Raw genomic sequence first — 55144 nt, forward strand, 5'->3', positions numbered from 1 at the left:
CAGATGGGCGATGCCGCCGGCCGCCTGACGCACTTCCTCCGGGGTGAACCAGCCGTTCTGCTGATGGGCCCGTGCGAACGCGGAGCGCAGCGCATCGAACTCGGTGGTGTTGAGTCCGCACGCGTGGCCGGGCCAGGGCGCATCCTCCGCCAGAAGGGCGAACACCCGGCCCAACTGGGCCCACGCGGCCACCACCCGGTCCAGGGCCTCCCCGCCGCCCCGCTGTTCATCCCCTGCTGCCTTGTGCACCGGCTATATTTGCGCGCTCAAAAGTAGCCCACCGCCATGGCCATCATGATCACCGACGAATGCATCAACTGCGGTGCATGCGAACCGGAGTGCCCCAACAACGCCATCTACGAAGGCGGGGCCGAGTGGCGGCTCAGCGACGGCACCAGCCTGCATGGTGCACAGACCACCCCCATGGGCAACAGCTACGACGCGGATTCGGCCAACACGCCCAAGGCGATGGACGTGTACTACATCGTGACGGACAAGTGCACGGAGTGCCAGGGCTTCCACGACGAGCCGCAATGCGCCGCCGTGTGCCCGGTGGACTGCTGCGTGGACGACCCCGACCACCGGGAGAGCACCGAGCAGCTGCTGGCCAAGAAGGCCTTCCTGCACCTGTGACCCGCGTACTTTGCTGCGCATGACGGCCGTTCTGCGCACGATGTCCCGTTCCCTCCGCGCCCTGCTGCCCGTGACCCTGGGCCTGTGGCCCCTTGTCGGACAGGGGCAGGACGGCCTGGGTCATGACGGCTGGCCCGGGGCGCTCACCGCCGAGCTCAAGGCGCTGGCCGATGCCCGCACGGAGGCCGCACAGGACAGCATCAGCGCGCGGGTGAAGGCGGTGTTGCGACCGGTGCTTGAGGCCCCGGACGCCTTCGACCGCACCTTCGCCGGCATCCCCATCACCGCGGTGGACGCGCCCGATGGGCGGTTCAGGCTCTTCACCTGGAACCTGGCCCGTCCGGACGGCACCCATCGGTACGAGGGGCTCCTGCTGGTGAACGACGGCCGTCGCCGGGCCGTGTACGAACTGCGCGACATGACCGAGCGGATCACCGCCCCGGAGTCCACCGAGCTGGGGCCGGAGAACTGGTACGGGGCGCTGTACTACGAGGTGGTGCCGGTGAAGCAGGGCGGCCGCACCTGGTACACCCTGTTGGGATGGAAAGGCCACAGCCGGGTGGAGACGCGCAAGGTGATCGACGTGCTCACCTTCCGCGGAGGCAAGCCGCGCTTCGGAGCCCCGCTGTTCGCCGGCGAGGAACCTGCGACGGGCGGTGGTCGGCGGATCAAGCCGCAGCGGCGCGTGTTCGCCTATGCGGCCCAGGCCACCATGAGCCTGAAGCGGGATCCACGCGCCGAGCGCATCGTGTTCGACCACCTGAGCCCCACGCGGCCCGACCTGGGGAATGACGCCGCCTTCCGCGGCCCCGACCTGAGCTACGACGCCTACCTGTGGGAGAAGGGGCTCTGGCGGTTCCAGCGCGACGTGGACGCCCGCGACCTGGACATGGCGCGGCCCTGGAACGCGCCGCCGAAGGAAGGGCGCTCGAAGTTCTGACGTGCGCCGTTACCTTCGGCTGCATGCAGTGGCGCCTTGGAGCCCTCCCCCCCCTGCTCTTCACCGGCGCGATCGGCACTGCGCAGGACCCGGTGTGGAGCCCGGATGTCGCGAACATCATCTACACCCACTGCACCTCCTGCCATCACGATGGCGGGATCGGGCCGTTCCCGCTCATGAGCTACAGCGATGTGGTCGACAACGGGAACGTGGTGGCCCAGGCGGTCACCTCGCGGCACATGCCGCCCTGGCCGGCCGATCCGGAGTATCGGCACTTCGCCGGCGAGAACGTGCTGACGCAGGCGGAGATCGATGCCGTCGTGGACTGGGTCGCGTTCGGGGCCCCCTTCGGTGACCCCCTGCTCGAACCCGCCCCTCCGGTCTTCGCCCCCGGTGGTTCCCTCCTCGACACCATCCACCACGTGGTCGCGATCGAGCCCTATACGCTCCAGTTCAGCAACGACGAATACCGCTGGTTCACCATACCGACCAGCTTTCCCGACACGGTGTACGTGAACGGGATCGAAGTGATGCCCGGGCTCGATGCCATCGTCCATCATGCGGACATCTCCTACGACGCGACCGGTGCCAGTGCGGCCCTCGACGCCCAGGATCCGTTGCCGGGGTTCAACTCCAGCACCGGATCGCCCACCTACAGCTACTACATGAACGCCTGGCAACCGGGCGGGAATCCCTTGCGGTATCCGCCGGATTGGGGCATCCCGATCCCGCCCGGCGCGGACCTGGTGATCGAGATCCACTACGGACCCGGCGGCGCCGGGCTCACCGACAGCACCGTGATGAACCTGCGCTTCGCGACAGGTTCCGGACCGGTGCGGCCTGTGCACGTGGGCTGGACCCTCAACGATTCCCCACCGGTGCTGATCGATGGGCCGCTCGTGATCCCGGCGAACACCGTCCGCACCTTTCACCAGGTCAGGACCCTCCCGAACGACCGGTCGTACCTGTCGATCTGCCCCCACATGCACCGCTTGGGGAAGTCCTACAAGGTGTGGGCGGTGATCCCTGGTGGCGATACGATCCCCCTGGTCGACATCCCCCAATGGAACTTCCACTGGCAGATGTACTACACCTTCCAGCACGTGCAGGTGCTGCCGGCAGGCACCGTGCTGATGAGCGAGGGGGTGTACGACAACACGATCTTCAATCCGGAGAACCCGAACAACCCGCCGCAGGATGTGTATCGGGGGCCCACCACGGAGGATGAGATGTTCCTCTGCTACTTCATCTGGGCGGACCATCGGCCCGGGGATGAGCATATCCTGATGGACAGCACGCTGCTGGTAGGCACCGGGGATCGGATGGCCGCAGCATCGGGTCCGATCGTCTTCCCCAACCCCACCTCGGGGATGGTGCACATCACCTTCCCGACGGGAGGCCCCGCCCCGACCGGGCTGCGGGTGATGGACGCGTGCGGACGCCTTGTGCGCTCGACCACGCTGCGGACGGGCCCTGGCGAGCTGGTGCTGCGCGAGGACCTGGGCGATCTGCCTCCGGGGCTCTACATGCTGGAGCTGAGCAGGGATCGGCAGCGCTGGCTGGAGCGCGTGGTCCGGTGGTGAGGATCGTGCGCGACCGTCGCGTTTCCTCCGCGCGGCCCTAGCTTCGCAGCGCCGATCCCGAACCGCATGAAGACCACTGTGACACCCAAGGTCCACAACTACAGCGCAGGCCCCTGCATTCTGCCGCAGGAGGTCTTCGAACAGGCCGCCCAGGCCGTGCTCGACTTCGAGGGCAGCGGGCTCAGCATCCTGGAGATCAGCCACCGCAGCAAGCCCTTCGAGGCCGTGATGGCCAAGGCGCAGGCCCTGGTGAAGGAACTGCTCGGCGCGCCCGACCACTATCAGGTGGTGTTCCTGGGCGGGGGGGCCAGCCTCGGCTTCCACATGGTGCCGCTCAACTACATGAAGGCGGGCGGCAAGGCGGCCTACGTCAACACCGGCGAGTGGGCCACCCGCGCCATCAAGGAGAGCAGGCTGGTGGGCGACACGGTGGTGGTGGCCAGCAGCGAGGACAGGAACTTCAGCTACATCCCCAAGGGCTTCGAGGTTCCTGCTGACGCGGACTACCTCCACTTCACGAGCAACAACACCATCTTCGGCACGCAGTTCAAGCAGTTCCCGAAGAGCCCCGTGCCGCTGGTCTGCGACATGAGCAGCGACATCTTCAGCCGGCCGGTGAACGTGGCCGACTTCGCCCTCATCTATGGCGGTGCGCAGAAGAACATGGGCCCGGCGGGTACCACGGTGTACCTCTTCGACCCCGGACAGCTGGGCCACACGAGCCGCAAGCTGAGCCCCATGCTCGACCTGAAGAACCACGGGGCCAAGGAGAGCATGTACAACACCCCGCCGGTGTACGCCGTGTACGTGAGCATGCTCACCCTCGAGTGGATGAAGAAGGTGGGCGGTGTGGCCGCGATCGAGCGCCGCAACGCCGCCAAAGCCGGCCAGCTGTACGGCGCCATCGACCGTCTGGCCCCGGTGTTCAAGGGCACCACGGCCGTGGAGGACCGCAGCGTGATGAACGCCACCTTCGTGCTGGGCGACCCGGCGCAGGAGCCTGCGTTCGACGCGCTGTGGAAAGAGGCCGGCATCAGCGGTCTGCGGGGCCACCGCAGCGTGGGCGGCTACCGCGCCAGCATGTACAACGCGCTCCCCATCGAGAGCGTGCAGGTGCTGGTGGACGTGATGGACCATTTCGCGAAGAAGAACGGATAACGAACATGCGCATCCACGCCAACGACGGCATCGACACCGCCGCCAAGAGCCGCCTTCAGGAGGAAGGCTTCACCGTCACCACCGACCACGTTCCCCAGGACCGGCTGCAGACCTTCCTCAACGAGGAGAAGGTGGACATCCTGCTTGTCCGCAGCGCCACCAAGGTGCGGCAGGACCTCATCGACGCCTGTCCGGGGCTGAAGCTCATCGGACGCGGCGGGGTGGGACTGGACAACATCGACGTGGCGCACGCGAAGGCCAAGGGCATCCCGGTGATCAACACGCCGGCGTCCTCGTCCATCTCCGTGGCCGAGCTGGTGATGGCGCACCTCTTCGGACTGATGCGCAACCTGCACGAGGGCAACAGGCGCATGCCGACCGAGGGCCGCACGCGGTTCAAGGAGCTGAAGAAGGCCTGCGAGAAGGGCAGCGAGGTGCGCGGCCGTACGCTGGGCATCGTCGGGTTCGGCCGCATCGGGCAGTGGACGGCCCGCTATGCCCTGGGATGCGGCATGCGGGTGATCTACGTGGACAATCGGTCCACCGTGGAGGCCATCGAGATGGAGATCGGTGGGCAGACCCTGCGGGTGCCGGTGAAGATGGTGACGATGGACGAGCTGCTGGTCCAATCCGATGCGATCAGCCTCCATGTGCCGGCCCAGAAGGACGGACAGCCCGTGCTGGGCGCCGCGGAGCTGGCGCGCGTGAAGCCCGGCGTGGTGATCGTGAACACCGCCCGCGGCGGAAGCGTGGACGAGGATGCCCTGCTGGCGGCAGTGAGGGAGGGCCGTGTGAAGGGCGCCGCCCTGGACGTGTTCACCAACGAGCCCGAGCCGCGGGAGGACCTGCTGCACGAGCCCCGGTTCAGCTTGAGCCCGCACATCGGCGCCGCCACCGCCGAGGCCCAGGGCCGCGTGGGTGCCGAGCTGGCCGAGCTGATCCTGCACTGGCGGGACAGTGTGCAGGTCGCCTGAGGCCATGCTGCATCTGCGTCCGTTCCGGGCCTGGCGGCCCATTCCCGAGAAGGCGCACCGCGTGGGAAGCCGCAGCTATGTGGCCTACTCGCCGGACCAGCTGGCGGCCAAGCTGGACGGGAACCCCTACACCTTCCTGCACGTCATCCACCCCGACCAGGGCCGCGATGCGCACCTGCCCCGGGCCGAGCGCCACCGCCGGGTGCAGCTCAAGTTCAAGGCCTTCTGCGACCTGGGCTACCTGCGCCGCGACGCGGAGCCCTGCCTCTACGTGTACGAGCAGACCAACCGGGGCGTGGCCTCCCTTGGCCTCATCGCCGGGGTGAGCGTGGCCGACTACCGGCAGGGCCTCATCAAGGTGCACGAGCAGACCCTCACCGCCCGCGAGGCCTTGTTCACCGACTACCTGGACGCCACCGGCATCAATGCCGAACCCGTGCTGTTGGCCGCTCCCGACGATGGCGGGCTGGAGTACCTGCTGTCGCCCATCACGCGCACCACGGCGGACAGCGACTTCGTGACGGGCGACGGCGTGCGTCACCGCATGTGGGCCGTGGCCGACCCCACCTGGCGCCACGCCGTGCAGGAGCTCTTCGCCACGCTGCCGGCCCTGTACATCGCCGACGGCCACCATCGCCTGGCCAGCAGCGCGCGGCTGGCCGAGCAGAGCGGCGCCACCGACGTGGACCCCAAGGCCTGGTGCCTGGCCTACGTGCTGCCGCACACGCACCTGCACCTCTTCAACTTCGACCGGGCGGTGACCACCTTAAACGGCCTGAGCCCCGAAGCCTTCCTGCAGGCCCTGAAGCGGGTGGGGCGGGTGGAACGCGTGGACGCCCCCGGCACCGTGCACGGGGTGGTCTGCGTGCGGACCAAGCTCGGCTGGCACGCGCTGCACCTGCCGCCCGCGCCCACCGGGGCCGCACCGGCCGACCACCTGGACCCCGCCCGGCTGAGCGAGCTGGTCCTCGGCCCCATCCTGGGCATCCACGACCTGCGCACCGACCCGCACATCCACTTCGTGCCCGGCACGCACGGCACCGCCGAACTGGAACAGCTGGTGGACAGCGGTACCATGGAGGCCGCGTTCCATCTGCAGCCGGTGAGCTTCGAGGAGCTGAAGGCCGTGGCCGACAGCGGCGGCACCATGCCGCCCAAGAGCACCTACATCGAGCCGAAGCTCCGCAGCGGCCTCACCGTGTACTCCCTGGAGGACGTCTGACCCCCATGGCCCCCACCCTCGCCGAACGCTACCACGCTGTGAAGGCCGGTCTGCGGCCCGGAGTGACGCTGGTGGCCGTGAGCAAGACGCGCACGGTGGACGAGATCCGGGCCCTCTACGAGCTGGGGCAGCGCGACTTCGGCGAGAACTATCCGCAGGAGCTGCGCGAGAAGACCCCGCAGCTGCCGGGCGACATCCGATGGCACTTCATCGGCCACCTGCAGCGCAGCAACGTGAAGCATGTGGTGCCATTGGTGCACCTGATCCACGGGGTGGACAGTGCGCGGTTGGCGGAGGAGATCGACAAGCGCGCGGCCGCCGTGGGCCGCACCATCGACATCCTGCTGCAGGTGCACATCGCGCAGGAAGAGACCAAGCACGGGCTGTCACCGGACGAACTGCACGAAGCGGTGCGGAGCTGGCCGTGGTCCACGTGGCCGCACCTGCGGGTCCGCGGGCTGATGGGCATGGCCAGCAACACGGACGATCGCGACCAGGTGCGCGGTGAGTTCGAGGGCCTCAAGCGGCTGTTCGACGCGGTGGCCGGTGCCGACGCCCGGTCGCCAGGCGTTTTCGACACGTTGAGCATGGGCATGAGCGGCGATGCCGGGCTGGCCCAGGCCGCGGGCAGCACCCTGGTGCGCATCGGCACGGCCCTCTTCGGTCCGCGGTAGGATCTCCACAGGCAGGCAACCCCGGCCGGGGATCACGTCTTTCCCTCGTAACTTGGTGCACCCTATCCGTCCGGCATGACACGGAACCCTACCCTGCTCGGTCTTCTCCTTGCCGTGTCCGTCCCCATCAGCGCGCAGCGCAACGTGGAGGTGGGCGTGTCCCAAGGCATCACCAACTACTACGGCGACCTGGGCAACGAGGAGGGCGCGGTGCAATGGGGCAGCACCCGTCCGGGCATGGCCATCACCGTGCGCGATTTCCTCAACAACAAGAAGCGGTACGTCACCCGGGCCATCACCACGGAAGCGCGGTTCAGCTGGAACCGCGTGGGCTACAACGAGGCCGATCCGGTGGGCGGCATGAGCGGGATCGACCTGCGGAACTACCGCCGCGGGCTCAACTTCCGCACGGACCTGTACGGACTGAGCACCCACCTGGTGCTGAACGCCTACCGCGAGCCGTACAAGCCCCTCTTCAAGCAGCGCTTCTTCGCCTTCTTCTACATCGGGGTGGGTGTGTACTACGGCCGTCCGAAGGCCGACCTGTTCAACGGGGCGCAGGACATCGCCAACCGCTACCACTTCTGGGAGGACGGCACCATCCGCAACGCGCCGCGCGACACCCCGGAGGACCAGGCGCAGATCATCCAGCAGGACGGCACCTACGAGACCGACCTGTACAGCTGGGTGACCGAGGGCAACAGCGCGGCCGGAGAAGGCACCACCTTGGAGCGCACGAGCCCCTGGCACATCGGCGTGCCCATGGGCATGGGCATGCGCTACATGATCACCCGCAAGATCTCCCTGGGCCTGGAGTTCTCCTACATCAGCTTCTTCACCGACAAGCTGGACGACGTGAGCGACCGCTACGCCACGTGGAACGAGATCGACCAGACCTACCCCGGCGACCCGTCCAGGCAGGAGCTGGCGCGCTACATCAGCGACCCCACGGGCTGGGGCACCATCGGCACCATCGACCCGAAGACCAGTCCGCGCGGCAATCCGCAGCTGCCCGACGGCATCAGCTACTTCAGCCTGGAAGTAAGCTACAAATTCAAGCGCAAGCCGGGCCGCCGCAGCTTCGTGAGCCTGTGACCGCGGCCGTTACCGTGTGAAGAGAGGCCCCCGACGACGGGGGCTTTTCCATTCCAAGGCCTGCCTGCGCGTTGTCATTTGGGCGCACGCCCTTCGATGCCGACCTTCGCGACGCTCCGGCGCACCGCACCAGCGGCCTGCCGGGTCCGATGGTCAAGCTTGGACCGATCACCGACCCCACGTACACCGCACCAGTGTCCTGGAACGCCCTGGACCGCTTCTTTCTGCGCTACATCCGCGATGAGCGGGACCTCCCCTTCATCCACCTCTCGCTGAAGATCACCTTCTCGCTGATCCCCCTGGGCGTGCTGCTGTACCTGCCCTTCGTCAAGGGCTGGTGGTGGGTGCTGGTGGCGGTGGCCTACCAATACGTCAACAACGTCACGTTCAAAGGCCCCTTCGGCCTGATGCTGCATTGCACCAGCCACCGGCCGCTCTTCAAGAAGGAGTACGAGTTCCTCAACCACTACATCCCCTGGGTGCTGGCGCCCTTCTTCGGCCACTCGCCGGAGACCTACTTCGCGCACCACGTGGGCATGCACCATGCGGAGAACAACCTGGAGGACGACGACAGCACCACCATGCCGTACCGCCGCGACTCGGTCAGGGGCTTCGCGCACTACTTCGGCCGCTTCCTCTTCGCGGGCATCTACCACCTGGCGGCCTACTTCTTCATGAAGAAGCGCAAGCGCCTGCTGTACCGGGCGGTGCGGGGCGAGCTGCTCTTCATCGCCTTCTGCACGGCGCTCTGTTTCGTGAACTGGCCCGCCACGGTGGTGGTCTTCATCATCCCCTTCGTGCTGTTCCGCATGGTGGCCATGATGGGCAACTGGGCGCAGCACGCCTTCCTGCGCGCGGAGGACCCCGCCAACAGCTACTGGAACAGCATCACCTGCATCAACACGAAGTACAACCACAAGTGCTGGAACGACGGCTACCACATCAGCCACCACATCAAGCCCAGCATGCACTGGACGGAGCATCCCACGTACTTCCAGAAGACGCTGGCGCAGTATGCGGAGCGGGATGCGATCGTGTTCGACGGCATCCACTTCCTGCACGTCTTCTTCTGGCTGATGGCCAAGCGCTACGACCTGCTGGCGAAGCACTACGTGGACCTGCACGGGCGCTACCGCACGGATGCGGAGGTGGCCGAAATGCTGCGGGGCCGCACACGCCCCATCCCCTTCGCGAGCCAGCTGGTGGCCGCCTAGCGCCATGTCGAAGCCTGCGATGGAACCGGTGTTCGCCGCGCTGCTGAGCGCCGACGATGCGAAGGTGCTCGGGGCCCTCGCGGCCGTGGAGGCCCGTGGCGATGTGCGCGCCATCCGTCCCCTGCTGCATGCCCTCGCCGGCGCGCGGGACCAGGGCGTGCGCCAGCGCATCACCAGCCTGTTGAACCAGGTGAAGGTGCCCGGTGCGGCCGCGGAGCTCATCGCGGCGCTGGACGAGCCCACGCTGGCGGGCGTGCGCCCGGCGGTGCTGTCGGCCCTGTGGAACGCCGGCCTCGACGTGCGCGACCACCTGGAGGTGCTGGTGGGCGTGGCCATCAGCGGCACATCGGAAGAGTGCTTCGAGTGCCTGACCGTGGTGGAGAACCAGGAGCTGTGGCCCGAGCGGGCGGCCCGCACCTCGGTGACGCGCCTGCGCAAAGCCGCCGCTGCCGAGGCCGACCCGTACAAGGCCACCCTGCTGAACGACCTGCGCGCCGTGCTGGACGACCATCTCGGCCGCACCGCCGAGGACTGAGCAGGACCTTTCCACACAGGCCTCCAGCCGCCAGCCACAGGCCTCCAGCCTCCGGCCGCATCGTCCCTACCCCTACCCCTGCGCCTGCGCCTGCTCCTGCACCCGCCCCTGCCGCGCACCCGCTTGCACGTCTCCCCTCCGCTGCCCACCTTTCGGGACCACAACCCACGCCCATGCGCACCCTCACCCTCGTTCTTCCCCTGCTGGCGGCCACTGTGGCTCAGGGCCAGCGCTACATCGCCCAGGTGAAACCCACCGGTCAGGAGCTTTGGGGCTACCTGAGCAGCACGGGTGAGATGGTGGTGCCGCCCACCTACAAGAGCTGCTTCCGCTTCAACGAGAGCGGGTACGCGGCGGTGAACGACCCGGCCACCAAGAACGGAGGCTTCATCAACACCAAGGGTGAACGGATGGCCACCGAGGTGCCGGCCTTCCAGCTCATCAGCAGCTTCGGCGGTGGCGATGTGCAGGGCTTCAGCTGCGGGCTGGCGCCGGTGAAAGTGGGCGAGCTGTGGGGCTTCATGAACACCCAGGGCAAGCTGGCCATCCAGCCCGTGTACGACAAGGTGGACGCCTTCGAGAGCTGCCTCAGCACGGTGATGAAGGGCAAGAAGCTCTTCATCCTCACGGCCGAGGGCAAGGAAACGCCCGTGGCCGATGCCGGCATCCTGGACGTGAAGAGCTTCACGGATGGGCTGGCGCCCTTCAAGACCAAGGACAAGCTGCACGGCTTCATGAACGGCGAGCAGCAGGTGGTGATCCCGGCCGCGTACATGTCGGTGGGTTATTTCAGCGGCGGGCTGGCCTGGGCGAAGGACAAGAGCGAGAAGGTGGGCTTCATCGACAAGCAGGGCAAGTGGGTGATCGAGCCCAAGTTCGACGCGGCCAAGGAGATGGACCCCACCAGCGGCCTGGCGCGGGTGAAGAGCGGCGAGGTGTGGTACTATGTGGACCGCACGGGCAGGGAGGTGCGCCCCAGCGGCGCCACGGGCCTGGGCGACTTCAGTGAGGGGCTGGCCGAGGCCAAGCAGGGCGAGCTCACCGGCTTCCTGGGCCCCGATGGCTCTTGGGCCATCCCGCCGAAGTTCCAAGGTGCCCGCGCCTTCAAGAACGGCTTCGCCGCCGCCAAGCAAGGCGAGCTCTGGGGATACATCAACACCAAGGGCGACTGGGTGATCGAACCCAAGTTCGACACCGTGAAGGACATGGAGAAGGTGCCGTGATCCGGCTCCATCCTCTACCCACGCAGCACCTTCGCCACACGCACACCATGACCATCACTACGTAGGATGTACAGGCCTCGCGCGGCAAGGACAAGGTCCACAAGGACGCTTTTTTGGCCTGAACCGATAGCAAGGCGCAGCACACATCGACCCATTGCATCATGCACGGTCAATGTGCGGCATGCTTCGTCCCAGCCACTTACGGTGAAGAGACCATCGGCACGCTCCTGCGTGCTTAGCGTCTGGTCGGTGGACATCGCTTGTTGCTGCACGCTTACGGGAACGCTGCACGTATCCTCATAGGCCCCCCCGATCCACTTGGCCACCCCGTTCACCGGGATGCCATTGATGTTGTTGGCCGGGGCCACGGCCACATAGAGCGTGTCCTGTAGGAAAGCCAGGCTCGTTGTGGTCGCGCTCATCGGAAAGCTGGTGCCCAGGCCGCACCATTGGACCCCATCCCACACGGCAATGCGCTGTGCGGGTACATCCCCCGCGCAACCAATGCCGCCCGCCACGAACAACTTATCCCCATGCACCACCATGTCGTACACCGGCGCGCTGAACGAGTAGCCGCAGTAGCCATCCTGCAAATGGCCACCAACCGCATGCCATTCATCCCCATCCCAACGCATGATCCCGTGACCGGCATTACCGTCCGCGAGGCGCACCGATCCAGCCGCGTACAGATCACCCTGGTACACCGCCATGGCGTTCAACCCGGAGAAGCCACCGAGCACACCGGGCCCTACAGCGACCCACTCTGTGCCGTTGAAGCGCATGATGCCCTTGGTGCCATCATTCAGGCTCACCGGACCGCAGGCATACACTTCGCCTTGATAGTAAGCGATGTCCTGGATCAAGGTGCCGGATGGCAGCCCGGGGATCAGACCCAGGTTCACCCATTCGTTGCCATCTCGCTTGGCCACGCCATTGCAGTAGTGGCCATCCGCAAAGTCGAACGTGCCTGCCATGTAAAGGCTGCCGTTCAGTACGCGCAGCTTCTCCACGCTGCCATCGAGGAGGGAGCCGTAGGCCGCCCATTGGCCGTTCGCGTAGCAGGCCACCTGCGACACCGGAACACCATCCACTTCAGTGAACCCCCCTCCAACGATCAGGCTATCCTGCCAACGTTCGACCGTGGTGACCACTTGATCGAAGATGCCAAGTGTATCCCATAGACCTCCAGAGTACCGTAACAGAGCATGCTGGCCTGGGGTGAGCTGCAAATACCCACACACATAGAGCGAGCCACTGCTCGTATCCACGGGAAGACTGAAGATCCAATTGGTAGGCACCTGCAGTTGAGGCATACCTGCATCGACCCAGTTTGTCTGGCCGTTCGAGACGGAGGGGCAGGCGATGACGAGCGCAGCGATCCAGGTCCGCATGTTCATGAGGTCTTTATCGACGAACGATACGCGCCCCACGCGGCGAAGCTCCTTCGCTTCGTAGCAGGTAGGTGCCTGGTGCCAGATGCCTCAGGTCCAGCGTCACCGAGCGCTGGTGGGCAGCGACCGCAAGCTGCTGAACGCCTCTGCCGGATGGATCGTACACGGATAATGAGCGGCATCCCGGGTCCCAGCCCCTAACAGAGAAGCACCCCTGATCGAGCTCCAGTACGATAAGCCCATTGCTCACGCCGGCGTGTCCATGTTCCTCAAGCCCTGTGAACAAGTCGGTGCAAAGGGCCACGATGAAACCGTCACGCGTGCTGGGGTAGAAATAGAGATCATCGTACCACGCCGGCGCACCGGGGTTGTACAGGGGGAAGGCCGAGAAGGGGTCGAGGTCCTTGGAGGTATGGCCACCCGCGTAGAGCAATGCGCCCCGCCAGGCGAGAGTGTGGAGGCTTTCGCCTAAGAGTCCCGATCCACCGCCCAGATAGGTCGAATGCACCAGCGCATGTGCGGGTGTGAAGACCATGAGCATGGCGTCCAGACCGTCCTGCACTGTGCCTTGGTAGTCGGACACCAGGGCGTCCTGCATGTAGATGCCGCTGAGCTCGGCCAATGGAAGCGTGGCGTCTTCGGTATAACCGCCGACATAGATGTTGCCTAAGGCATCGGTGGTCACACATTCCAGCACGTTCTCGCCGGTGCCGCTCACGTAAGTGCCCCACACGAGCTGCCGGCTGCCACTGCCAAAGCGCAGGATGAAACCGCCCTGTCCGGCATTCGTAAGGTCGTTCCATCCGTTTCCGGGCTCCGTGGGCATATCCGTGCTACTGGTGCCGCCCACCATCAGGATATCACCGTTGGGCGCGATGGCCAGGCTGTTGGTGCCCGGTCGATCCTCCCCCCCGCCTCCGATGGCCGTGGCCCATGTACACACCGCGTTGGTGTTGAAGGTGAGGATGAAGGCATCCGTACCACCGGCGTTCACTCCTTGATCGTACGCGAAGGCGCCCCCGTCCACGGTGGTCACATCGCCTTCGGTCCAGCCGGATACGACGAATCCGGTGCCACTGGCACGCACATCCTGTGCGGCATCGTCCTCGTCGCTGCCATACGGCGTGGACCACAGCAACTGATCGGTGCCACCGAACAGCGCCATGAAGCCATCCCGTTGGCCACCCGCATAAGCCCAGCTTGAAGCACCGCTCCACGGTTGGATGGGCAAGCCGGTGCCGTCCGTCTCGCCCACGATCAACAGGCGGCCGAGCCCATCGAGCGCAAGGCCGTAGGCCGCTTCCCGGCCGTCACCGAAGTAGGTGGACCACAAGCAGGCCCCATTCTCACTGAACTTGCCGATGATCGCCTTGCGTTGGACACCGGTTGCGCTTTGATCGTTGTAGGCACCGGTTAGTGGCTGACTGAACAAGCTATTATCCACGGAGTATCCAGCAACATACACCTCTTGCGGACTTTTCGCGGCCACGCCCCAGCCCACGGTGTGGTCTCCGGCGCCGCCCCAATACACCGTCCACAGGAGCTCATGGTCAGGGCTGAACTTGGTGAGGAAGACCGCTTCGCCGGAAGCGACCAACTGGATACCGGCCGTCTGTGGGAAGGTGACGAAGGCACTGAGCGAGTAGCCCGTCACATAGTAGTTGCCGTCGCTGTCGGTGGCGCTGGCATGGATGCGCTCGCCATCGTCCCCGCCGAAATAGGTGCCCCAGCACAATGCATCCGGTGCGTTGGCGCCCGCCATGGGTTCTGGGCCGATCTGCAGCAGCACAGGCAGGTGCGGGTCGTAGCTATCGAACTGGAAGGTCACGATCCCCTGCCCTCCATTGGTCTCGTATTCGGCGTTCCAGTTCAATGCCACGATGGTACCGGTCGAATCCACTTGATAGGCCTGGGCTTGGCGCAGCTCGAGCCAGCGGCCGTTGCGATAGAGGCGCAATGTGCCGTTGACATCCACGTTGAGGCTGTCCTGTCCTTGAAAGCCGAGGACGAGGTTCCCCGGAATGAAGCCGGGTTTGCAAATGAAGGTCATCCGCGCGCCCGAACTACCGCTGTAGAACTTCAGGTCGATGTCCTGGAAGAAGTCCTTGTAGAGCACAATGTCGTGGCCATGTACCTGCGAAACGCCGTTGGGGGCGGTATGGTCCAAATGGAAACTCTTGTAGTGCGGTTTGGGATCATATCCCTCCGGTTTGCTGAGCCGCGCACCTTTCCCGGAGGCGAACATGTGCACGTTGTACATGGTATCCGATGTGCCGGGAATACCGTCCACCAAGGTCATGGAGAATGCGACACGTGAACTGTCCGACAGCCAGGATCGCGGCTGAGCTCCTTCGGAGTAGAACTTCACACGGTTGACCGGGCCGCCGCTCGAATCTGTGACCTGCCCCCCATTCTCCCAATACCCGATGGAGGGCTTCGGCTGCTCATTGTAGAGGTCAGGATAGTGCTGTCCGACCAGTGAAATTGGACCGCACACAAGGAGTAAGGCCCATGTTCGGTTCATCGTAAAGTGTAGGCGTTAGGTGGTGATGGAGGTTGCGGAATTGACCGTGAAGCTAGTTCAGCCGAATGATCAATCCTAGCTTTCTTCATCACGATTGCGAATTCACATGACCTGGTCTCGACCCTTATTGAGTCGGCAGTCATTGGTTGAGGAACTCAAAGGCCGCATCGACATGGATCTATCGATCGGTCAACGTGTTACGCGATGAGCACACCCTCTATTTTTCTCCGCCGACTCAGAAATAGGTCAGATCCATCCATGGTTCAAGCCATGCCGGCAACTCGTCCCACTCACCACCTTCTGCTGCTCTCCACGCAGGAGAAGGACCCGAGCTGGTCCATCGGCCCGGATGGTCTACCGAACCTTCTGTGAAGCGCGAGCATGCACTATTTTTCGCGCAGCATTCCCGCACTCCTCGTCCTTCAAAACGCCATGTTACGCCAGCCGAGGATCAACGAGATGTCCGCTGTCCAGCTCACGCTGGCGCTGCTGCTTGTGGGCTGTGGCGAGCCCCAACGGCTCACCCTGGAGAGCGGTCCGGTGCCCTTGGTGGCGGCGGGCCCCTTGTTCGAGGGCAGCAACACGGCACAGGGAAACTGGGCGCCGGGCTTGGACGCGTTCCTAGCCGCACACGGCCACACCCGGGACGACCTCCGGGACGTCCGCCTCGTGGCCGCCACCCTGGCCGGTGCGGACAGCCTGGGGCTGGAGGGCATCCGCAGCGTGAGCGTGCAGTGGACATCGGACGATGAGGGCATGCGGCCGATGGCCGTGCGCAATCCACTGCCTTCCGAGCCGGGCCCGGTGGCCCTCACGGTGGCCCAGGAGCGGTCCGATCTGGCCGACCTCCTGCTCGGCGGTGCCATCACCGTGGTGGCCGACCTCGACCTGGAGGCCGACAGCGAGACCGATCGGCACGTGATCGGCAGCTTCACCCTGGAACTGACCCTGGACCCATGAGGACCCTTCTGCTCACCCTGACCCTGGCGGTGCTGCCGCTGGCCACCGTCACCGCCCAAGCCCCGGCCGATGCCGGCGACCGCCTGATCGGCGTGTGGGAGCCCAGCCACGGCAAGGCCCGCGTGAAGATCGAGAAGATCGGCAGCAAGTACTACGGCAAGATCGTCTGGCTCCGCGAGCCCAACGACCCGGTGACCGGAACGCCCAAGGTGGACAAGAACAACCCGGACGAGGCCTTGCGCACCGTGCCTTTGCGCGGGTTCCGCCTGCTGAAGGACTTCGTGTACACCGACAATGACGAGTGGGCGGAGGGCACGATCTACGACCCCGAGAACGGCAGCACGTACAACTGCGTCATCGCCCTGAAGGACGCCAACACGCTGGACATCCGCGGCTACATCGGGGTGAAGGCCCTGGGCCGGACGGACGTGTGGAAACGGCTGCAGGCCAAGTGAGGATGCGGGGCGCACGGCGGTGGGTGGTCGCCTTGATGGTGATCCCCGGAGGGCTGCAGGCGCAGCCGGACACCCTGCCCGCCACCGACGAGGAGGACTACAGCCAGTACGACGACCTGGGCTTCGCCGACGAGAAGGCCCGGCGCTTTTGCAGCCAGAAGATCTTCGACCTCAGCCCGCAGCGGTTCATATCCCTGATGTGGGACGCCCAGGGCCCCTACGACCTGGGGTTCTCTCCCGATGGGTCGTACGCGGAGGACGCGGACGCCCCGGTGGCCGAGGAGGGCCGCGCCAGCTACACGGGCGGGCTCCGCGTGCAGGCCAACATCCCGGTGGTCTCGCGCAACAGCATCATCTGGCAGCTGGGCGCCAACTACTGGGACGTGCGCTACGCCCTATCGGAGCAGCGCACCACGGACAGTGCGGCCGGGCTGCTGGGCGCCCTGGCGGACCGGGGCCTGCGCACGGCGGGGCTGAACACCACCCTGTTCAAGCCCTTGAACGAAACCCACTTCCTGATCCTGCAGGCCAGCGCCGACCTGAGCGGCGACCACTTCCTGGACGACCCGCCGGGGCTGCGGTACCTGCGCTACAGCGCCGCGGTGCTGTGGGGCCGGCGACCGCATGACCGGCTGCAGTGGGGCGTGGGCTTGAGCCGCACCTACCGCGTGGGGGCCATCAACTACATCCCGGTGGTCATGTTCAACTACACGGCCCCCGGCCGGAAATGGGGCACGGAGATCCTGCTTCCCGCCCGCGCCCACTACCGGCGCACCTTCAGCGCCCGCAGCCTGCTGCTGGCCGGCTATGAACTGGAGGGCCAGAGCTACCGCATCCAGCGGCTGAGCACGGACGCCAGCAGCTTTGAGGTGCGACGGGGCGAACTGCGCCTCCGCGCCGAGTACCAGCGCCAGCTGATCGGCTTTTTGTGGATGAGCGTGCAGGCCGGCTACCGCCACGACTGGAGCTTCGATGCGGACCGGTTGCCGGAGGGGCGCGAGTTCTTCCGCGGCTTCTTCGGCGACCAGCCCTTCGCGATGCGCGGCAGCCTGGGCGGCGCCCCGTACGTGCAGGTGGGCGTGCATCTGGTGAGCCCCTGAGGCGGACGCCGGTATCGCGACGGTGCACCTTGCCCACCTCGCCGTGTGCGGATCATCGCTCGGCCTGTTCTGGAGAGATGCGGTATGCGAAGGCCGGGCACCATGCCTTCAACGGCTCAGCCTGGCCACGCATCACGTGGGGCAGAACACGGATGGCGCCCGTCCTGGAGCCCCTGTTCTTCAACGGCTGCGACCGGGCAAGCCCCTACACCCGCTCGAGGTACCCCTCCACCGCCTGCTGCACGCGGGCATTGATGTCCTCCGTGGGGGCGGGGTGGAAGGCCTGGCCGGTGATCCGCTCGTAGAGCTCCACGTAGCGGTCGGTGACGCTCGGTGTTGACCGTGCCCGCGATGGGGGCATGGCGAGCCCGATCAAGCCACGGCTTTCGTGCGGCGCTTCTGACCGGATGGCCCGGACTGGCGAAGTATATGGCCCATGCTGCTCAACAGAAAGCCTCGCAGGCTGAGATGCTCATCCAGATCAGGCCATTCCACACCGGCCCCATCCGGGAGCAGTTCGTATCGGCTCAACTGGGCCTGGCTTGCTTTCGCCAGCAGCTTGAAACTATCCAAGGGGAACTCCAAGCGCCCTTGGTCCAGCATCACCAGCAACAAGTTCGCATCCTATGGCATGTACAGCGGTGATGCGCACCCCAAGCTCCCGGATCAGGGCACTGACCGGGTCATACGCGAATGGACGGAATCTACTTTCTGTGCTCATGACCACTCGGAGCAATGCTCGAGCAGATCGGTCTTGTTCAGGCCTCGACCCTGCGACGCACCTTTCCGGAGCCACGTGCCCCAGGCTTGGGTTCGACCGTCAAGCGTCGGATGATCTCGTTGCGGACCATGTTCGTGAGGAAGCCTTTCAACGACAAGTGGACATCGAGCTTGGGCCAAGTGATGCCCACACCACCAGCAAAGACCTCGCACTGCTGCAATTGCTTGGGAGTGGCATCGCCCAGTGCATGGATGCCATCCAACGGTTCGGCGAACACCGAGCCGTTGTTGAGCCGCAGGACCACGGCACGATTCGCGACCGCCACCTCCGTGATCCGCAGGCCTTTCTCCATGATCAAGCGGTCCAATGGATCCGGTGATCGAAGGTCACTGGCGCTTGAAGTGCGAGTTCCAGGCTTTGATGATCGTTCCATGGTGCGTATTGATCAACTCGTAGATCCGCTTCCTCTCCTGTTTCTTGAACCCGTAGGAATAGACCTCCACAGGTTCGGGAAGCAGCCACCACTTGGCATGCCCATCGCCCTTATTGACATGCACATGCGGCGGCTCGGCCCCTTCCTCACTCCAGAAATAGAACGCATAGCCCTCAACGTCAGGTTTGATCGCCTTGGGTGCCATGCGCCTGCCTCAAAGTTAAGCGCCCCTCAGCCCAGGTAGGTCTCCACGGCCCGCTGCACCCGGGCATGGATGTCCCCGGTGGGCGCGGGCTTGAAAGCCTGGCCGGTGAGGCGTTCGTAGAGCTCCACGTAGCGGTCGGTGACGCTGTGCACGAAGGCATCGTCCATGGGGGGCACCTGCTGGCCCTCCTTGCCCATGAAGCCGCCGGCGATGAGCCATTCGCGCACGAACTCCTTGCTGAGCTGCTTCTGGCGCTCGCCCCGCGCCTGCCGGTCTGCGTAGCCCTCCGCGTAGAAATAGCGGCTGCTGTCGGGCGTGTGCACCTCGTCGATGAGCAGGATGCGGCCATCGGGGGTGCGGCCGAACTCGTACTTGGTGTCCACCAGCAGCAGGCCGCGCTCGGCGGCGATGCGGCTGCCCTCGGCGAAGAGCGCCAGGGCGTAGCGCTGCATGGTCTCCCACTCCTGCGGCGTGCACAGCCCGCGCGCCAGGATCTCGCCGGGGGTGATGTCCTCATCGTGTCCCACTTCGGCCTTGGTGCTGGGCGTGATGATGGGATCGGGGAAGCGGTCGTTCTCCTTCATGCCCTCCGGCAGAGCCGCCCCGCACAGCGTGCGCGCGCCGCTCTGGTAGGTGCGCCAGGCGTGGCCGGCGAGGTAACCGCGCACCACCATCTCCACCTTTACCGTGGTGCAGGCGGTGCCCACGACCACGTTGGGATCGGGCGAGGCCTCGGCCCAGTTGGGCGCCACAGGGCAGGTGGCCTGGAGCATATGCCAGCTGAGCTGGCTGAGCACCTGGCCCTTGTGTGGGATGCCGCGGGGCAGCACCACGTCGAACGCGCTGATGCGGTCGCTGGCCACGAGCAGGATGCGGCCGTCGGCGAGCGTGTACACGTCGCGCACCTTGCCGCGGTACACCCGGGTGATCAGGGGGTGGCGGAGCTCGGACCGCATCAGGGTCCCGGCGAGGGCGGTGGTCATGGCGTGCGATCGGGTTGGTCGCGCTGCTCCAGGTCCTTGAAGGCGCCGAGCACCTTGGTCACCAGTTCGTGGCGGATGACGTCCTTCTCATCGAGCTCGATGATGGCGATGCCCTCCACGCCGCGCAGCAGGCCGATCCCCTTGTCCAGCCCGCTGGGGCTGTGCTTGGGCAGGTCCACCTGGGTGAGGTCGCCGGTGATGACGAACTTGGCGTTGCGCCCCATGCGGGTGAGGAACATCTTGAGCTGGGGCAGCGTGGCGTTCTGGGCCTCGTCGAGGATGACGAAGGCGTGGTCGAGGGTGCGGCCGCGCATGAAGGCCAGGGGGGCGATCTGGATGACGCCGGTCTCCAGGTGCTCGGCCAGGCGACCGGCGGGGATCATGTCCTTGAGCGCGTCGTAGAGCGGCTGGAGGTAGGGATCGAGCTTTTCGCGCAGGTCGCCGGGGAGGAAGCCGAGGTTCTCTCCGGCTTCCACGGCGGGGCGGGTGAGGATGATGCGGCGCACCTGCTTCTCCTTGAGGGCGCGCACGGCGAGGGCCACGGCGGTGTAGGTCTTGCCGGTGCCGGCAGGGCCCACGGCGAACACCATGTCGTGGGTGCGCACGGCCTCCACCAGCCGCTGCTGGTTGCGGGTGCGGGCCTTGACGCGGAGGCCCGCGTTGCCGTGCACGAGCACATCGGCATCCTCGGCGCTGGGCTCGCTGTCCGGCGCACCGCCCATGATGTCGTCCAGCACCTTGCGCGGCAGTTCGTTGTAGCGGCCCACGTGCTCCACGAGCTGATCGAAGCGTTCGGCGAAGACGCTGATGTCCTCGTCGTTGCCGATCACCTTCAGGGTGTCGCCGCGCGCCACCAGGTTGAGCTTCGGGAAGAAGCTGCGGATGATGCGCAGGTGCTGGTCGTTGGCGCCGAAGACCGCGATCGGGTCCACCGCCGTCACTTGGATGGAGAGTTCGCCCACGTGCGGTGCTTGGAGGGTGCGGAGGTGGGGAACCTCAGGCCCTTACATTTGACCGGCCGAAGGTAGCCGATCACCGTTGACCGGCGAACGCCCAGGCCCAGCGCGATGGCGATCATCACCCTCACCACGGACATGGGCGTGAAGGACCACTACGTGGCGGTGGTCAAGGGCAGCATCCTGGGCCAGGCGCCCGGGGTGACGATCGTGGACATCAGCCACCAGATCACGCCCTTCGACAACGCGCAGGCGGCCTTTGTGCTGCGCAACGCGTTCCCGGCCTTTCCGGCGGGCACCGTGCACCTGATCGGCATCGACCCGGAGGCCGGGCCGCAGACGCCCCACGTGGTGGCGGCGCACGACGGGCACTGGTTCGTGGGGGCGGACAACGGCATCTTCAGCCTGCTGTTCGATGGTCGTCCGCAGGCGGTGCATACGCTGCGGATGGTGACGGACGCAGCCGATGCCACCTTCCCGTTGCGGGGGGTGCTGGCGCGGGCGGCGTGCCACCTGGCGCAGGGCGGGGCCATCGAGGCCATCGCCGACCCGCGTGCGGGGGTGCGGCAGCAGCTGGGCTTCGTGCCAGCGCTGGACCAGGAGAGCATCCGCGGCGTGGTGATCCATGTGGACGCTTACGGCAACGTGGTCACCAACATCCACCGCGACCACTTCGCGGCGATGGTGCAGGACCGGCCCTTCCGCATCACCTTCGGCCGCTCGCAGCACGACATCACGGCGCTGCACCGCACCTACGGCGAGGTGCCGCAGGGCGAGCGGGTGGCCTTCTTCGGGGCCAGCGGCCTGCTGGAGATCGCGGTGAACAAGGGCGTGGAGGGCGGTGGCGGCGGCGCGGCGCGGCTCTTCGGCCTGCATGTGCAGGACCCCGTGCGCGTGGAGCTGAAGGACGTGGTGCGGCAACGGGCGGCGTCATGATCGTGCGGTTGGTGCGCATGAGCTTCCGTCCCGGGGAGGCCGAGGGTTTCCTGACTCTGTTCGAGGGGTGGCGGCACCGCATCATCGCCATGCCGGGCTGCCTGCATCTGGAGCTGCTGCGCGACGCCGGCGATCCCCGCGTCTTCTTCACCTACAGCCTGTGGCGGTCCGCCGAAGACCTGGAACACTACCGCCGCTCCCCCGTTTTCGCCGAGGTGTGGCCGGTGGTGAAGGCCCTGTTCGACGCCCCTGCGCAGGCCTGGAGCTGCGCCCGCCTGCATCACATGGACGCCAAGCCCGAGCCCGCATGATCCGCATCGTCGCCCTCCCCCTCCTCCTGCTTCCCGCCGTGGCCTTCGCCCAGGGCGATGCCCTGCTGCGCAGTGCCGAGGCCGCTTACGCCAGCGGCGAGCTGGACAGTGCGCTGGCGCGGGTGGACCGTGCGATCCAGGCCGACAAGGGCTCGGCCAGGGCCTACAAGCTGCGCGGCGACATCCGCCAGCGGCGGCAGCAGGTGGAGCTGGCGCTGATCGACTACAAGGAGAGCGAGCTGCTGGACCCCAACAACGCCCGGTTGTTCGTGAGCCGGTCGGCCGCGCGCATCACCGAGGGCAACATCAAGGGGGCCTTGCGCGACCTGGACCGCGCCATTGAGCTGGACCCGGCGGACGCCGACGCGTGGTACAACCGCGCCTGCGCCCACTACATGGTGCAGGACAACGCGCAGGCCTTGAAGGACACCGAGAAGGCCCTGAAGCTGCGCGACGACCATGCCGATGCGCTCTTTCTGGGCGGGCTGGTGAAGGGTGAGCTCTTCAAGGAGGAGGCCGGGCTGGAGGACATCCGCCGGGCGCTGGCCCTGAAGCCGGAGATCCCCGGAGCCCGCATGAGCGCGGCCATCCTGCTGTACGAGATGGAGCGCTACGAGGAGGCCATCGCGGGCTTCACCGAAGTGCTGGAGAAGGACACCGCCGCGGCCGACGTGCGCGATGCGCACTACTACCGGGGCGACAGCCACTACAACCTGAAGCGCAAGGAGGAGGCCTGCCAGGACTGGCGGGCCAGCGCCAAGCTGGGCGACAAGGATGCAGTGTTCATCGTGAAGAACTACTGCGACACCGACGAGGAGAAGATACCCAAGAAGCCGAAGCGCAAGCGCCGCAAGACGGTGGTCTCCTTCTGAGGCGCCGTTCCCCCGGCGGTCCGCACCGGGCCCTGTGGCCCCGGCCGCATCGCAGGAGCGACCGCGCTATCTTCGGCCGCCTTTCGGCGGACAGCAGAACGGGATGCGGGCGTTGATCATCAAGGAAGTGCGCGGCTTCGCCGGCTCGCTCATCGGCCACATCACGGTGGTGGTGTTCCTCTTGATCACCGGGCTCTTCCTGTGGGTGTTCCCGGACAACCTGCTCGACCTGGGCTACGCGGACATGGCCCCGCTCTTCCAGCTGGCTCCGTGGGTCTTCCTGTTCCTGGTGCCGGCGGTGACGATGCGGAGCTTCAGCGAGGAGCGGCGCACAGGCACCATCGAGCTGCTGCTGACCAAGCCGCTGAGCGAGGGGGCCATCGTGGGCGCCAAGTACATCGCGGCGGTGGTGCTGGTGGCGGCGGCGCTGTTGCCCACCCTGGTGTACGTGTGGAGCGTGATGGAACTGGCCGTGCCGGCGGGCAACATCGACCGGGGGGGCACCTGGGGCTCGTACCTGGGGCTGCTGATGCTGGGCGGCTGTTTCGCCGCGGTGGGCGTGTTCGCCTCGGCGCTCACCGACAGCCAGATCGTGGCCTTCCTGATCGCGGTCTTCCTGTGCTTCTGCCTGTTCATGGGCTTCGACCTGGTGGCCAGTTTCGATGCCTTCGGCGCGTTGGAGGGCCCCATCAAGGCGATGGGCATCCAGGAGCACTACCGCAGCATCAGCCGCGGGGTGGTGGACCTGCGCGACGTGCTCTACTTCGGCGGGGTGGCCGCCATCTTCCTGCTGGCCACGCGCACGGTGCTCCAAAGCCGCAGCTGGTGACATGGCACGCCCCGGCCGCTCCCCCCGCCTGCGCGACCTCACCGAACTGGTGGCCGGCGTGGGCATCGTGCTGCTGCTGCTCTTCATCGCCGGTTTCGTGCGGCTGCGGGCCGACCTCACCAGCGAGGAACGCTACACCCTGAAGGACACCACCCGCGAACTGATCGCCGGGCTGGACGACCGGGTGTACGTGAAGGTGTATCTGGCGGGCGACCTGCCGGCCGACCTGCGGCGCCTGAGCGAGGCCACGCGCGAGCTGCTCGACGAGATGCGCGTGCTCGGTCCGGACAAGCTGGACTTCACCTTCATCGACCCCAGCGCCGACCCGGACGCGAAGGTGAGGCAGGAGGTGTACGCCACGCTGGAGAAACAGGGCCTGCAGTACAGCAGCATCCGCATCCGCGAGAAGGACGGCCACAGCGAGAAGATCGTGTTCCCCGGCGCGCTGGTGACCACCAAGGGCCGCACGGTGGCCGTGCAGCTGCTGAAGACCCAGCTGCGCACCCCCGACGCGGACATGGTGAACCGGTCGATCAACAACCTGGAGTTCGAGCTGGGCAGCGCCATCCGGCAGCTGACGCGCAAGGAGCGGCCGCGCATCGCCTTCCTGGAGGGCCACGGCGAGCTGGAGCCCATCCAGGTGCGGGATGTGGCCACGTTGCTGGGCGAGCACTACGATGTGAGCCGGGTGCGGATCGACGGGCAGCTGGGCAGCCTGAGCGACCGCCTGGAGGGCGCGCGCTACCGCACCAACCGCTGGGACCTGCTCATCGTGGCCAAGCCCGACAGCGTGTTCCCCGAAAAGGACCTGTACATCATCGACCAGTTCGTGATGAACGGCGGCAAGGTGCTGTGGCTGCTGGACGCCATGAACGCCAACCTGGACAGCCTGCGTCGCAACCAGTACAGCATGGCCACCGCCATGGAGCTGGGCGTGGACCAGCTGCTGTTCGCCTACGGGGTGCGCATCAACAACGACCTGCTGCTGGACCGCAGCTGCGCGCCCATCGAGATCTTCACCACACCCTACGGCAACCAGCGCAAGCTGGAGCGCTTTCCGTGGTACTTCGAGCCCGTGCTGATCCCGCAGGCCGGCCACCCGATCGTGAACAACATCGACCCGGTGCACACGCGCTTCGTGAGCAGCATGGACACGATCGGCACGGACAGCGTCCGCAAGACCATCCTGCTGACGACGAGCCCGTACAACCGCGTGCTCCGCAACCCGGTGCGCGTCGCCCTGAACATCGTGGAGCTGCAGTTGGGGCTGGACAAAAAGGGCACGCCGGCGCCGGTGGCGGTGCTTTTGGAAGGTCCCTTCACCTCGGCCTTCGCGGGAAGGCTTACGGAGCGCTTCCTGACGGAGGGCGACCCGCAGTACCGGGCGAAGGGGAGGCCCACGAGCCAGCTGGTGATCAGCGACGGCGACGTCATCGAGAACCGGGTGGACCCGGCCAAGGGCATGTACTACATGCTGGGCTACGACCGCTATGCCAACGCCAAGATCTACGGCAACCGCGAGCTGCTGGTGAACGCGGTGAACTACCTGCTGGACGACCGGAGCCTGATCAGCCTGCGGTCGCGGGCGATCACTCTGCGGCAGCTGGACCCCGTGCGCAGCGCGGGGGAGCGGGCGCTCTGGCAGGTGGTGAACCTGGTGGTGCCCAGCCTGGTGGTGATCCTCGCGGGGCTGTTGTTCCACCTGCTGCGCAAGCGGCGCTACACCAAAGCCGCATGAAACGCACCCTTCTCCTCGTCCTGACCGCGCTGATCCTCGCCGCGCTGGCCTGGTGGCTGGCGATGCGCGATACGGGCACGACCCTCAGCGGCCCCCTCACCGATTTCGCCGTGGCCGACACGGCCGCAGTGGACCGCATCTTCATCGCGGAGCCTGATGGGCGGACCGTGGACCTGCGGCGCAGCGAGGAGGGTGGTTGGACGGTGAACGGGCGGCTGGAGGCCAACCCGATCCAGGTGAACCTGTTGCTCAAGACCTTCCTGCGGGTGGAGGTGCGGGCCCCGGTGCCCAAGAGCGCCGAGGCCAACGTGCTGCGGGTGATGGCCGGCACGGCCAAGCGTGTGGAGATCTACACCGGCGGCGACCGTCCCGACCGCATCTGGTTCGTGGGGCACTCCACGAAGGACCACTTCGGCACCTACATGCTGCTGGAGAAGCCCGGCACCGGCCGTTCCGCGGTCCCCTTCGTCATGGGCATGAGCGGCTTCACCGGCTACCTGACGCCGCGCTTCCATGTGGACCTGAACGTCTGGCGCAGCAGCATTCTGCTGCAGGAGCGCGACCTGGCGGCGCTGCGCGAGGTGCGGGTGGAGCGCCCCGCGACGCCGGGCGCCGGCTTCCGGGTGACGCTGGATGAGCGCGGCACCCCCACCCTGCTCGACGAGGCCGGCGCGGTGCTCCCGATGGACACCGCGGCGGTGCGCGACATGCTGCTGCCCCTGGGTGGCCTGAACTTCGAATACGTGGAACGACAGCTGACCCCGGCGGAGCGTGACTCGGTGATGCGCAGCACGCCCCTCCACCGCCTGACGCTGGTGCGGCGGAACGGCGATGAACGCACGATCCCGTTCTGGGCGAAGGGGGCCTACGTGGGGCAGCGCGACGCCATGGGCAACCTGCTGAAGGAGAACGATGTGGACCGGGTATACGCCACCGTGGACGACACGGTGCTCGTGGCGGTGCAGCGTCTGGGGGCCGACAGGCTCCTGGTGCCGCGGGAGGCCCTGCTCCGGCAGGCGCCATGATGTGGAAAAACCCCCGTCCTTGTTGATAAAACAGGGGGTCCCGGGGAGGGTGCCCGGCTATCTTTGCCCACCCCGCCGCATCCTGTGGCGGTACCATCCCGACCACCATGTCCGAAGACACTGCGACCGTGGAGACCACGGCCAAAGCGCAACCCACATCCCGTTCCGGAATGAAGTTCATCGTCTCCAGCAACGCCCTGCTCAAGCAGCTCCAGATGCTGCAAGGGGTCCTGGCCAGCAGCAACACCCTGCCCATCCTCGACAACTTCCTGTTCGAGGTGGACGGCAAGCAGCTCACCCTGACGGCCTCCGACCTGGAGACCACCATGACGGCCACCATGGCGGTGGAGGCCAAGGACAAGGGGAGCGTGGCCATTCCTGCGCGCATCCTGCTGGATACCCTGAAGGCCTTCCCCGAGCAGCCGCTCACCTTCAGCATCGACGGCAAGCACCACGGGGTGGAGATCAGCAGCGATCAGGGCAAGTACAAGATGACCGGCTTCAGCGGGGCGGAGTTCCCCAAGAGCCCCACGCTGGAGGACCCCTCCCGGTTCCTGCTGCCGGCCGGCACCCTGGCCATGGCCATCAACAAGACGCTCTTCGCCACCGGCAACGATGACCTGCGCCCGGTGATGAGCGGCATCTTCTTCGAGCTGGGTGAGGAGGCCGTGCGCTTCGTGGCCACCGACGCGCACAAGCTGGTGCGGTACATGCGCACGGACGTGCGGGCCGACAAGCCCGCAAGCTTCATCGTGCCCAAGAAGCCGCTGAACCTCTTGAAGAACGTGCTGGCGGCCACCAACGCGGAAGTGGCGGTGAGCTACAACGAGAACAACGCCTCCTTCACCTTCGACAACCTGGTGCTGGTATGCCGCCTGATCGACGGCAAGTACCCGAACTACGAGGCGGTGATCCCCAAAAAGAACCCGAACAAGCTCACGATCGACCGCGCGTCGTTCCTGAGCTCGATCCGGCGGGTGAGCATCTTCAGCAACAAGACCACGCACCAGGTGCGGCTGAGCATCGCGGGCAGCCAGCTCGCGGTGAGCGCCGAGGATCTGGACTTCGCCAACGAGGCCAACGAAAAGCTCACCTGCAGCTACGAGGGCGAGGACATGACGATCGGCTTCAACAGCCGCTTCCTCATGGACATGCTGAACAACCTCACCAGCGAGCATGTCGTGCTGGAGATGAGCGCGCCCAACCGGGCCGGCATCATCCTGCCCAGCGAGCCGGGCGAAGTGGGCGAGGACGTCCTGATGCTGGTGATGCCGGTGATGCTGAACAACTGATCGCATGCGGACCTTGGTGTCGCTGGCCGTGGCCCTGACCCTGATGGCCGGTACCTGCAACGAAGGCAAGGACGGCGGGGGAACACCGGGCAACGCCCTGGCCCGGCTCGTCGGTTCCAAGTGGGTGCTTCAAACGCTGAACGGCGCACCCATCGACCAAAGCCTGGGCGAGCGGACACCGTATCTGCAACTGGCCGAGGGCGACAAGGTCTCCGGCATGGGCGGATGCAACCAGCTCTTCGGTTCGTTCACCGTGGATGGCACGGCGTTGAAGTTCGGCGAGCTGGGTGCCACCAAGATGTACTGCCAGGACACCATGGAGCTGGAGGGTAAGTTCACTTCAGCGCTGCGCGCCACCGGCGGCTACAGCCTGGACGGCGATGTGCTGCGCCTGATGCAGGGCGACCGCGAGCTCGCCGTGCTGCGGGCTCAGTAGGGGCCCTCGATCGGCCAGGTGCTGTCGGTGCTGCGGTCGTCCAGTTCGGTGCGCCGTCCCAGTTCACGTTTCCACCGCAATTCCTCATCATCCACCTCATCGCCGGGGTCGGCCTCGTACACGATGCGGATGCGTGACGCCACCGGGGTGTGGGCCGGTGTGGTGACCGGTCCTTCCTCCCCGTCCGGTTCATCGAGGGACTCCGCGGTGCGATCGGGCAGAAAGGCCGGAGGCACCTTGCGGTAGACGATGGCCATGGCCAGTCCGGCCAGCCCGCCCCACAGGTGGCTTTCCCAGCTCATGCGCGGCGCGATGGGGAAGACGCCCCAGATGAGCCCGCCGTAGAGGAACACCACGAGCAGGGCGATGGCCATGAGGGCGCGCTGACGGCGCAGCAAGCCGCTGGCGAAGAGGAAGGCGGCCAGGCCGTACACCACGCCGCTGGCGCCGATGTGCCGGTCGGCGCGGGCGCTGATCCACACCCAGAGACCGGTGAGGAGCCAGATGCCCAGGGTGACCCGTCCGGCCGCCCTCGGATAGAAATAGACCAGGCACCAGCCCAGCACGAAGAGCGGGACGGAGTTGTTGAAGAGGTGCTCCAGATCGCCGTGGATGAACGGCGCGAGCACGATGCCGGACAGGCCTTCGGCATGCCGCGGCCACAGCCCGAAGCGCGCCAGGTCCAACCCGTAGGCACCGGCCAGCAGGTGCACCACCCAGAGCATCAATACGGCCAGCGCAGGCAGGATGGCCGCCGTGAGGATGCGGCGGCGCTGCGGATCGTGGGCGGCTTGGTCCGGTGCTTGCATGGGGATGAAGGTCGCCACCGGACAACGAACCGGCCGCTCCATTTACTTTGATGCCGCATGAGCAAGATCCGTGACAAGGTCCGCACACCTGCCATCCTGGCGGTGGTGCTGTTGCCCCTCCTCGCCGCCTTCACCACCGGACCAGGAGCGGAGCAGAAAGGCCTCAAGCCACCCAGCGAGCTGGCCTTGCTGATGCGCGAGATGACGGCCTTCACGGACAGCACCCGGCACCGGTTGGAGCGCGGGGACGACCTGCTCCCCTACCCGACCGGCTTTGCGACCATGCACACCGCCACGCCCACGGACGGCAAGCTGGACATCGACCGGGCCTCGTTCGATGCGTTCGCGGACCACTACCTCGCGCAGTTGAAGGCGCTGTACGATGCTCCGGCCGCCGATCGCATGAGCACCTTCAACGCCACCGTGCAGGCCTGCGCCAACTGCCACACGGTGGCCTGTCCCGGTCCGCTGGTGCGCATCAAGAAGCTGTACGTTCCACTGGTGCCGGACCTGGCGAAGTGAACCTTTGGGCGGCACGGACGTCCAAGGCTCATGCACCACGCGATCCTCTCCGCCGGCCTCGTCCTGCTCGGTGCCGGTCCGCTCACCGGTCAGTCCCTCTACTTCCCTCCCATCGGTCCCGGTGCGTGGGACACGCTGAGCCCTTCGGCCCTGGGTTGGTGCCCCGACCGCATTGACAACCTGATCGACTTCGTGGGATCGCGGAACACCAAAGCCTTCCTGATCCTGAAGGACGGGAAGATCGTGCTGGAGCACTATTACGGCACCTTCACCCAGGACAGCCTGTGGTACTGGGCCAGTGCGGGGAAGACGCTGACAGCGATGCTCACCGGCATTGCGCAGGAGGAAGGGTTCGTGGACCTCAACCAGCCCAGCAGCACCTACCTGGGCACGGGGTGGACGAACTGCAGCCCACCGCAGGAGGCGCAGATCACCGTGTGGAACCAACTGACGATGACCAGTGGCCTGGACGATGGCGTGCCCGATGACGACTGCACGGACCCGGCCTGCCTGCAGTATCTGGCCGATGCGGGCACCCGTTGGGCCTACCACAATGCGCCATACACCCTGCTGGACGATGTGATCGCGAACGCGACCGGAACCAGTTTCAGCAACTACTTCAACACCCGCATCCGGAACAGGATCGGGATGGACGGCCTGTGGCTGCCCCTGGGCTATAACAACGTGTACTTCAGCCGGGCGCGCAGCATGGCGCGGTTCGGTCTGCTGGCCTTGAACCGCGGGGTATGGGCGAACGACACCATCCTGCATGACACGGCCTATTTCAACGCGATGACGACCCCTTCCCAGGGACTGAATGAGAGCTACGGCTACCTGTGGTGGTTGAACGGACAGCCTTCGTTCATGCTACCCGGCCTGCAATTCGTGTTCCCGGGCCCGGCCATGCCGGACGCGCCGGCGGACATGATCTGTGGGTTGGGCAAGAACGATCAGCTGCTGAACGTGGTGCCGAGCCGCAACATGGTGGTGGTGCGCATGGGCAACGAAGCGTACGGCTCCCTGTCCGTGGCCACCATCTTCAACAATGAGATCTGGCAGTTGATCGAGCAACTTCCCTGCGCCACCGCCGTGGTTGAGCAGGGGCCTGGGGATGGATGGGGCCTTCACCCCAACCCGGCCACCGACCTGCTGCGGGTGGCGCTGCCTTCCGGAATGGTGCGCGAAGACCTGGAGCTGCTGGATGAGCTGGGCCGTTCCATCCCTGTGCGTTGGGCGGGCGAAGACCTCGATATATCGGATCTGGCCACCGGCACATACGTGGTGCGGATCCGGGGCGAACGTCCGCTGGTGCGTCGTTTCCTCAAGCACTAGCGCAGCGCCTCCACCGGAACGAGCTTGCCACCGGGGGTACGATGTGCACCAGGAAGGAAGGCCCCGATGCGGACCCGGTTGGTGTGCAGGAACTGCGTGATGTCGAACCAGGGGCGGTCGCCGATCGCGCGCAGCACCAGTTCGGCCGTGGCCTCGGCGTCGTTGCCTGCGCGGTGGTGCCGCAGGGGGATCCCATGGTGGGCGCACATGGCCGAGAGCCCGTAGGAGCGATGGCCCGGCCAGACCTTGCGGGCCATGCTGACGCTGCAGAAGTACTCGAAGGGGGTGAAGGCGATGCCATGAGCGCCAAGGGTGCTACGCAACACGTTCATGTCGAAGGCGGCGTTGTGGGCCACCACCATGCGGTCGCGCAGGAGGTCGTCCACTTCGGGCCAGATGGCGGGCCAGGTGGGCGCATCGGCGACATGCTCGGGGCGGATGCCGTGCACGGCGATGTTGTGCGGGCTGAAGAAGGGCCACTGGGGCGGCTTGATGAGCCAGTTGCGCACGTCGCGCACCACGCCGCCGCGCACCACGGCGATGCCCAGTTCGCAAGGGCTGTCGGGCCGTGCAGTGGCGGTCTCGAAGTCGAGGGCGAGGAAGTCCATGCGAGCGATGACAAGGTAGCACGGGGCGTGCCTTCCAGCACTGTGCCCCGGGGCGCACCGCTCCCGGTGGCTGGAAATTCGCCACGTCGTGGCGAATTTCCAGCCACCTGATGGCCAATATCCGCATGACCTCGGCTATCTTCGCGGCATGGACCGGTCCAGGAACCTGAGGCATGCCGTGGATATCGCGCTGAGGGACACCCCGGTGGTACTGGTGCACGGCGCGCGGCAGACCGGCAAGACCACGCTGGTCAAGGCCATCGCACGGGAACGGGCAGCCCGGTACGTGACGCTGGATGACCACCCGACGTTGGAGGCCGCCCTGAACGACCCGCCCGCCTTCATCCAGGGGCTGGGCAGGCTGGCGGTGATCGACGAGGTGCAGAACGCGCCGAACATCTTCCGGGCCATCAAGGCCGCAGTGGACCGGGACCGGAAGCCGGGGCGGTTCCTGCTCACCGGCAGCGCCAACGTGCTGGTGCTGCCCAGGCTGGGCGACTCCCTGGCCGGACGGATGGAGATCCTTCCCCTTCACCCCTTCGCGCAGGACGAACTGGCGGGCCGGAAGAGCACCTTCATCGACCAGGTCTTCGCGGCCAGGCCGAAGATGACGGCCCCCACGGTCCTGGAGCGCAAGCAGATCGCCGCACGGGTGATCGCCGGGGGGTACCCGGAGGTGATGACCCGGAAGGACCCGGCCCGGCGGGATGCCTGGTACGGCGCCTACATCACCAGCATCCTTCAGCGGGATGTGAGGGACATCAGCAACATCACCGGGCTCGCCGACCTGCCCCGGCTGCTGCAGGCATTGGCCGCGCGGAGCAGTGGTCTGCTGAACCTGGCGGACCTGTCACGGACATTGGACATCCCCCACAGCACCATGCGGCGATACATGGCCCTGCTGGAGGCCACCTTCCTGAGCACACCCTTGGAGGCCTGGCACGCGCACCGGGGCAGGCGGCTGGTGAAGGCCCCCAAGCTGCACCTGGCCGACAGCGGCTTCGCGGCGCACCTTGCGGGCATCCACAAGCCGGCGGACATCCTTCACAGCCCGTCCTTCGGGCCCTTGCTGGAGACCTTCGTGCTGAACGAACTACGGAAGCTGGCCGGGTGGAGCAAGGTGCGGGTGAAGGCCTACCACTTCCGCACCGAAGCCGGCCGTGAGGTGGACATCGTGCTGGAGGACGGCAAGGGGCGGATCGTGGGCATCGAGGTGAAGGCCGCCATGGCCGTGGGCAGCAACGATGTGGCCGGGCTGAAGCATCTGCGGGAAGTGGCTGGCGGAAAGTGGCTTCGGGGGCTGTTGCTGCACCCGGGCCTGGGCATCACGCCGTTCGACAAGGACCTCCACGCCGTGCCGCTGAGCGCGTTATGGGAGTGGTAGGCTGCTGGAAATTCGCCACGCTGTGGCGAATTTCCAGCCACATGACAACGCTTACAGCTTCACCACCTCCGCGTCCGCCAGGGCCTGGTACAGCTTCTTGGAGGTGGCCTCGCTCACGTTCACCAGCGGCAGCCGCACCGTGTTCCCACAGATGCCGAGCATCTTCAACGCCTCCTTGATGCCGCCGGGATTGCCCTCCACGAAGAGCAGGTCGATGACCTCGATGAGGCGCAGGTGCTCGCGGCGGGCGGTCTCCAGATCGCCCTTCAGAGCTGCGTTCACCAGGGTGCTGAACTCCTGGGGCAGTGCGTTGCCCACCACGCTGATCACACCCGAGCCGCCCATGGCGATGATGGGCAGGGTGAGCGCATCGTCGCCACTGATGAGCATGAATTCCTTCGGCTTGTGCTTGAGGATGCGGCCCATCTGGTCCAGGTTGGCGCTGGCCTCCTTGATGGCGATGATGTTCTTGAGGTCCCTGGCCAGCCGCAGGGTGGTCTCGGCCGTCATGTTGCTGGCGGTGCGGCCGGGCACGTTGTACAGGATGATGGGCCGCAGGGCCACCTGGGCGATGGCCTTGTAGTGCTGGTAGATGCCCTCCTGCGTGGGCTTGTTGTAATAGGGGCTCACGCTCAGGATGGCGTCCACACCGTCCATGTCGAAGTCCCCCAGCGCTTCGATGACCTCGGCCGTGTTGTTGCCGCCCACGCCCAGCACCACGGGCACGCGGTTGCGGACGAAGCCGATGGTCTGCGCCAGCAGTTCCTTCTTCTCCGCCTTGGTGAGGGTGACGCTCTCACCGGTGGTGCCCATGCTCACCACATAGTCCACGCCGCCGGCGATCTGGTGCTCGATGAGGCGTTCAAGGCCGGCGTAGTCGATGTTGCCTTTGGGCAGGAAGGGGGTCACGAGGGCCACCCCGAGGCCACGGAATCGGTCGTCCATGCACATGCGGCGATGCCGCTAGTTGAGGGAGGGTTGATGGGAGCGGTTGATCATCAGCAGGTAGCGGTCCACCTGCGCGATGAACTGCGGAAGGCTGTTGGCACCGGCCATGTCGATCATCATGTCGAGGAAGTGCCTGTTGGACTCACCGAACCGGCCCACCTTGAACCGGGCCCGGCTTTTGGCGACGATGTACTGCAGGGGCAGGATGTCCTCCAGGGTGAGGTCGATGAGGACCTCGAACTCCTCGGTGATGAAGTTGCTGACCGTGTTGCCGGAAGGGATGCGATACCAGTTGAGCTCCTTCTGGCAGAAGGCATCGAAGTGGAGCTTGGGGGCCATGTAGTACGGAAGGTCCTTGGCATCCACGAAGCCCAAGGCACTGATGCGGTGGATCCCGAGCTCCTCCTTGATCTTCTTCACATAATTGCGCACCTGCTGGTGGGTCTGTTCATCGCGGGCATGATAGACGATGCCCACCTTGGCGGCATCCGCCAGGTTGCGGGCCACGGGGCGGCGGTCCTGGGCGGACCCTTGGATGAGCCGGCGCCTGCCGAGCCATTCCTTGATGCGGTCGAACAGCTTCATTGCCCGATCATGCGGCTGAACTCATCCTCGTCGATCACCGGTACACCGAGCTCATCGGCCTTGGCGCGTTTGGCGGGTCCCATGTCGGCACCGGCGACCACAAAGGTCGTCTTCTTGCTGATGGAACCGCTCACCTTGCCGCCGTGACGTTCGATGGCCTCCTTGATGCCGTCGCGGCTGAAGGTGCGGAAAACGCCGGACACCACGATGCTTTTGCCCGCCAGCCTGTCGCTCACCGGACGGGCCGCGGCGGTGCCTTCGAACTGAACACCGGCCTTGCGCAACCGCTCGATCACCGCGCGGTTGCCCGCGACGGCGAAGAAGTCGAGGATGCTCTCGGCGATCACCTCCCCCACTTCGTCAATGGCGGTGAGCTCCTCCCTGGTCATGGTCATCAGCCGGTCGACGGTGCCCACGGCACGGGCGATCTTCCTGGCCACGGTCTCCCCGACGTGACGGATCCCCAGGGCGAACAGGACCTGCTCGAAGGGCACCGCCTTGCTGGCCGCCACGCCCTCCACCACCTGGCGCGCGCTCTTCTCCCCCCAGCCCTTGCCCAGGGCCAGCAGCTGCTCGATGGTGAGGTCGTACAGATCGGCCACATTGCGAATGAGACCGGCGCGGTACAGTTCATCCACCGTTTCGCCGCCCAGCCCCTCGATGTCCATGGCCTTGCGCGCCACGAAATGCTCGATGCGGCGGGTGATCTGGGGCGGGCACTGGTGTTCATTGGGGCAGTAGTGCTGGGCCTCGCCCTCCAGGCGGATCAATGGCGTGGCGCATTCCGGACAATCGTGCGGAAAGCTGACCCTCTGTGCGTGCGGAAGGCGATGCTCCTTCTCCACCCCCACCACCTGGGGGATGATCTCCCCCGCCTTTTCAACCCTCACCGTGTCGCCCAGGTGCAGATCGAGCCGCTCCAGCTGATCGGCGTTGGTGAAGAGCGAGGCCCGCTTCACCGTGGTTCCGGCGAGCAGCACAGGCTCCAGTTCGGCCACGGGGGTCACCGCACCCGTGCGCCCCACCTGGAAGGTGACCCCGTTGAGCCTGGTGATCGCCTGCTCCGCCTGGAACTTGTAGGCAATGGCCCAGCGGGGGCTCTTGGCCGTGAGGCCCAGTTCCTCCTGCACATCCAAGTCGTCCACCTTCACCACGATCCCATCGATGATGAACTCGATGCCGTGGCGCGCCCGGTCCCAATGATCGATGAAGGCCATGATGCCGTCCACATCGTCCGCCTGCTCGATGAAGCGACGCTCCGGAGGCGGGGTCTTGAAGCCCCATTCGCGGGCCATCATCATGTTGGCGTAATGACTCCGCCGGGGCAGATCGTCGCCTTGCAGGGTATAGATGAAGTTGTCCAGTCCGCGTGCGGCCACCAGCTTGGGATCCTGGTTCTTCAGCGTGCCCGCGGCGGTGTTCCGGGGGTTGGCGTACAGCTCCTCCCCCGCCCGCTCGCGTTCGGCATTGAGCCTGGCGAACCGTTCCCTGGTGAAGATGATCTCCCCGCGCGCTTCGAACTCCGCCGGCCAGCCGTCGCCCTGCAATCTCAGGGGAATGGCACGCACGGTGCGGATGTTGGCCGTGATCTCCTCCCCCTTCTCCCCATCGCCGCGCGTCACCCCGCGGAGCAGCTCGCCATCGCGGTACGTCAGGCTGATCGCCACGCCATCGTACTTCAGCTCCATGGTGTACCGCGTGCGGCCCACGCTCTTCTCCACCCGGGCCACGAACTCGGCCACCTCCTCGCGGCTGTAGGAGTTGCTCAGCGACAGCATCGGAGCGCGATGGGCCACCACCGGGAAGTTCTTCGTGATGTCGCCTCCGACCCGCTGCGTGGGACTGTTGGGGTCGGCCAGCTCGGGGTGTGCGGCCTCCAGGCGTTCCAGTTCCGCGAGCAGGCGGTCGAACTCCTGATCGCTGATGGTGGGCGCGGCCAGGACATAGTAGCGGTGGTTGTGCAGCTCAAGCTCCTCACGCAGCTGCTTGATGCGCTCGACGTCCGCGGTGTGGTGCATGGGATGATCGGAGGGTTAACGGATGGCGCGCACGAAACGGGGAGCGCCACTGAGGTCGTGGAGGAGCACGGCTTCGCGATAGCCCATCGTCTCCAGCATGGGCGGGACCCGGTCGATGGTGCGATGGTGCCCTTCGAACCAAAGGGTCCCGCCGGGGACCAGTGCGACAGAGGCCTGTTGCGCGATGGCCCGGTGGAACCGGATGGGGTCCTCGTCATCCACGAAAAGCGCCAGTGCGGGTTCATGCTCGCGCACATGCGGGTCGAGCGTGCCCGCCTCCGCAAGAGGCACATATGGCGGATTGCTCACCACCAGATCGGCGGCGCCGGGTAGCATGCACCGCTCATCGAGCACGTCCGCCACGGTCCAGATCACGCCAAGGTCATTGCGCTCCGCGTTGCGTCGGGCGACCTCAAGTGCGGCCCTGCTCACGTCGAGCCCATGCACCTCGGCCTGGGGGAACCGCCGTTTGAGGGCCAGTGCGATGCACCCACTTCCGGTGCACACGTCAACGATGCGTGCAGGGTGCTGGACCGATCTCATGATCAGGTCCACGAGCTCCTCGGTCTCCGGCCTGGGGATGAGCACTGCCGGCCCCACCTCGATGGTGAGCCCATGGAAGGTGGTGCTGCCGAGCACGTATTGGAGCGGCTCTCCGCAGCGCAGCCGCTTCAGCGGCAGGTAGACGCGCAGCAGCTCGCTCTCGCTGAGCGTGGCATCGCGTTCAGCGAGCAGCCGGGCCCTGTCCCACGCCAGGTGATGGTGGAACACCGCCTCGACGATGGCGCGCACCTCCGACGCCGGATGGCGCCCGCCCAGGTCCTGTTGGTACAGGTCGATGACGGCACCGACGGTGTTGGTGGGGATGCGCACGGCGCAAAGATCGCCCGCGCCCGTCGCATCTTCGCGCGCCAGGGCGCCCCCCGACCGGAGGCCGCCCGGCCCCATCCGAGCAGATGCGCGACGACCTCTTCATGGAGCGATGTTTGGACCTGGCGCGCCTTGGCGCGGGCTCGGCCGCACCGAACCCGATGGTGGGCGCCGTGCTGGTGCGGGACGGGAAGGTGCTGGCGGAAGGCTGGCACCACGCGGCGGGGCGGCCGCACGCCGAGGTGGAGTGCCTGAACGCCTTCGGTGAAGGTCCTGTGCCCGCGGATGCCGTGCTGTTCGTGAACCTGGAGCCCTGCGCCCATCATGGACGCACCCCGCCCTGTGCCGACCTGCTCATCGCGCGTGGGGTGCGGCATGTGGTGGTCGCCCACCCCGACCCGTTCCCGCAGGTCGCAGGTCGCGGGATCGAGCGGCTCCGCGCGGCCGGCGTACGCGTGGACGTGGGGCTGCACGAGGCCGAAGCCCGATGGATGAACCGCCGGTTCCTCACGAGCGTGGAGCAGGAGCGCCCGTACATCGTGCTCAAGTGGGCCCGGTCAACGGACGGCTTCCTCGACCGGCACCCCCGCAGTGAGCGAAGGGTGCAGCGCATCAGTTCACCGGCCACGGACGTGCTCGTGCATCGCTGGCGGACGGAGGAACAAGCCATTCTCGTGGGGGGCCGCACGGTGGAGAACGACGACCCCTCCTTGACGGTGCGCCATGTGGAAGGACGACAGCCACTGCGCATCATCCTGGACCGGACGGAACGCGCCCCCTCGGGCTCGAGGGTGTTCGACGGTTCCGCGCCTACCCTGCTGTTCACGCAACGTCCGCGGGCCGATGTGCGCACCGAGCAGGTCTTCGTCCCCATGGCCGCCGACCCCTTGGACACCATGCTTGCCGAACTCCACCGCAGGAGCATCCGCTCCGTGTTGGTGGAGGGCGGGGCGACGCTGCTGGGGCACTTCCTGCAGCGGGGCCTGTGGGACGAGGCGCGCGAGATCACGGGGTCGATGGTGTTCGGTGCCGGCACTCCGGCGCCCCGCATTCCCAAGGCTCCTGCGCGATCGCTGCGGATCGGCGCCGACCGGCTCGACCTGTTCGTGAACGGCACCAATCCCGGGGAGTCATGGTGCTGGTGACCCTCACCGCGGTGTTCATGGCGCTGCTGTTCCTGATCTTCAGATCGTTCGAACGGCGGAGGATCGCCTTGCTGCCCGCGATCGTCATCAACTACGTCGTCGCCCTGTTGTGCGGACTGGCGATATCCCGCCCGTGGGCGGCGGGTGACCTGGGCCCGTTGTGGATGCCGTCGTTCCTCCTGAGCGCTCTTTTCATCACGGTCTTCTACCTCACCGGCTCCTCGGCCCAGCGGGCCGGTATCGCGGCCACCACGGTGGCGAGCAAAATGAGCCTGGTGCTCACGGTGACCTTCACCGTGGTGTATTTCGGGGAAAGGCAGGGGCCCTTGGGGCTTGTGGGCATCGCGTTGGCGTTGGCCGGTGTGGTGCTGAGCTCCTGGAGCAAGGATGGCCGCAGCGCTGGACGGGCCTGGTCACTGCCCGTGCTGCTCTTCGTGGGCAACGCGGCGATCGACATCGGACTGGCGTGGACACAACGCGAACGGACCACGGCGCTCACCGAAGCGGTGCTTCCCACGATGATCTTCGGCATGGCCGGGGTGCTCGGCCTCGGTTGGGCAGCGGCCCGCAACGAGCATCGGGCGTTCGGTGATCCCCGCACCTGGGTGGCGGGCCTGCTGCTGGGCGCAGTGAACTATGGAAGCCTGTACTTCATGGTGAAGGCGCTCGCGAACAGCGGCCTTCCCGGAAGCAGTGTATTCCCCCTGATGAACATCGGTGTGATCCTGTTCGGAACGTTGGGCAGCGCGGTCCTCTTCCATGAACGCCCACGCCCGCTGCAGCTGGCCGGCATCGCCACGGCGATGATCGCGATGGTGTTCATCCTTCTGGCATGAGCAAGGACCGGTACCGCACCCTCGCCGGCCCCGGGGAGGCCGCCATCCGGGAGAAGGCCAGCCGGTTCCTGGCCTACGCCTTTGCGATCGCGGATGAGGACGCCTTCCGGAGCGAGGCGGACCGCCTGGCCCGGATCCATCACGATGCGCGCCACCATTGCTACGCCTGGGTGCTCGGAACGGATGGTGAACGTGAGCGTGCGAACGATGCCGGCGAGCCGCAGGGCACTGCGGGACGCCCGATCCTTCGACGCATCCATGCAGCGGGCCTCACGTTCGCCGCGGTGGTGGTGGTGCGCTACTTCGGCGGCACGCTCCTGGGAAAGGGCGGGCTTGTGCGCGCCTACGGGGAGGCGGCGCAGCTTGCGCTTCAAGCGGCGCCCGTCATCGAACGGGTGGTGAGGCTGCCGCTCACGGTCCGGTGCGACCACGCGCTTGCAGGTGCGTTGCGCGCAGCGGTGCTTCAGGCGGATGGCGAGATCGTGCTCGCCTCGTACGAGGAGCGCTGCCGCATGGATGTGCTGCTCCCGTCCTCGGTGATCCCGGTCTTCCGCAAGAACTGGTCGGTGCGCGGGGTCCTGTTCGGCGATCAGCCCGGCGGGAAGTAAGGCGAGAGCGCAGCGAGGAGGTCCTCCGGTGTGCGACGCGGACGACGGGTGAGCCTGTCCACGAACACGAGCGTGGTGGAGGCCTCCGTCAACAGCGACCCTCGTTCGTCGCACACCTCGTAGTCGAAGATGATGCGCACGGACGGCCGTTCGCGGATGCGGGTGACGAGCGTGAGCAGGTCATCATAGTGGGCCGGCGCGTGATACCGCACGTTCAGGTCGCGCACCGGCAGAAGCACACCCTCATCCTCGATGCGGCGATAGGAGAACCCCAGGCTGCGCAAGGCCTCCACGCGGCCCACCTCGAAGTACTCGGCATAGTCGCCGTAGTACAGATAGCCCATGCGGTCCGTCTCGCCGTAGCGGACGCGCAACTGGCAACGGTGCTCGAACATGCGGTCAAGGTAGGGTGCTTGCGACGGGCCCTCCGCCCCCCGTACCTTTCGGGTGGATGCGGAGCATGAACGGACAGGTGTGCGGCACGCTGCGACGAGGCGGTCGGTGGATGACCGTGTTCGGGTGGGTGCAGGCCACTGGGACGGAAGGTGGGCGGCGGTGCGGCGCCCTGCATGGACGCCGCGTGGGGCAAGGGGTGCACGCGTTCGGAACCCGCCCCGGTAGTGAGGCGATTATTTTCCTTTCCGTCAAGCGCACTTCACCTTTTTTTTTCACTCGTTTCGGTCCATATTTGTCGCCCGCTTCGCTGGAACCCTTCAGCATCAACGGTTACAGCGGATCGGCGCATCGGACAACACGCATCCCCAACCCCGACGACCGCCCATGAAGAAAGACCACGAGAGGATCTGGGAGCGGTGCCTGGAGGTGATCAAGGACAACGTGAGCCCGCAGAGCTTCAAGACCTGGTTCGAACCGATCCGGGCGCTGAAGCTGCAGGATCATGTCCTTACGATCCAAGTACCCTCGCAGTTCTTCTACGAATGGCTGGAGGAACATTACATCGGGCTGCTGAAGAAGATCATCCGCAAGGAGCTGGGCGCCGAAGGGCGGCTGGAGTACTCCATCATCATGGAGAACAGCTTCCCAAGCGCGAACCCGTACACGGTGAAGGTGCCCACGAGCAATGCGCGTGAGGTGAAGAACCCCGCCGTGAGCCTGCCGATCGATGTGGCGAACAGCCCGATCAAGAACCCGTTCATCATTCCCGGCCTCAAGAAGATCAAGGTCGAGAGCCACCTGAACCCCAACTACTCCTTCGAGAACTTCATCGAGGGGGACTGCAACCGATTGGCCCGCAGTGCTGGATACGCCGTGGCGCAGAAGCCCGGCGGCACCGCCTTCAATCCGTTGCTCGTCTACGGCGGGGTGGGCCTCGGCAAGACGCACCTGGCCCACGCCATCGGCATCGAGATCAAGCGGCACCATCCGGAGAAGACCATCCTGTACGTGCCGGCCGAGAAGTTCACGCAGCAGTTCATCGAGGCGGTCAAGAACAACACGGTCAACGACTTCAGCCAGTTCTATCAGATGATGGACGTGCTGATCATCGACGATGTGCAGTTCCTGGCCGGCAAGGAGAAGACGCAGGACGTGTTCTTCCACATCTTCAACCACCTGCACCAATCCGGCAAGCAGCTGGTGATCACCAGCGACAAGGCGCCCGTGGAGATGCAGGGCATGGAGCAGCGGCTGCTGTCGCGCTTCAAGTGGGGCCTGAGCGCCGACCTGCAGACGCCCGGCCTCGAGACCCGCATCGCCATCCTGCAGAAGAAGATGTACGCGGAAGGCATCGACCTGCCCAAGGAGGTGGTCGAATACCTCGCCTACAGCATCACCACCAACATCCGCGAACTGGAGGGGGCGATGATCAGCCTCATCGCGCAGAGCTCGCTGAACAAGAAGGCGGTGACGCTGGACCTGGCCAAGCAGATGATCGACAAGTTCGTGAAGAACACCGCGCGCGAGGTGTCGATCGACTACATCCAGAAGGTGGTGTGCGACTACTTCGACCTGCCGATCGAGCTGCTCAAGAGCAAGACGCGCAAGCGTGAGGTGGTCCAGGCCCGGCAGATCGCGATGTACTTCGCCAAGAAGATGACCAAGAGCTCCCTGGCCAGCATCGGTGCCCACTGCGGCGGCAAGGACCACGCAACGGTCCTTCATGCCTGCCGCACGGTGAACAACCTGCAGGAGACGGACAAGCAGTTCCGCAGCTACCTGGAGGACCTTGAGAAGAAGCTGAGCATCCACTAGGGTGCGTTGATACCGAGGAAGCCCCCGCCAGAGCGGGGGCTTTTTCTTGGAGCACCTTCGTACCGGAGGACCGCCACACCCCGCTCACCCATCAGATGAGGATACTCACCGTTTGTCTTGGCAACATCTGCCGCAGCCCCATGGCCGAAGGCGTCCTGCACCATCGCGCCGCGGCCACAGGGCTCACCATCGCCACCGACTCGGCCGGAACGAGCCATTTCCACATCGGCGATGCGCCCGATCGGCGCGCACAGGACGCCATGCGCCGGCATGGCATCGACATCAGCGACCTGCGCGCACGACAGGTCGTCGCGGCGGACTTCGAGCGGTTCGACCTGCTGCTGGCGATGGACGCGGCCAACCTGCGCGACCTGCGTGCCCTGGCCCCCACCGAGGCGCTGCGAGCCAAAGCGATGCTAATCATGGACTTCGCACCCGACCACCCCCTGCGCGAGGTGCCCGATCCCTACTACGGTGGTGATGAAGGCTTCAATGAGGTGTTCCGGATGCTTGACGAGGCGGTGGCCGGACTGATCGCGCACATCCGCCATGGCCGCTGAAGCCACCCTGCACCTGATCCCCGTATGGCTGGGCGAGGCCGGTGGCACCGAGCAGCTGACACCGATGAGCCTCGAGGTGGTGCGGCAGGTGCGCACCTTCTTCGTGGAGCATGAGCGCAGCGCACGACGGGCGCTGCGACGCATGGATCCCGGGTTCGCACTGGACCGCGTCGAGCTGCATGTGCTCGACAAGGACACGGACGAGGCCACGGTGCGACGCTATGCGGAGCTCGTGCGCCGCTCCGGTGCGGCCGCGGTGTTGAGCGAATCGGGCATGCCGTGCATCGCCGACCCGGGTGCCCGGCTCGTGGCCTGGGCCCACCGGATGAACATTGAAGTGCGCCCCCATCCGGGTCCTTCCTCCCTCCTGCTGACCCTGGCGGCCTCCGGCCTGGACGGACAGCACTTCGTGTTCCACGGGTACCTCCCACGTGAAGCCGAGGACCGTCGGCGAGCGCTTCGCTCCATCGCCCAGGATGCGCAGCGCACGGGACGAACACAGCTCTTCATCGAGACCCCGTACCGCAACGACGCCCTGCTGGCCGAACTGCTGCGGACCGTGGATGGTGGCCTTCGGCTCTGCATCGCGGCCGAACTGATGCAGCCCGATGTGCTGCTTCGCACGCGCACGGTGAATGCGTGGCGGACGGACCCACCGGCCTTGAAGGACCGGCGGACGGTCTTCGCCCTGGGCCGCTGATCACGGCATCAGGCAGGGAAGGGCCTCCCCGCTCCCGGGCACGTGCCGACGGCCCGGCTTCCGCCGTCCCTTGCAGAACGGGCTGCGCTGGATGGTGACCCGAACACGCAGATAGAGGTCAACGGCGTCCACATCGGGGCGGAACAGGAAGGGCAGCACATGGTCGGAGCCCACAACGATATCGCTGAAGCGGAGCATGAGGCCCACCGAGGGCCGCCGCCAGCCGTACTCGTGGAACACGACCGGAACAGCGGCCTCGAACCAACGGGACTCGTAGCGGGGCGTGATGGACAGGGAGTTGGGCCGGCGAAGGCGGTCGCCGCGGCGCGCACTGAGCTGCTGCACCCAGGCGACACCGACATGGGTGCGGTCCAGCAGACGCTGATCGAACAGGAGCACGGCCGCGGTGGGATTGCCGATGCGGAACCGACCGTTGGAGGTGTGGTCACCGGCGGCGGCGAACAGGCTGTCCACGCCTTCGGGTCCCTGGACCTGCACGTTCCCGTGGTCGGGGAACAGGAGCGACCCGGACCCCACCGATCCGGCGAGCGCGTTGTTGAAGCGCATGCCACCGAGGTCGATGATGGACGCGGAGACCCGGTACCGGTACGGGATCGCCGTGCAGCCGTTCGAGGCCCGATGCGGTGAATACCCGTCCGCTTCCTCCAGCGTGCGTTCGTAGCTGATGCCGAGGTCCGCCCCCCATCCGGAACCGGCCACCCCTGCGGGCATGGCCACCCCATAGGCGCCGCTCACCTCGTGGACCTCGGCGCGCATGGTGTCCAGCACGGTGTAGTCGAGCACATCGAGGCGGAGAGCCGCCCCGGCGTGCGGCACCTGCCACCTCAACGAAGCACCGACCTTCCAGATGCCGAAACCCGAGGCGCGCACGATGTGCGCGTAGTTGACCGACAGTTCGGACCACGCGGCGGCGATGGCGCGGAGATGCTCATCGCGGTACCGCTGGCCGTGCTGCGGCCGATGATCGAGCCCATGGACGATGAAGCGCCCCATGTGCGGGCTGACACCGGTGATGCTCATCATGCTGCGTGTGCGCAGGCCGACCCCGAAGCCATGTCGTCCCGTCCCAAGGCTGAACGCAGGCCCGGCCAAGTTCAGCAGCACGGCGCCCTGTTTCGCATCGCCACGCAGCGATCCGCGAAGGATGATCTCCGCCGGGGCCTCACCGCGGACGCCATTGCGCACCTCGCGGAGCAGGCTGTGATCCTCGCCGTTCAGCGCCACAAGGTCGTTCCAGGCGAAGAGGTCCGCGCCGGCGAGACGGATGCTCGCATAGGGCCATTGTCCGGCGCTGCGCGTCGGGTCGAGCGTGAGCGCATCCGGACCCGACCAGTTGCCATGCACCAGGCCGACTTGTTCCTGGGCCCGCACCGTGATGGAGACGAACAGCAGCAGACACGTTATGGTGCGAAGCGGGCGGCTCATGGACCAAAAAGACCACGCGTACGTACTGCGGACCAGCGTGGTCGAGCGGATGGCGGCGTTCGGTGAGCCGCCGGCCCTCATACGGAGATGGAGCGGTCAGGTTCCCCGATCGGGGCCACGTTCCACGGCCACCAGATGTACGCTGTACAGCACGGGCTCATGGGGACGCACCACCTGCGGCACCCCCTTCCCGCCGAAGGCCATGGACGATGGCAGGACGAAACGACCGTGCTGACCGGGCCGAAGCAGGCTCACCGCCACTTCGATGCCGGGCAGGACCTGATCGGGATCTCCGAAGCGGAACGTGAACGGTTGTCCATGGCGGTCGCTCTCATCGAAAGGCTCACCGCCGTCGAGCCGTGAGCCCACATAGCTGATGGACACGCGGTCACCGGCACGGACCCTTGCGGTGTCCCCGGCCCCTGGTCCAAGGGTGAAGTACAGGTCGCTCGTACCCCATCGCGTCCATGCCTCCGATGACGCGGAGAGGAACGCGGCCAGTTCGCGGCGCTCGGCGCCTTCGGGGTCCAGCGCCCGCCTGGCCTCGGCCCGTACGCGCTGCATCAGTGGCGTCAAGGACTCCATCACCGTGAGCTCGACCTGTACCATGACCGTGTCGGGCGGGTTCATCCGCCCAGCAGGCGACAGCACCGTCCAGGGAAGTCCGTCGGCCTGAAGGATGATGCTGGTGCTGTCGCCGGGGTGCACGCGATCGAGCGCCGGCACCCAGGCCCCCTGCCGGAGATCGTGGACCGCATACCAGCGCTGGGTGCTGAACAGGGACCCCGGATCGCCGCCGACCTCCGACGCACGGAGACGCAGCAGCACCGAGTCATCCGCGGAAAGGGCGGTGTCCGAGCCGCCGAGGCCGAGCAGGCGGAAGTACACGCCGGGCGCCACCTCCTTGTAGCCCGCGTACGGCGCTCGATCGCATGCGCTCAGTACCACGGCCAGGGCCCCGACGATGCACACGGGCCTCATCGGTCACGTGGTCCGGACAGGGAGATCACGCCGATGTGGTACACGACGGAACTGCGCGGCGGAACCTTGTCCATGTCGCCGACGAGTCCATGCGCCCGATAGCTTGGGATGAGGATCACCGCACTGTCACCCGGGGACAGGTGCTGCACGGCCTCGTGCAATCCGCTCTCCACGTGATCCAACTCAACCTGAAAGGACTCCGGCCGACCGGGTTCAGAGGCGCTGCAGGTCGTGCCATTGAGCAGTTCCATGCGATAGTTCATCGCCACCCACTGACCGGGCCGTGCCGTATCGCCGGGCATGTCGCGCAGCAGTTGGTGATGGACACCGGTGCCCGACACGCGCGTGCGAAGGCCGTGGCGCGCCGCGTAATTGACCAGGTCACGCGCCTCGATGCGGTTGGCCTCCTGGTTCTCCTTCACATAGGCCGGCGCCTTGCGTTGATCGCCGCCGCCGGTGCGCGCGGGAGGCGCATCTCCTCCGGTACAGGAAGTGAACAGGAGCAGGGCGGCCGAAAGCAGGCGGGTCATGCCGGGTGGGCCTGGATATGGGCGGGGAGCAGTTCCATGAAGCGCTGCACGCATGCATCGATGGGGCCTTCGCAATGCCCCCCGGCGGCGTTGACGTGCCCGCCCCCGTGGAAGTGCTCGGCGAGCAGGCCGTCCACAGGGAGCGTCCCCTTTGACCGGAGACTGATCTTGATCCGATCGGGGCGCTCGAGGAAGAAGGCCGAGAGGCGGATGCCACGCATGCTGAGGCCGAGGTTGACGAAGCCCTCGGTGTCCCCAGGTCTGAACCCGAAGCGCTTCAGGTCCTCGCCGCGCAGCACCAGCACCACGACGCCCAGGTCCTGGAGCACCGTCATTCGCTCGGCGAGCATGAAGCCCATCAGGCGCATGCGTTGTTCGGTATGGTCATCCATCACGGCCCCGTGGATGCGGTCGGGCACGGCACCGCGCTCCATGAGCAGGGCGGCCATCCGCAGGGTGTGCGGGGTGGTGCTCGAGAACCGGAACGATCCGCTGTCGGTCATGATGCCTGTGTAGAGGCAGGTGGCGGCGTCCGGATCGATGAGGTGTTCCTGGCCGAGGGCCACCAGCAGGTCCACCACCATCTGGCTGGTGGCGCATGAGGCGGTGTCGCTGAAGGCCACCACGGCGTCGATGTCGGGCCGCTGATGGTGGTCGATCAGGACGCGCTGGCGGGCGGTTCGGACGGCATCCTCGAGCATGCCGGCCCGATCGGGCCGGTTGAAGTCGAGGCAGAACAGGATCTCGGCCTCGGCGATGGTGGCGCGGCAGCGGTCCGCCGCGGTGTCCGCGGCGATGCAATCACCTGCACCAGGCATCCAGCGGAGAAAGGGCGGCGGAGCGTTGGGCAGCACCACCTGCACGGTGTGGCCCATGTGGCGCAGGACGTGCGCCAGGCCGAGCGACGAGCCCATGGCGTCCCCGTCGGGATTGTAATGCGTGACGATCGCACAACGCCGATGGCCTTCAAGCAGGGCCTGAAGCCGCAACAGACCGGGATGGTCACGGTGTACAAAGGACATGGGCCAAAGGTAGCCCGGCCCTGTGGCTCAGAACCCCAGGTTGGGCGTGGGCATGTGCTCGATGAGGATGCCCACGCAGCCGATGTCGAGGCCCTTGGCCCGGCCTTTCTGCTCGGCGGCACCGGGGGCCATCACCTCCACCACAAGGCGCTTGGTGGTGGCCGCGGAGAACTCGACCTCCTGGGCCAGCTCATGCTCGGTGTTGTCCCACAGGACCTTCCGTTCGTCCTCGAACACGGTCTTGCGCACCATGCGCTTCACATCCTTGAACTCCCCGGTGGGCTGGCCATTGGCATCGCGCAGCTCCTCCTTCTCCACCACCTCCACGTCCTGTTCGCGGGGCACGCGCACCTTCTCCACCAGGCGGGCCACCACGTGGTCGCCGATGATCTTCTCATCGTAGCAGAAGGAGATGCGATAATCCTGCCCACCATAGACGATGATGTTGAGCTCGGTGGGTCTTCCCACCTGCACGCTGGCGCTCTTGCTCTGTCCGTTGAGCGAGAACCGGGTATCGGCGGAGCGTTCGCAGTTGAACTTGTGATAGTCGCCACAGTTGTACTGGGCGTTCACGATGGTCGCGGCCATCAGAAGGGCGGCGGTCGACAGGTTCTTCAGGGTCGGCATGACCATCACGCGTTGGGTTGAACAGGGACCTCACCTTCGGGGCTGACGAGCTCGGCACGCAACGCCTCCACGGCGATCTGGAGCTCGGCAAAGCGCTCGGCCGTGAGCTGCACGTTGAGGTCGTCGCCCAGCACCATGCGGCCGGAGCTGGATGTGCCCGTGCGCGTGGTGCGCTGCACCTGGACCCGGTCGTAGATGTCGCGCAGGGCGATCATCCGTTCACGGATCGGCGCCACGTTGGGGTCGGTGCCGTGGGCGTCCATCATCTCGATCAGGTGCTCGAGGCTGAACTTCTGCTCGGCCACGCGCTTGACGAGGGGATCGGCGGGGTCGAAGGCCGTGACCTGCTTCATCACCAGATGGAGGCTCTCGACCCATCCACCGGCCAGCACCAGGGCCAGCGTGGGGCCCATCTCCTCCTCCTGGAGCTTCTCATAGGCCTTGTAGTAGGCCTCGTTGCTGATGATCTCCAGGCTGTCGCCCTTGCTGAGGTTGCTCTCCAGGCGCACGAAGTCCTGCTCGCTGAACGCGGCGCTCAGGCCGAGCTGCTCACCCAGCTTCTTCACGGTGAGGTAATAGCGCACCACCTCCACGTTGAGGTCGAAATAGCTGGCGTAGATGAGGTCGGTGCAGTACACGCCGAAATTGAACGCCCGGCCACCGAGGGTCGCGTACCGGTCCGCGCTGGTGGTGGGGTTCATCATGCGCTTCTGCCCTTCGCCGGCCATCTGCCGCACGATGGCGAAGAGCTCGTTGGGGGTTGGCATCTGGTAGAGGGAGGCCGGTGCGGTCGCCGTGGCGGCGCTGTCGCCGATGACCAATTTCTCCGGACCGGAGCGGTGTTCATCGCCGGACCCACCACAGGCGCACAAGGCCGCGGCGAGCAGGGAAACGGGGATCGTTCGTCTGAACATGGATCGAAGGGATGGGGCGCCGGTGGGGCCCGGAGCGACGGCCGTGTTACGTCCCACGAAGGAAGGATGTTCCCGAGGGGCCGGAGTTGGGCGGGACCGCCTATTTTTGCGCCGCTTTTTCAACACCCCCCATGTCAGGCAACCGCACGTTCACGATGATCAAGCCCGAGGCCGTGGCCGCCGGGCACTCCGGGAAGATCATCGACATGATCATCGCCAACGGCTTCCGCATCGTGGCGCTCAAGTACACACGCCTTTCCGCCGCCGAGGCGGGCACCTTCTACGAGGTGCACAAGGAGCGGCCGTTCTATGGTGAACTGGTGGACTACATGGCCAGCGGCCCGATCATGGCGGCGATCCTCGAGAAGGACAATGCGGTGGAGGCCTTCCGCAAGCTCATCGGTGCCACGGACCCGGCACAGGCCGAGGAAGGCACCATCCGCAAGCGCTTCGCGGAGAGCAAGGCGAAGAACGCGGTGCATGGCAGCGACAGCGACGCGAACGCGCTGATCGAGGGGCACTTCTTCTTCAGCAGCCGCGAGCAGTACTGAAGCCCGCTCAACCGATGGTGACCGAGCGGACGACCGCCCGGCCGCTGCGTTCGTTGAGCAGCTCGATCAGCCGGTCCTTCATGTAACCGAGCTCCTGGCGCAGGGGGGCGTTGTCCACACGCACGTGAAGATGCCCGCGGCGCAGGGTGACGGCCGTGGTGTGCCGGGCGATGGGCCCTCCGGCCACCTCGTCCCACCAGCTGGCGATGTCGAGCTCATCGAGCTTCTCGCGCAGCCCGTAGGCATCGATCATGTCCCCGAGGGCGTCACCGAGCCTCCGCTCGTTCGACGGCCTCCATCCGGATGGCTTGCGCATGGTCGAGGTGGAAGAACCGCACGTCGTGCGGCAGGCCGTCAAGGGCCTGGTGCAGCCGCCCGGCGTCCGTGTCGGTGATGAGGACCTGGCCGAAACGCCCCCCGCCCAGCAGGCGCAGCAGGTGACGCATCCGCTGGGGGTCGATCTTGTCAAAGATGTCATCCAGCATCAGCACGGGCTTCCGGCCCGTGCGCGCCGCGGTGAGGTCGAACTGGGCCAGCTTCAGGGCGATCAGGAAGGTCTTCTGCTGGCCCTGGGAGCCGAACCGCCTGAGCGGCTGGCCATCGAGCAGGAAGTGCAGGTCATCCTTGTGCACGCCCGCCGTGGTGTACTGGGCGCTGCGGTCGCGGTCCCAGTGGGTGCGCAGCAGCACGTCCATCGGCTGTTCGTCCAGCGCGGAGCGGTACTCGAGCCCGACGGTCTCCGGGCCCGAGCTGATGCCTTGATAGTGTTCGAGCACCAGGGGAGTGAGCTCGGCGAGGAAGGCACGACGGCCGCGGTGCACGGTGGTGGCGTGCAGGGCCAGTTGCTCGTCCCAGGGTTCCAAGGCGGAGAGGGAACCTCCGCCCTGCTCGGCAAAGCGCTTCAACAGCACGTTCCGATGCCTGAGGGCCCGGTTGTAGCGCATCAGGGCATCGAGGTAGCTGCGGTCGAACTGGGCGATGAGCCCGTCCACGAAGCGGCGTCGCACCTCGCTACCCTCGAGGATGAGCTGCCCGTCGTACGGGGTGATCATCACCGCGGGCCAGCGGCCGATGTGGTCGCTGAGGCGTTCATACTCCTTGCGGTCGCGCTGGAACACCTTCTTGTGCTCCCGGCGTACGCTGCAGGCCAGTTCCACATCGCCCTCGGGCTCCTCCAGCACGCCCTTCAGCAGGAACTGCTCCTCGCCATGGCGCACGGCATGCTGGTCGGTGGCGTCGAAATAGCTCTTGCACAGGGCGAGGTAGTGCACGGCGTCCAGCAGGTTGGTCTTGCCGGTGCCATTGGGCCCTACGAAGCAGTTGATCTCCGGGCCGAGCTGCAGCTCCGCCTGGGCATGGTTGCGGAACTGGAACACGGCCAGCCGGCGGAAACGGACCTTCATGGGGAGGCCCAAAGATAGGCGGGCCCCCCGGGGCCCGGGCACCGGGCGCGGCCTGTGGCCCACATCGATCGGGAACCTTATCTTCGCGCCGCTTTTTGCCGAACCCATCATGTCCACCAAGACCACGAGACCGGAGCAGGAACAGGCCGACATCGACCTGGGCCAGGCGTACTCCCGAGCCGAGCTTTTCCTGGAGAAGAACAAGGCGGCCGTCACCTACGGGGTGGTGGGCCTGCTGGTGGTGGTGGGCGGCCTGCTGGGCTATCGCAAGCTGTACGCCGAGCCGCGTGCCAAGGAGGCCAATGACCTGATCTGGAAGGCGCAGTACTACTTCGAGATCGATTCGCTGGACAAGGCCATCAACGGGGACGGCAACTACTTCGGGTTCCAGTACATCGCCGACGAGTACGGCGACACCCCGGCGGGCGACCTCGCGCGCTTTTATCTGGGCACCTGCTACCTGCAGAAGGGCGAGTACGAGACCGCCGTGTCCTACTATGAGGAGGCCGATGTGGAGGATGTGGTCCTGAAGGCGATGGCGGCCGGTGGCATCGGGGATGCCTACGTGGAGCTGGGCCGTGATCAGGACGCGATGAAGCAGTTCGAGAAGGCGGCGTCCATCACCACCAACGACTTCACCACGCCGATGTACCTGATGAAGGCGGGGATCCTGTATCAGCAGGCCGGTGACTGGAAAAAGGCCGCCAAGGCGTTCCGCCGGGTGGCGAACGACTTCCCCACCAGCCCGGATGCGAACACGGCCAAGAAGTACGCGGCCCGCGCCGAGGCGATGGCCGGCTGAGCATGGCCACCGCACAGCATCACCTGAGCACCTACGACCCTTCCGGCGTCCCCACGGGCGCCGGTCGTCGTTTCGTGCTGGTGGTGAGCGAGTGGAACCGCGAGATCACCGACGCGCTCCGGCAGGGCGCCCGTCAGACCCTGCTGGTGCACGGGGCGGACCCTGCAGAGGTGATCGAGCATTGGGTACCCGGCAGCTACGAACTGGCGCTCGGGGCCCAGCTGGCTATCGCGGCGCACACCCCTGACGCCGTGATCGCCATCGGCAGCATCGTGCGGGGCGAGACGCCCCATTTCGAGTACGTGTGCCAGGCCACCGCGCAGGGCATCATGGACGTGAACCTGAGAACGGGCGTCCCGGTGATCTTCTGTGTGCTGACCGACAACGACATGCAGCAGGCGCGTGACCGCAGCGGCGGCCGCCACGGCAACAAGGGCGTGGACGCCGCGGTGGCCGCCTTGAAGATGGCGGCGTTGCGCAGCACCCTCCAGATCGGCTGAGCGGCGTTCCGGAAGCGCGCTACCACACGACCAAGGGCCGCACCACGCGTGCGGACGGACCGGTCAGCACAACGGCATACCGGCCGGGCGAGACCCCGGTCAGCTCCAACCGTTCCGGTATTCCGTGCATCAGGGTGCGGGGCTGGTCCACCACACTGCGACCCGCTGCATCCAGGAGCTGCACCCGCGAGGCGCCCGACCATGTCCCCACGGGCCGCAGCCAGACCGCGTCGTGCGCTGGATTGGGAAAGAGGTCGAAGGTGACCGGGGGGCGTTCGTCCACGCCGGTGAAGAGCACGGCCGACAGGTTGATGTTGTCCACATAAAGGTTGTTGCCCCAGTGGCCGCGGTCCTGGAAGGCCACGATCAACTCGGGCTGGCCGTCGTACGCGGCAAGGCTCACACTGTCCCTTCGCCACTGGGTGGCGGTGGGCACGAAGGGGTCCTGCAGGGAGGGCGCGGTGGCCAGGGCGTCCCCACCCTCCAGGTAGAGCAGGTCCCAGGTGAGGCCGCAATCGGTGCTGGCCAGCACGCCCAGGGTGTCGCTGTACTGACCGCCATAGCGCGAGTAGGCGACATCAAAGGCCACGAAGGCGCCCTGCGCAGCAGAGAGGTCGAGCTTGCCGGTCCATACCTCTTCGTACGCCCCGCCCAGGTCCACGTCGTAGTTGTTGAACCACATGCTGCGGGTGCTGCTGCCGAAACCGCCGGCCTGGTCGGTGATGGCCCAGGCGGAGGTGGTGCCGGCGTCCGAGCGGAATGTCCAATCCGAGCGGAAGGCTCCGGATTCGAAGCCTTCGACGACCGGTGCGGTGGTGCCGCCGACACTGCCCACCACGGCCGTGCGGACGCGGGTGTCGCTCACTCCGTTCTCCGTCACCGTGAGGGTGACGTCGTAGGTGCCGGGCGCGGCGTACACGACCACGGGATACTTGTCCGTGCTGGTGGCGGGGGTGCCGCCGGGGAAGCTCCAGGTGTACGTGGCACCCGGACCGGCCACGCTGTGATCGACGAAGCGCACACTGTCGCCCGGGCAGTAGAAGACGCCGAAGGCCGCCGCGAAGTCGGCGATCAGCGCGCTGGGCTCGAAGAGGGGGCGCTCCCACACGGCCAGGTTCCAGGTGGCCAGGCGTACCATACCGCCCTTGTAGAACGGGACGATGCGCAGCGGCTCGGTGCTCACCGGCAGCCCATCGCTCCACGGCGCCCAATCGGGCATGCTGTTGTTGCGGTAGAACACGCTGCCGTTCAGCATGGCCAGGTACACACCGCCATCCGTGCCGAACTGGGCGGCCATGCCCCAGATGCGTCGACCGTCCAGGGTGGAGGTGGTGAGGTTCGACCAGGTCGCCCCACCGTCGGTGCTTCGGTACACCTTGTTGCCGTTGGACCCGTTGGTGAACCCGATCCACAGGGTGCCGGCATCATCGCCGCTGAGGGTGAAGTAGAGCTCGCGCTGGTTCTGGGGAAGGGTGAGCTGGGTCCAGGTGTCCCCTCCGTCCGCGCTGCGCCACAGGCGGCTGCTGTTCCCGAGCTCCTGATGCACCACGAACACCTGGGGGTCGGCATAGCTCTGCTCGATCCACAGCACCTGGTTGCCGGTGCTGGGGCCGAAGGCATGCACCTCGGTCCAACTGCCACCGGCGTTGTCGCTGCGGTAGAGCTTGTTCTCCCGGCCCATCCAGGCCACGTTGAAGTAGCGGTGGTCGAAGAGGATCCGGGAGCTGTTGTTCACGAAGTAGCTCTCGTTGGGCCAGAGCGACACCCCGAAGGACTGGGGCGTTCCGGCCAGGGTCGTGGGCAGCACCCGTCCACCGATGTCGCTGTGGTACACCTTGCGCTCGTTGCTGTAGTTGGCATAGCCCGTGGCCGACTCGGCACCGCCGATCGCCAGGAACTCCCCTTCGGGATAGCCCTCATAATGGCCCATGTTGCCATTGTGGTAGCGTCCGCCCACGAGCACATCATCGTTCCAACCCTGATCGAAGCCCCAGAGGTTGCCGGCGCGGATGCCGCGGCACCGGCTCTGGTGCGTTTCCATCAGGTCGGTGCTGTGGTGGATCCCACCATCGTTGCTCAGCCAGACCTCCTCGCTCGCAGGCCCGGTGCGGTAGATGCGGATCTCCTGCATGTCCACATGCACATCGGGCACGTAGCCCACGTAGCCGGCCTTGGCGAAGTAGGTGACCCCGCCATCGTCGCTCTGCCAGAGGCTGAGCCCGCCGATCAGCACACGGTCCGCGTCCAGATGGCTGGCCACCATGGTCGTGTTGTAGTGGATCTGCGTGTAGTCGCCGTCGTCACCCACGAAGTTCATCAGGTTCGGATGCTGGGCCGTATAGGGCGCACCCACAAGGCCGTGCGGGTGGCTCCACGAAGTGCCACCGTTATCGCTGCGCCACAGGCCGACGAAGCCGTTGGTGACGATGGTGGCGCCGGGTTCCTGGTAGCCCACGAGCAGGGCGTAGATGCGCTCAGGGTCGGCCTCGGACACGGCCAGCTTGCCTCCCTCGATGGCGTAAAGCCCCTCCTCCCCGACCGGCGGCGCGAACCAGCCCTGGTCGTACAGGGTCCAGGTGGCACCGTGATCGGTGCTGCATTGGAAGCGGACCATGTCGAGGGCCGGCTCGAAATGCAGCGTGTACCAGATGGACGGATCGAACGGCTTGTGCAGGATCGTCATGCACTCGTTGGGCAGCACTTCGTTCCAGGTGTCTCCGCCGTCGGTGCTGCGGTACAGACCCAGGTTGCAGGCGGCGAGCACGGTCTGCGGGGTGCTCGGGTCGAAGGCGATCTCCCACGCACTGATGTTGA

General features: G+C 66.3%; 59 protein-coding genes (2 of these 59 cut by a window edge). 34 read left to right on the forward strand and 25 right to left on the reverse strand.

Annotated elements, in window-relative coordinates; translation table 11 throughout:
• Positions 1–249, reverse strand: partial view of an acyl-CoA reductase gene (locus tag IPM49_03125; protein ID MBK9273516.1) — the beginning only. 843 nt of this gene lie to the left of the window's left edge; only the first 249 of its 1092 coding nucleotides appear in the window; the start codon lies at positions 247–249; its stop codon lies beyond the left edge, outside the window.
• A gap of 36 nt (positions 250–285) precedes the next feature.
• Here IPM49_03125 and IPM49_03130 point away from each other — a divergent pair, with 36 nt between their 5' ends.
• The 11 genes from IPM49_03130 to IPM49_03180 all read left to right on the forward strand — a co-directional run bounded on the left by IPM49_03130 (position 286) and on the right by IPM49_03180 (position 11251).
• Positions 286–633: a 4Fe-4S dicluster domain-containing protein gene (locus IPM49_03130; GenBank protein ID MBK9273517.1), complete on the forward strand. Its 348-nt coding sequence runs from the start codon at positions 286–288 to the stop codon at positions 631–633.
• A gap of 40 nt (positions 634–673) precedes the next feature.
• Positions 674–1573, forward strand: a complete 900-nt coding sequence (locus tag IPM49_03135) for a hypothetical protein (GenBank protein MBK9273518.1) — start codon at positions 674–676, stop codon at positions 1571–1573.
• Positions 1574–1596: 23 nt separating this feature from the next.
• Positions 1597–3156, forward strand: coding sequence for a hypothetical protein (locus IPM49_03140; protein MBK9273519.1), 1560 nt, complete (start codon positions 1597–1599; stop codon positions 3154–3156).
• A 66-nt stretch (positions 3157–3222) separates the two neighbouring features.
• Complete coding sequence (gene serC, locus IPM49_03145; protein MBK9273520.1) at positions 3223–4314, forward strand: 3-phosphoserine/phosphohydroxythreonine transaminase; 1092 nt, start codon at positions 3223–3225, stop codon at positions 4312–4314.
• 5 nt (positions 4315–4319) lie between these two features.
• Positions 4320–5288, forward strand: coding sequence for a D-2-hydroxyacid dehydrogenase (locus IPM49_03150; GenBank protein MBK9273521.1), 969 nt, complete (start codon positions 4320–4322; stop codon positions 5286–5288).
• A 4-nt stretch (positions 5289–5292) separates the two neighbouring features.
• The gene (locus IPM49_03155) at positions 5293–6510 is read left to right on the forward strand and encodes a DUF1015 domain-containing protein (protein ID MBK9273522.1); all 1218 of its coding nucleotides are present in this window, start codon (positions 5293–5295) and stop codon (positions 6508–6510) included.
• A 5-nt stretch (positions 6511–6515) separates the two neighbouring features.
• Complete coding sequence (locus tag IPM49_03160) at positions 6516–7184, forward strand: YggS family pyridoxal phosphate-dependent enzyme (GenBank protein ID MBK9273523.1); 669 nt, start codon at positions 6516–6518, stop codon at positions 7182–7184.
• 75 nt (positions 7185–7259) lie between these two features.
• Positions 7260–8279 carry a hypothetical protein gene (locus IPM49_03165; GenBank protein ID MBK9273524.1) on the forward strand — a complete coding sequence of 340 codons (1020 nt, stop codon included), beginning with the start codon at positions 7260–7262 and terminating at the stop codon, positions 8277–8279.
• A gap of 149 nt (positions 8280–8428) precedes the next feature.
• Complete coding sequence (locus tag IPM49_03170) at positions 8429–9493, forward strand: fatty acid desaturase (GenBank protein MBK9273525.1); 1065 nt, start codon at positions 8429–8431, stop codon at positions 9491–9493.
• A gap of 4 nt (positions 9494–9497) precedes the next feature.
• Positions 9498–10028, forward strand: coding sequence for a hypothetical protein (locus tag IPM49_03175; protein MBK9273526.1), 531 nt, complete (start codon positions 9498–9500; stop codon positions 10026–10028).
• 173 nt (positions 10029–10201) lie between these two features.
• Positions 10202–11251, forward strand: a complete 1050-nt coding sequence (locus IPM49_03180; GenBank protein ID MBK9273527.1) for a WG repeat-containing protein — start codon at positions 10202–10204, stop codon at positions 11249–11251.
• 14 nt (positions 11252–11265) lie between these two features.
• On the opposite strand, the gene IPM49_03185 is transcribed toward IPM49_03180, so the two are convergent.
• The gene (locus IPM49_03185; protein MBK9273528.1) at positions 11266–12642 is read right to left on the reverse strand and encodes a hypothetical protein; all 1377 of its coding nucleotides are present in this window, start codon (positions 12640–12642) and stop codon (positions 11266–11268) included.
• A gap of 13 nt (positions 12643–12655) precedes the next feature.
• Entirely contained in the window at positions 12656–14941 is a 2286-nt protein-coding gene (locus IPM49_03190) for a hypothetical protein (protein MBK9273529.1), read from the reverse strand.
• 684 nt (positions 14942–15625) lie between these two features.
• On the opposite strand from IPM49_03190, the gene IPM49_03195 reads away from it, so the two are divergent.
• The 3 genes from IPM49_03195 to IPM49_03205 are packed head-to-tail and all read left to right on the forward strand — an operon-like array spanning position 15626 to position 17681.
• Positions 15626–16126, forward strand: coding sequence for a hypothetical protein (locus IPM49_03195; protein ID MBK9273530.1), 501 nt, complete (start codon positions 15626–15628; stop codon positions 16124–16126).
• Complete coding sequence (locus IPM49_03200; GenBank protein ID MBK9273531.1) at positions 16123–16581, forward strand: DUF2147 domain-containing protein; 459 nt, start codon at positions 16123–16125, stop codon at positions 16579–16581. Before IPM49_03195 ends, IPM49_03200 begins: the two co-directional genes overlap by 4 nt.
• Before the next feature lie 2 nt (positions 16582–16583).
• Positions 16584–17681 (forward strand): hypothetical protein, encoded by a 1098-nt coding sequence (locus IPM49_03205; GenBank protein ID MBK9273532.1) that lies wholly within the window; start codon positions 16584–16586, stop codon positions 17679–17681.
• A gap of 205 nt (positions 17682–17886) precedes the next feature.
• Here the strand turns inward: IPM49_03205 and IPM49_03210 are convergent, their stop codons facing one another.
• From IPM49_03210 to IPM49_03235, 6 genes are all read right to left on the reverse strand, one after another.
• Positions 17887–18042, reverse strand: a complete 156-nt coding sequence (locus IPM49_03210) for a hypothetical protein (protein MBK9273533.1) — start codon at positions 18040–18042, stop codon at positions 17887–17889.
• 11 nt (positions 18043–18053) lie between these two features.
• A complete protein-coding gene (locus IPM49_03215; GenBank protein ID MBK9273534.1) occupies positions 18054–18284 on the reverse strand; it encodes a DUF2442 domain-containing protein in 231 nt (76 codons plus the stop codon).
• Between the two features lie 155 nt (positions 18285–18439).
• Positions 18440–18754 carry a DUF2442 domain-containing protein gene (locus tag IPM49_03220; protein ID MBK9273535.1) on the reverse strand — a complete coding sequence of 105 codons (315 nt, stop codon included), beginning with the start codon at positions 18752–18754 and terminating at the stop codon, positions 18440–18442.
• A gap of 34 nt (positions 18755–18788) precedes the next feature.
• A complete protein-coding gene (locus IPM49_03225) occupies positions 18789–19040 on the reverse strand; it encodes a DUF4160 domain-containing protein (protein ID MBK9273536.1) in 252 nt (83 codons plus the stop codon).
• A gap of 26 nt (positions 19041–19066) precedes the next feature.
• Positions 19067–20023 (reverse strand): phosphoribosylaminoimidazolesuccinocarboxamide synthase, encoded by a 957-nt coding sequence (locus IPM49_03230; GenBank protein MBK9273537.1) that lies wholly within the window; start codon positions 20021–20023, stop codon positions 19067–19069.
• Positions 20020–20985 (reverse strand): PhoH family protein, encoded by a 966-nt coding sequence (locus IPM49_03235; GenBank protein MBK9273538.1) that lies wholly within the window; start codon positions 20983–20985, stop codon positions 20020–20022. The genes IPM49_03230 and IPM49_03235 overlap by 4 nt, the downstream gene beginning before the upstream one ends.
• A 105-nt stretch (positions 20986–21090) precedes the next feature.
• On the opposite strand from IPM49_03235, the gene IPM49_03240 reads away from it, so the two are divergent.
• The 8 genes from IPM49_03240 to IPM49_03275 all read left to right on the forward strand — a co-directional run bounded on the left by IPM49_03240 (position 21091) and on the right by IPM49_03275 (position 28418).
• A complete protein-coding gene (locus IPM49_03240) occupies positions 21091–21915 on the forward strand; it encodes an SAM-dependent chlorinase/fluorinase (protein MBK9273539.1) in 825 nt (274 codons plus the stop codon).
• Positions 21912–22226, forward strand: a complete 315-nt coding sequence (locus IPM49_03245; protein ID MBK9273540.1) for an antibiotic biosynthesis monooxygenase — start codon at positions 21912–21914, stop codon at positions 22224–22226. The genes IPM49_03240 and IPM49_03245 overlap by 4 nt, the downstream gene beginning before the upstream one ends.
• Entirely contained in the window at positions 22223–23098 is an 876-nt protein-coding gene (locus tag IPM49_03250) for a tetratricopeptide repeat protein (GenBank protein MBK9273541.1), read from the forward strand. The genes IPM49_03245 and IPM49_03250 overlap by 4 nt, the downstream gene beginning before the upstream one ends.
• Before the next feature lie 103 nt (positions 23099–23201).
• The gene (gene gldF / locus IPM49_03255; GenBank protein ID MBK9273542.1) at positions 23202–23927 is read left to right on the forward strand and encodes a gliding motility-associated ABC transporter permease subunit GldF; all 726 of its coding nucleotides are present in this window, start codon (positions 23202–23204) and stop codon (positions 23925–23927) included.
• 1 nt (position 23928) lies between these two features.
• A complete protein-coding gene (gene gldG, locus IPM49_03260; GenBank protein ID MBK9273543.1) occupies positions 23929–25665 on the forward strand; it encodes a gliding motility-associated ABC transporter substrate-binding protein GldG in 1737 nt (578 codons plus the stop codon).
• Positions 25662–26690 (forward strand): hypothetical protein, encoded by a 1029-nt coding sequence (locus IPM49_03265; protein ID MBK9273544.1) that lies wholly within the window; start codon positions 25662–25664, stop codon positions 26688–26690. The genes gldG and IPM49_03265 overlap by 4 nt, the downstream gene beginning before the upstream one ends.
• A 170-nt stretch (positions 26691–26860) precedes the next feature.
• Positions 26861–27982: a DNA polymerase III subunit beta gene (dnaN, locus tag IPM49_03270; protein ID MBK9273545.1), complete on the forward strand. Its 1122-nt coding sequence runs from the start codon at positions 26861–26863 to the stop codon at positions 27980–27982.
• Positions 27983–27986: 4 nt separating this feature from the next.
• A complete protein-coding gene (locus IPM49_03275; GenBank protein MBK9273546.1) occupies positions 27987–28418 on the forward strand; it encodes an META domain-containing protein in 432 nt (143 codons plus the stop codon).
• Here IPM49_03275 and IPM49_03280 read toward each other — a convergent pair.
• A complete protein-coding gene (locus IPM49_03280; protein MBK9273547.1) occupies positions 28412–29227 on the reverse strand; it encodes a rhomboid family intramembrane serine protease in 816 nt (271 codons plus the stop codon). The genes IPM49_03275 and IPM49_03280 overlap by 7 nt on opposite strands.
• 57 nt (positions 29228–29284) lie before the next feature.
• Between IPM49_03280 and IPM49_03285 the strand changes: the two genes are divergently transcribed.
• Positions 29285–29749 carry a hypothetical protein gene (locus tag IPM49_03285; protein ID MBK9273548.1) on the forward strand — a complete coding sequence of 155 codons (465 nt, stop codon included), beginning with the start codon at positions 29285–29287 and terminating at the stop codon, positions 29747–29749.
• A 30-nt stretch (positions 29750–29779) separates the two neighbouring features.
• Positions 29780–31081: a serine hydrolase gene (locus IPM49_03290; protein MBK9273549.1), complete on the forward strand. Its 1302-nt coding sequence runs from the start codon at positions 29780–29782 to the stop codon at positions 31079–31081.
• On the opposite strand, the gene IPM49_03295 is transcribed toward IPM49_03290, so the two are convergent.
• On the reverse strand, positions 31078–31689 hold the full coding sequence (locus tag IPM49_03295) for a 3'-5' exonuclease (GenBank protein MBK9273550.1): 612 nt from the start codon (positions 31687–31689) through the stop codon (positions 31078–31080). The two genes, IPM49_03290 and IPM49_03295, sit on opposite strands and share 4 nt — an antisense overlap.
• Before the next feature lie 148 nt (positions 31690–31837).
• On the opposite strand from IPM49_03295, the gene IPM49_03300 reads away from it, so the two are divergent.
• Complete coding sequence (locus IPM49_03300) at positions 31838–33073, forward strand: ATP-binding protein (protein MBK9273551.1); 1236 nt, start codon at positions 31838–31840, stop codon at positions 33071–33073.
• Between the two features lie 51 nt (positions 33074–33124).
• On the opposite strand, the gene IPM49_03305 is transcribed toward IPM49_03300, so the two are convergent.
• Genes IPM49_03305 through prmC form a run of 4 tightly spaced genes read right to left on the reverse strand, consistent with a single transcriptional unit; the run spans position 33125 to position 37497 of the window.
• Positions 33125–34018: a 4-hydroxy-tetrahydrodipicolinate synthase gene (locus IPM49_03305; GenBank protein ID MBK9273552.1), complete on the reverse strand. Its 894-nt coding sequence runs from the start codon at positions 34016–34018 to the stop codon at positions 33125–33127.
• A gap of 18 nt (positions 34019–34036) precedes the next feature.
• On the reverse strand, positions 34037–34606 hold the full coding sequence (locus IPM49_03310) for a hypothetical protein (protein MBK9273553.1): 570 nt from the start codon (positions 34604–34606) through the stop codon (positions 34037–34039).
• Positions 34603–36624, reverse strand: a complete 2022-nt coding sequence (gene ligA, locus IPM49_03315; GenBank protein ID MBK9273554.1) for an NAD-dependent DNA ligase LigA — start codon at positions 36622–36624, stop codon at positions 34603–34605. The genes IPM49_03310 and ligA overlap by 4 nt, the downstream gene beginning before the upstream one ends.
• Before the next feature lie 15 nt (positions 36625–36639).
• Entirely contained in the window at positions 36640–37497 is an 858-nt protein-coding gene (gene prmC, locus IPM49_03320) for a peptide chain release factor N(5)-glutamine methyltransferase (protein ID MBK9273555.1), read from the reverse strand.
• Positions 37498–37580: 83 nt separating this feature from the next.
• Between prmC and ribD the strand changes: the two genes are divergently transcribed.
• From ribD to IPM49_03335, 3 genes are read left to right on the forward strand one after another with little or no spacing between them, the layout of a single operon-like run.
• On the forward strand, positions 37581–38639 hold the full coding sequence (gene ribD, locus IPM49_03325) for a bifunctional diaminohydroxyphosphoribosylaminopyrimidine deaminase/5-amino-6-(5-phosphoribosylamino)uracil reductase RibD (protein ID MBK9273556.1): 1059 nt from the start codon (positions 37581–37583) through the stop codon (positions 38637–38639).
• Complete coding sequence (locus IPM49_03330) at positions 38627–39475, forward strand: DMT family transporter (GenBank protein MBK9273557.1); 849 nt, start codon at positions 38627–38629, stop codon at positions 39473–39475. The genes ribD and IPM49_03330 overlap by 13 nt, the downstream gene beginning before the upstream one ends.
• The gene (locus IPM49_03335; protein MBK9273558.1) at positions 39472–40083 is read left to right on the forward strand and encodes a YigZ family protein; all 612 of its coding nucleotides are present in this window, start codon (positions 39472–39474) and stop codon (positions 40081–40083) included. Before IPM49_03330 ends, IPM49_03335 begins: the two co-directional genes overlap by 4 nt.
• Here the strand turns inward: IPM49_03335 and IPM49_03340 are convergent.
• Positions 40065–40478, reverse strand: a complete 414-nt coding sequence (locus tag IPM49_03340; protein ID MBK9273559.1) for an acyl-CoA thioesterase — start codon at positions 40476–40478, stop codon at positions 40065–40067. The genes IPM49_03335 and IPM49_03340 overlap by 19 nt on opposite strands.
• A 385-nt stretch (positions 40479–40863) precedes the next feature.
• Between IPM49_03340 and dnaA the strand changes: the two genes are divergently transcribed.
• The 3 genes from dnaA (at position 40864) to IPM49_03355 (ending at position 43554) form a co-directional block, all read left to right on the forward strand.
• Positions 40864–42294 carry a chromosomal replication initiator protein DnaA gene (gene dnaA, locus IPM49_03345; protein ID MBK9273560.1) on the forward strand — a complete coding sequence of 477 codons (1431 nt, stop codon included), beginning with the start codon at positions 40864–40866 and terminating at the stop codon, positions 42292–42294.
• A gap of 95 nt (positions 42295–42389) precedes the next feature.
• A complete protein-coding gene (locus IPM49_03350; protein ID MBK9273561.1) occupies positions 42390–42854 on the forward strand; it encodes a low molecular weight phosphotyrosine protein phosphatase in 465 nt (154 codons plus the stop codon).
• Entirely contained in the window at positions 42844–43554 is a 711-nt protein-coding gene (locus IPM49_03355; GenBank protein MBK9273562.1) for an SAM-dependent methyltransferase, read from the forward strand. Before IPM49_03350 ends, IPM49_03355 begins: the two co-directional genes overlap by 11 nt.
• Here IPM49_03355 and IPM49_03360 read toward each other — a convergent pair whose 3' ends face one another.
• The 6 genes from IPM49_03360 to IPM49_03385 all read right to left on the reverse strand — a co-directional run bounded on the left by IPM49_03360 (position 43555) and on the right by IPM49_03385 (position 49074).
• On the reverse strand, positions 43555–45000 hold the full coding sequence (locus IPM49_03360) for a hypothetical protein (GenBank protein MBK9273563.1): 1446 nt from the start codon (positions 44998–45000) through the stop codon (positions 43555–43557).
• Positions 45001–45096: 96 nt separating this feature from the next.
• Entirely contained in the window at positions 45097–45981 is an 885-nt protein-coding gene (locus IPM49_03365; protein ID MBK9273564.1) for an FKBP-type peptidyl-prolyl cis-trans isomerase, read from the reverse strand.
• On the reverse strand, positions 45978–46511 hold the full coding sequence (locus tag IPM49_03370; GenBank protein ID MBK9273565.1) for an FKBP-type peptidyl-prolyl cis-trans isomerase: 534 nt from the start codon (positions 46509–46511) through the stop codon (positions 45978–45980). Before IPM49_03370 ends, IPM49_03365 begins: the two co-directional genes overlap by 4 nt.
• On the reverse strand, positions 46508–47533 hold the full coding sequence (locus tag IPM49_03375; GenBank protein ID MBK9273566.1) for a bifunctional oligoribonuclease/PAP phosphatase NrnA: 1026 nt from the start codon (positions 47531–47533) through the stop codon (positions 46508–46510). The genes IPM49_03370 and IPM49_03375 overlap by 4 nt, the downstream gene beginning before the upstream one ends.
• Positions 47534–47560: 27 nt before the next feature.
• Positions 47561–48160, reverse strand: a complete 600-nt coding sequence (locus IPM49_03380; protein ID MBK9273567.1) for a hypothetical protein — start codon at positions 48158–48160, stop codon at positions 47561–47563.
• Positions 48161–48165: 5 nt separating this feature from the next.
• Positions 48166–49074 carry a hypothetical protein gene (locus IPM49_03385; protein ID MBK9273568.1) on the reverse strand — a complete coding sequence of 303 codons (909 nt, stop codon included), beginning with the start codon at positions 49072–49074 and terminating at the stop codon, positions 48166–48168.
• Positions 49075–49205: 131 nt separating this feature from the next.
• On the opposite strand from IPM49_03385, the gene IPM49_03390 reads away from it, so the two are divergent.
• Complete coding sequence (locus IPM49_03390; GenBank protein MBK9273569.1) at positions 49206–49625, forward strand: nucleoside-diphosphate kinase; 420 nt, start codon at positions 49206–49208, stop codon at positions 49623–49625.
• Between the two features lie 7 nt (positions 49626–49632).
• Here the strand turns inward: IPM49_03390 and IPM49_03395 are convergent, their stop codons facing one another.
• On the reverse strand, positions 49633–49878 hold the full coding sequence (locus IPM49_03395) for a DUF721 domain-containing protein (protein ID MBK9273570.1): 246 nt from the start codon (positions 49876–49878) through the stop codon (positions 49633–49635).
• Positions 49879–49891: 13 nt separating this feature from the next.
• Entirely contained in the window at positions 49892–51028 is a 1137-nt protein-coding gene (locus IPM49_03400; GenBank protein MBK9273571.1) for a DNA replication/repair protein RecF, read from the reverse strand.
• Positions 51029–51137: 109 nt separating this feature from the next.
• On the opposite strand from IPM49_03400, the gene IPM49_03405 reads away from it, so the two are divergent.
• On the forward strand, positions 51138–51830 hold the full coding sequence (locus tag IPM49_03405) for a tetratricopeptide repeat protein (GenBank protein MBK9273572.1): 693 nt from the start codon (positions 51138–51140) through the stop codon (positions 51828–51830).
• 2 nt (positions 51831–51832) lie between these two features.
• Positions 51833–52330 carry a 6,7-dimethyl-8-ribityllumazine synthase gene (locus IPM49_03410; GenBank protein MBK9273573.1) on the forward strand — a complete coding sequence of 166 codons (498 nt, stop codon included), beginning with the start codon at positions 51833–51835 and terminating at the stop codon, positions 52328–52330.
• A 19-nt stretch (positions 52331–52349) separates the two neighbouring features.
• Here the strand turns inward: IPM49_03410 and IPM49_03415 are convergent, their stop codons facing one another.
• Positions 52350–55144: the 3' portion of a PKD domain-containing protein gene (locus IPM49_03415; GenBank protein MBK9273574.1), read on the reverse strand. It continues 691 nt past the right edge of the window; only the last 2795 of its 3486 coding nucleotides appear in the window; its start codon lies beyond the right edge, outside the window; it ends in the stop codon at positions 52350–52352.

This window comes from Flavobacteriales bacterium (genome assembly GCA_016715895.1).
In the GTDB taxonomy this organism is placed as follows: domain Bacteria; phylum Bacteroidota; class Bacteroidia; order Flavobacteriales_F; family PHOS-HE28; genus PHOS-HE28.

Bases quoted from the DNA above. Each gene is read 5' to 3' on its own strand.
- IPM49_03130 (MBK9273517.1), top strand. From the start codon at position 286: ATGGCCATCATGATCACCGACGAATGCATCAACTGCGGTGCATGCGAA.
- IPM49_03135 (MBK9273518.1), top strand. From the start codon at position 674: ATGTCCCGTTCCCTCCGCGCCCTGCTGCCCGTGACCCTGGGCCTGTGG.
- IPM49_03140 (MBK9273519.1), top strand. From the start codon at position 1,597: ATGCAGTGGCGCCTTGGAGCCCTCCCCCCCCTGCTCTTCACCGGCGCG.
- serC (MBK9273520.1), top strand. From the start codon at position 3,223: ATGAAGACCACTGTGACACCCAAGGTCCACAACTACAGCGCAGGCCCC.
- IPM49_03150 (MBK9273521.1), top strand. From the start codon at position 4,320: ATGCGCATCCACGCCAACGACGGCATCGACACCGCCGCCAAGAGCCGC.
- IPM49_03155 (MBK9273522.1), top strand. From the start codon at position 5,293: ATGCTGCATCTGCGTCCGTTCCGGGCCTGGCGGCCCATTCCCGAGAAG.
- IPM49_03160 (MBK9273523.1), top strand. From the start codon at position 6,516: ATGGCCCCCACCCTCGCCGAACGCTACCACGCTGTGAAGGCCGGTCTG.
- IPM49_03165 (MBK9273524.1), top strand. From the start codon at position 7,260: ATGACACGGAACCCTACCCTGCTCGGTCTTCTCCTTGCCGTGTCCGTC.
- IPM49_03170 (MBK9273525.1), top strand. From the start codon at position 8,429: ATGGTCAAGCTTGGACCGATCACCGACCCCACGTACACCGCACCAGTG.
- IPM49_03175 (MBK9273526.1), top strand. From the start codon at position 9,498: ATGTCGAAGCCTGCGATGGAACCGGTGTTCGCCGCGCTGCTGAGCGCC.
- IPM49_03180 (MBK9273527.1), top strand. From the start codon at position 10,202: ATGCGCACCCTCACCCTCGTTCTTCCCCTGCTGGCGGCCACTGTGGCT.
- IPM49_03185 (MBK9273528.1), bottom strand. From the start codon at position 12,642: ATGCGGACCTGGATCGCTGCGCTCGTCATCGCCTGCCCCTCCGTCTCG.
- IPM49_03190 (MBK9273529.1), bottom strand. From the start codon at position 14,941: ATGACCTTGGTGGACGGTATTCCCGGCACATCGGATACCATGTACAAC.
- IPM49_03195 (MBK9273530.1), top strand. From the start codon at position 15,626: ATGTCCGCTGTCCAGCTCACGCTGGCGCTGCTGCTTGTGGGCTGTGGC.
- IPM49_03200 (MBK9273531.1), top strand. From the start codon at position 16,123: ATGAGGACCCTTCTGCTCACCCTGACCCTGGCGGTGCTGCCGCTGGCC.
- IPM49_03205 (MBK9273532.1), top strand. From the start codon at position 16,584: ATGCGGGGCGCACGGCGGTGGGTGGTCGCCTTGATGGTGATCCCCGGA.
- IPM49_03210 (MBK9273533.1), bottom strand. From the start codon at position 18,042: ATGCCCCCATCGCGGGCACGGTCAACACCGAGCGTCACCGACCGCTAC.
- IPM49_03215 (MBK9273534.1), bottom strand. From the start codon at position 18,284: ATGCTGGACCAAGGGCGCTTGGAGTTCCCCTTGGATAGTTTCAAGCTG.
- IPM49_03220 (MBK9273535.1), bottom strand. From the start codon at position 18,754: ATGGAGAAAGGCCTGCGGATCACGGAGGTGGCGGTCGCGAATCGTGCC.
- IPM49_03225 (MBK9273536.1), bottom strand. From the start codon at position 19,040: ATGGCACCCAAGGCGATCAAACCTGACGTTGAGGGCTATGCGTTCTAT.
- IPM49_03230 (MBK9273537.1), bottom strand. From the start codon at position 20,023: ATGACCACCGCCCTCGCCGGGACCCTGATGCGGTCCGAGCTCCGCCAC.
- IPM49_03240 (MBK9273539.1), top strand. From the start codon at position 21,091: ATGGCGATCATCACCCTCACCACGGACATGGGCGTGAAGGACCACTAC.
- IPM49_03245 (MBK9273540.1), top strand. From the start codon at position 21,912: ATGATCGTGCGGTTGGTGCGCATGAGCTTCCGTCCCGGGGAGGCCGAG.
- IPM49_03250 (MBK9273541.1), top strand. From the start codon at position 22,223: ATGATCCGCATCGTCGCCCTCCCCCTCCTCCTGCTTCCCGCCGTGGCC.
- gldF (MBK9273542.1), top strand. From the start codon at position 23,202: ATGCGGGCGTTGATCATCAAGGAAGTGCGCGGCTTCGCCGGCTCGCTC.
- gldG (MBK9273543.1), top strand. From the start codon at position 23,929: ATGGCACGCCCCGGCCGCTCCCCCCGCCTGCGCGACCTCACCGAACTG.
- IPM49_03265 (MBK9273544.1), top strand. From the start codon at position 25,662: ATGAAACGCACCCTTCTCCTCGTCCTGACCGCGCTGATCCTCGCCGCG.
- dnaN (MBK9273545.1), top strand. From the start codon at position 26,861: ATGAAGTTCATCGTCTCCAGCAACGCCCTGCTCAAGCAGCTCCAGATG.
- IPM49_03275 (MBK9273546.1), top strand. From the start codon at position 27,987: ATGCGGACCTTGGTGTCGCTGGCCGTGGCCCTGACCCTGATGGCCGGT.
- IPM49_03280 (MBK9273547.1), bottom strand. From the start codon at position 29,227: ATGCAAGCACCGGACCAAGCCGCCCACGATCCGCAGCGCCGCCGCATC.
- IPM49_03285 (MBK9273548.1), top strand. From the start codon at position 29,285: ATGAGCAAGATCCGTGACAAGGTCCGCACACCTGCCATCCTGGCGGTG.
- IPM49_03290 (MBK9273549.1), top strand. From the start codon at position 29,780: ATGCACCACGCGATCCTCTCCGCCGGCCTCGTCCTGCTCGGTGCCGGT.
- IPM49_03295 (MBK9273550.1), bottom strand. From the start codon at position 31,689: ATGGACTTCCTCGCCCTCGACTTCGAGACCGCCACTGCACGGCCCGAC.
- IPM49_03300 (MBK9273551.1), top strand. From the start codon at position 31,838: ATGGACCGGTCCAGGAACCTGAGGCATGCCGTGGATATCGCGCTGAGG.
- IPM49_03305 (MBK9273552.1), bottom strand. From the start codon at position 34,018: ATGGACGACCGATTCCGTGGCCTCGGGGTGGCCCTCGTGACCCCCTTC.
- IPM49_03310 (MBK9273553.1), bottom strand. From the start codon at position 34,606: ATGAAGCTGTTCGACCGCATCAAGGAATGGCTCGGCAGGCGCCGGCTC.
- ligA (MBK9273554.1), bottom strand. From the start codon at position 36,624: ATGCACCACACCGCGGACGTCGAGCGCATCAAGCAGCTGCGTGAGGAG.
- ribD (MBK9273556.1), top strand. From the start codon at position 37,581: ATGCGCGACGACCTCTTCATGGAGCGATGTTTGGACCTGGCGCGCCTT.
- IPM49_03330 (MBK9273557.1), top strand. From the start codon at position 38,627: ATGGTGCTGGTGACCCTCACCGCGGTGTTCATGGCGCTGCTGTTCCTG.
- IPM49_03335 (MBK9273558.1), top strand. From the start codon at position 39,472: ATGAGCAAGGACCGGTACCGCACCCTCGCCGGCCCCGGGGAGGCCGCC.
- IPM49_03340 (MBK9273559.1), bottom strand. From the start codon at position 40,478: ATGTTCGAGCACCGTTGCCAGTTGCGCGTCCGCTACGGCGAGACGGAC.
- dnaA (MBK9273560.1), top strand. From the start codon at position 40,864: ATGAAGAAAGACCACGAGAGGATCTGGGAGCGGTGCCTGGAGGTGATC.
- IPM49_03350 (MBK9273561.1), top strand. From the start codon at position 42,390: ATGAGGATACTCACCGTTTGTCTTGGCAACATCTGCCGCAGCCCCATG.
- IPM49_03355 (MBK9273562.1), top strand. From the start codon at position 42,844: ATGGCCGCTGAAGCCACCCTGCACCTGATCCCCGTATGGCTGGGCGAG.
- IPM49_03360 (MBK9273563.1), bottom strand. From the start codon at position 45,000: ATGAGCCGCCCGCTTCGCACCATAACGTGTCTGCTGCTGTTCGTCTCC.
- IPM49_03365 (MBK9273564.1), bottom strand. From the start codon at position 45,981: ATGAGGCCCGTGTGCATCGTCGGGGCCCTGGCCGTGGTACTGAGCGCA.
- IPM49_03370 (MBK9273565.1), bottom strand. From the start codon at position 46,511: ATGACCCGCCTGCTTTCGGCCGCCCTGCTCCTGTTCACTTCCTGTACC.
- IPM49_03375 (MBK9273566.1), bottom strand. From the start codon at position 47,533: ATGTCCTTTGTACACCGTGACCATCCCGGTCTGTTGCGGCTTCAGGCC.
- IPM49_03380 (MBK9273567.1), bottom strand. From the start codon at position 48,160: ATGCCGACCCTGAAGAACCTGTCGACCGCCGCCCTTCTGATGGCCGCG.
- IPM49_03385 (MBK9273568.1), bottom strand. From the start codon at position 49,074: ATGTTCAGACGAACGATCCCCGTTTCCCTGCTCGCCGCGGCCTTGTGC.
- IPM49_03390 (MBK9273569.1), top strand. From the start codon at position 49,206: ATGTCAGGCAACCGCACGTTCACGATGATCAAGCCCGAGGCCGTGGCC.
- IPM49_03395 (MBK9273570.1), bottom strand. From the start codon at position 49,878: ATGATCGATGCCTACGGGCTGCGCGAGAAGCTCGATGAGCTCGACATC.
- IPM49_03400 (MBK9273571.1), bottom strand. From the start codon at position 51,028: ATGAAGGTCCGTTTCCGCCGGCTGGCCGTGTTCCAGTTCCGCAACCAT.
- IPM49_03405 (MBK9273572.1), top strand. From the start codon at position 51,138: ATGTCCACCAAGACCACGAGACCGGAGCAGGAACAGGCCGACATCGAC.
- IPM49_03410 (MBK9273573.1), top strand. From the start codon at position 51,833: ATGGCCACCGCACAGCATCACCTGAGCACCTACGACCCTTCCGGCGTC.